The organism is Flavobacterium sp. YO12, from assembly GCF_004119495.1.
Taxonomy (GTDB): domain Bacteria; phylum Bacteroidota; class Bacteroidia; order Flavobacteriales; family Flavobacteriaceae; genus Flavobacterium.
Genome location: NZ_NRQU01000002.1, coordinates 1 through 57,671, shown reverse-complemented (window position 1 = coordinate 57,671; position 57,671 = coordinate 1). Strand labels below are relative to the sequence as shown.

General features: G+C 33.0%; 50 protein-coding genes, 1 tRNA gene and 1 pseudogene (1 of these 52 running past the window's edge). 28 read left to right on the top strand and 24 right to left on the bottom strand.

The annotated features are described in order from the left end of the window. A protein-coding gene (locus tag BOW55_RS00915; protein ID WP_129022579.1) for a tRNA1(Val) (adenine(37)-N6)-methyltransferase crosses the window boundary here: on the top strand, nucleotides 1-223 show its 3' portion. Its footprint begins 485 nt before the window's first position; 223 of the gene's 708 nt are visible here — the last part of the coding sequence; the start codon falls outside the window, past its left edge; the stop codon is at nucleotides 221-223. Here BOW55_RS00915 and BOW55_RS00910 read toward each other — a convergent pair. The 6 genes and pseudogenes from BOW55_RS00910 to BOW55_RS00885 all read right to left on the bottom strand — a co-directional run bounded on the left by BOW55_RS00910 (nucleotide 220) and on the right by BOW55_RS00885 (nucleotide 7,183). Further along, nucleotides 220-1,443 carry an HlyD family secretion protein gene (locus BOW55_RS00910; RefSeq protein ID WP_371414508.1) on the bottom strand — a complete coding sequence of 408 codons (1,224 nt, stop codon included), beginning with the start codon at nucleotides 1,441-1,443 and terminating at the stop codon, nucleotides 220-222. The two genes, BOW55_RS00915 and BOW55_RS00910, sit on opposite strands and share 4 nt — an antisense overlap. Before the next feature lie 73 nt (nucleotides 1,444-1,516). Next, nucleotides 1,517-3,710: pseudogene (locus tag BOW55_RS00905) on the bottom strand (peptidase domain-containing ABC transporter). 179 nt (nucleotides 3,711-3,889) lie between these two features. Next, the gene (locus BOW55_RS00900) at nucleotides 3,890-4,081 is read right to left on the bottom strand and encodes a hypothetical protein (RefSeq protein ID WP_123872341.1); all 192 of its coding nucleotides are present in this window, start codon (nucleotides 4,079-4,081) and stop codon (nucleotides 3,890-3,892) included. A gap of 503 nt (nucleotides 4,082-4,584) precedes the next feature. Further along, a complete protein-coding gene (locus tag BOW55_RS00895) occupies nucleotides 4,585-4,800 on the bottom strand; it encodes a hypothetical protein (RefSeq protein ID WP_129022578.1) in 216 nt (71 codons plus the stop codon). 345 nt (nucleotides 4,801-5,145) lie between these two features. Further along, nucleotides 5,146-5,337: a hypothetical protein gene (locus BOW55_RS00890; RefSeq protein ID WP_089053738.1), complete on the bottom strand. Its 192-nt coding sequence runs from the start codon at nucleotides 5,335-5,337 to the stop codon at nucleotides 5,146-5,148. A 286-nt stretch (nucleotides 5,338-5,623) separates the two neighbouring features. Beyond that, entirely contained in the window at nucleotides 5,624-7,183 is a 1,560-nt protein-coding gene (locus tag BOW55_RS00885; protein ID WP_129022577.1) for a vitamin K epoxide reductase family protein, read from the bottom strand. A gap of 493 nt (nucleotides 7,184-7,676) precedes the next feature. Between BOW55_RS00885 and BOW55_RS00880 the strand changes: the two genes are divergently transcribed. From BOW55_RS00880 to BOW55_RS21025, 3 genes are all read left to right on the top strand, one after another. Beyond that, nucleotides 7,677-7,814, top strand: coding sequence for an rSAM-modified peptide (locus BOW55_RS00880; RefSeq protein ID WP_129022576.1), 138 nt, complete (start codon nucleotides 7,677-7,679; stop codon nucleotides 7,812-7,814). A gap of 80 nt (nucleotides 7,815-7,894) precedes the next feature. Then, nucleotides 7,895-8,053, top strand: a complete 159-nt coding sequence (locus BOW55_RS21030) for an rSAM-modified peptide (RefSeq protein ID WP_206733578.1) — start codon at nucleotides 7,895-7,897, stop codon at nucleotides 8,051-8,053. 79 nt (nucleotides 8,054-8,132) lie between these two features. After that, a complete protein-coding gene (locus BOW55_RS21025) occupies nucleotides 8,133-8,288 on the top strand; it encodes an rSAM-modified peptide (RefSeq protein ID WP_089053733.1) in 156 nt (51 codons plus the stop codon). A gap of 40 nt (nucleotides 8,289-8,328) precedes the next feature. Here BOW55_RS21025 and BOW55_RS00865 read toward each other — a convergent pair whose 3' ends face one another. Continuing rightward, a complete protein-coding gene (locus BOW55_RS00865) occupies nucleotides 8,329-10,092 on the bottom strand; it encodes an AraC family transcriptional regulator (protein WP_129022575.1) in 1,764 nt (587 codons plus the stop codon). 167 nt (nucleotides 10,093-10,259) lie between these two features. Between BOW55_RS00865 and BOW55_RS00860 the strand changes: the two genes are divergently transcribed. From BOW55_RS00860 to BOW55_RS00840, 5 genes are all read left to right on the top strand, one after another. Next, nucleotides 10,260-11,438 carry an acyl-CoA dehydrogenase family protein gene (locus BOW55_RS00860; RefSeq protein WP_089053731.1) on the top strand — a complete coding sequence of 393 codons (1,179 nt, stop codon included), beginning with the start codon at nucleotides 10,260-10,262 and terminating at the stop codon, nucleotides 11,436-11,438. A gap of 87 nt (nucleotides 11,439-11,525) precedes the next feature. Then, nucleotides 11,526-12,308 (top strand): DUF3050 domain-containing protein, encoded by a 783-nt coding sequence (locus BOW55_RS00855; protein WP_089053730.1) that lies wholly within the window; start codon nucleotides 11,526-11,528, stop codon nucleotides 12,306-12,308. A 155-nt stretch (nucleotides 12,309-12,463) separates the two neighbouring features. Further along, on the top strand, nucleotides 12,464-13,288 hold the full coding sequence (locus BOW55_RS00850) for a helix-turn-helix domain-containing protein (protein ID WP_129022574.1): 825 nt from the start codon (nucleotides 12,464-12,466) through the stop codon (nucleotides 13,286-13,288). A gap of 69 nt (nucleotides 13,289-13,357) precedes the next feature. Beyond that, a complete protein-coding gene (locus BOW55_RS00845) occupies nucleotides 13,358-14,323 on the top strand; it encodes a nitrilase family protein (protein ID WP_129022573.1) in 966 nt (321 codons plus the stop codon). 73 nt (nucleotides 14,324-14,396) lie between these two features. Further along, nucleotides 14,397-14,903 carry a GNAT family N-acetyltransferase gene (locus BOW55_RS00840; protein ID WP_129022572.1) on the top strand — a complete coding sequence of 169 codons (507 nt, stop codon included), beginning with the start codon at nucleotides 14,397-14,399 and terminating at the stop codon, nucleotides 14,901-14,903. A gap of 57 nt (nucleotides 14,904-14,960) precedes the next feature. Here the strand turns inward: BOW55_RS00840 and BOW55_RS00835 are convergent. Further along, nucleotides 14,961-15,047, bottom strand: a tRNA-Ser gene (locus BOW55_RS00835). 60 nt (nucleotides 15,048-15,107) lie between these two features. Next, nucleotides 15,108-15,977, bottom strand: coding sequence for a LysR substrate-binding domain-containing protein (locus BOW55_RS00830; protein WP_129022571.1), 870 nt, complete (start codon nucleotides 15,975-15,977; stop codon nucleotides 15,108-15,110). Nucleotides 15,978-16,068: 91 nt separating this feature from the next. Here BOW55_RS00830 and BOW55_RS00825 point away from each other — a divergent pair, with 91 nt between their 5' ends. Further along, nucleotides 16,069-17,310 (top strand): MFS transporter, encoded by a 1,242-nt coding sequence (locus tag BOW55_RS00825; protein WP_129022570.1) that lies wholly within the window; start codon nucleotides 16,069-16,071, stop codon nucleotides 17,308-17,310. 453 nt (nucleotides 17,311-17,763) lie between these two features. Here BOW55_RS00825 and BOW55_RS00820 read toward each other — a convergent pair whose 3' ends face one another. The 6 genes from BOW55_RS00820 to BOW55_RS00795 form a co-directional block, all read right to left on the bottom strand. Next, entirely contained in the window at nucleotides 17,764-18,792 is a 1,029-nt protein-coding gene (locus tag BOW55_RS00820; RefSeq protein WP_129022569.1) for an asparaginase, read from the bottom strand. Next, nucleotides 18,782-19,918 carry a 1-acyl-sn-glycerol-3-phosphate acyltransferase gene (locus tag BOW55_RS00815; protein WP_129022568.1) on the bottom strand — a complete coding sequence of 379 codons (1,137 nt, stop codon included), beginning with the start codon at nucleotides 19,916-19,918 and terminating at the stop codon, nucleotides 18,782-18,784. Before BOW55_RS00815 ends, BOW55_RS00820 begins: the two co-directional genes overlap by 11 nt. Nucleotides 19,919-19,982: 64 nt before the next feature. Continuing rightward, a complete protein-coding gene (locus BOW55_RS00810) occupies nucleotides 19,983-20,762 on the bottom strand; it encodes a TatD family hydrolase (RefSeq protein WP_129022567.1) in 780 nt (259 codons plus the stop codon). 276 nt (nucleotides 20,763-21,038) lie between these two features. Continuing rightward, entirely contained in the window at nucleotides 21,039-22,688 is a 1,650-nt protein-coding gene (locus tag BOW55_RS00805; protein WP_129022566.1) for a S41 family peptidase, read from the bottom strand. 241 nt (nucleotides 22,689-22,929) lie between these two features. Then, the gene (locus BOW55_RS00800; RefSeq protein WP_129022565.1) at nucleotides 22,930-23,652 is read right to left on the bottom strand and encodes a tol-pal system YbgF family protein; all 723 of its coding nucleotides are present in this window, start codon (nucleotides 23,650-23,652) and stop codon (nucleotides 22,930-22,932) included. Between the two features lie 2 nt (nucleotides 23,653-23,654). Then, entirely contained in the window at nucleotides 23,655-24,239 is a 585-nt protein-coding gene (locus BOW55_RS00795; protein ID WP_129022564.1) for an RNA polymerase sigma factor, read from the bottom strand. A 118-nt stretch (nucleotides 24,240-24,357) separates the two neighbouring features. Here BOW55_RS00795 and BOW55_RS00790 point away from each other — a divergent pair, with 118 nt between their 5' ends. The 6 genes from BOW55_RS00790 (at nucleotide 24,358) to BOW55_RS00765 (ending at nucleotide 31,525) form a co-directional block, all read left to right on the top strand. Further along, entirely contained in the window at nucleotides 24,358-24,657 is a 300-nt protein-coding gene (locus BOW55_RS00790; RefSeq protein ID WP_129022563.1) for a hypothetical protein, read from the top strand. An 81-nt stretch (nucleotides 24,658-24,738) separates the two neighbouring features. After that, nucleotides 24,739-25,725 carry a hypothetical protein gene (locus BOW55_RS00785; protein ID WP_129022562.1) on the top strand — a complete coding sequence of 329 codons (987 nt, stop codon included), beginning with the start codon at nucleotides 24,739-24,741 and terminating at the stop codon, nucleotides 25,723-25,725. A 112-nt stretch (nucleotides 25,726-25,837) separates the two neighbouring features. Then, nucleotides 25,838-27,790: a PKD domain-containing protein gene (locus BOW55_RS00780; protein ID WP_129022561.1), complete on the top strand. Its 1,953-nt coding sequence runs from the start codon at nucleotides 25,838-25,840 to the stop codon at nucleotides 27,788-27,790. A gap of 151 nt (nucleotides 27,791-27,941) precedes the next feature. Then, nucleotides 27,942-30,602 (top strand): CHAT domain-containing protein, encoded by a 2,661-nt coding sequence (locus BOW55_RS00775; RefSeq protein ID WP_129022560.1) that lies wholly within the window; start codon nucleotides 27,942-27,944, stop codon nucleotides 30,600-30,602. After that, nucleotides 30,554-30,991, top strand: coding sequence for a retropepsin-like aspartic protease (locus BOW55_RS00770; protein ID WP_089059546.1), 438 nt, complete (start codon nucleotides 30,554-30,556; stop codon nucleotides 30,989-30,991). Before BOW55_RS00775 ends, BOW55_RS00770 begins: the two co-directional genes overlap by 49 nt. Nucleotides 30,992-31,042: 51 nt before the next feature. Then, nucleotides 31,043-31,525, top strand: a complete 483-nt coding sequence (locus BOW55_RS00765) for a hypothetical protein (RefSeq protein ID WP_129022559.1) — start codon at nucleotides 31,043-31,045, stop codon at nucleotides 31,523-31,525. 75 nt (nucleotides 31,526-31,600) lie between these two features. Here the strand turns inward: BOW55_RS00765 and BOW55_RS00760 are convergent, their stop codons facing one another. The 5 genes from BOW55_RS00760 to BOW55_RS00740 all read right to left on the bottom strand — a co-directional run bounded on the left by BOW55_RS00760 (nucleotide 31,601) and on the right by BOW55_RS00740 (nucleotide 38,568). Beyond that, on the bottom strand, nucleotides 31,601-34,777 hold the full coding sequence (locus BOW55_RS00760; protein ID WP_129022558.1) for an efflux RND transporter permease subunit: 3,177 nt from the start codon (nucleotides 34,775-34,777) through the stop codon (nucleotides 31,601-31,603). A gap of 89 nt (nucleotides 34,778-34,866) precedes the next feature. Further along, nucleotides 34,867-35,934 carry an efflux RND transporter periplasmic adaptor subunit gene (locus BOW55_RS00755; RefSeq protein WP_089053715.1) on the bottom strand — a complete coding sequence of 356 codons (1,068 nt, stop codon included), beginning with the start codon at nucleotides 35,932-35,934 and terminating at the stop codon, nucleotides 34,867-34,869. 9 nt (nucleotides 35,935-35,943) lie between these two features. Beyond that, nucleotides 35,944-37,278 carry a TolC family protein gene (locus BOW55_RS00750; RefSeq protein WP_129022557.1) on the bottom strand — a complete coding sequence of 445 codons (1,335 nt, stop codon included), beginning with the start codon at nucleotides 37,276-37,278 and terminating at the stop codon, nucleotides 35,944-35,946. Nucleotides 37,279-37,338: 60 nt separating this feature from the next. After that, nucleotides 37,339-37,938, bottom strand: a complete 600-nt coding sequence (locus tag BOW55_RS00745; RefSeq protein WP_129022556.1) for a TetR/AcrR family transcriptional regulator — start codon at nucleotides 37,936-37,938, stop codon at nucleotides 37,339-37,341. A 108-nt stretch (nucleotides 37,939-38,046) separates the two neighbouring features. Beyond that, nucleotides 38,047-38,568 carry a YceI family protein gene (locus BOW55_RS00740; RefSeq protein WP_089053712.1) on the bottom strand — a complete coding sequence of 174 codons (522 nt, stop codon included), beginning with the start codon at nucleotides 38,566-38,568 and terminating at the stop codon, nucleotides 38,047-38,049. Between the two features lie 265 nt (nucleotides 38,569-38,833). Here BOW55_RS00740 and BOW55_RS00735 point away from each other — a divergent pair, with 265 nt between their 5' ends. Together BOW55_RS00735 and BOW55_RS00730 are read left to right on the top strand one after the other, a co-directional pair. After that, nucleotides 38,834-39,808 (top strand): polyprenyl synthetase family protein, encoded by a 975-nt coding sequence (locus tag BOW55_RS00735; protein ID WP_129022555.1) that lies wholly within the window; start codon nucleotides 38,834-38,836, stop codon nucleotides 39,806-39,808. Between the two features lie 43 nt (nucleotides 39,809-39,851). Next, a complete protein-coding gene (locus tag BOW55_RS00730; RefSeq protein WP_129022554.1) occupies nucleotides 39,852-40,205 on the top strand; it encodes a hypothetical protein in 354 nt (117 codons plus the stop codon). A gap of 29 nt (nucleotides 40,206-40,234) precedes the next feature. Here BOW55_RS00730 and BOW55_RS00725 read toward each other — a convergent pair whose 3' ends face one another. Further along, nucleotides 40,235-40,807 carry a hypothetical protein gene (locus BOW55_RS00725; RefSeq protein ID WP_129022553.1) on the bottom strand — a complete coding sequence of 191 codons (573 nt, stop codon included), beginning with the start codon at nucleotides 40,805-40,807 and terminating at the stop codon, nucleotides 40,235-40,237. A 50-nt stretch (nucleotides 40,808-40,857) separates the two neighbouring features. Further along, nucleotides 40,858-41,409 carry a hypothetical protein gene (locus tag BOW55_RS00720; RefSeq protein WP_129022552.1) on the bottom strand — a complete coding sequence of 184 codons (552 nt, stop codon included), beginning with the start codon at nucleotides 41,407-41,409 and terminating at the stop codon, nucleotides 40,858-40,860. A 116-nt stretch (nucleotides 41,410-41,525) separates the two neighbouring features. Here BOW55_RS00720 and BOW55_RS00715 point away from each other — a divergent pair, with 116 nt between their 5' ends. From BOW55_RS00715 to BOW55_RS00685, 7 genes are all read left to right on the top strand, one after another. Then, nucleotides 41,526-44,300, top strand: coding sequence for a 2-oxoglutarate dehydrogenase E1 component (locus BOW55_RS00715; RefSeq protein WP_129022551.1), 2,775 nt, complete (start codon nucleotides 41,526-41,528; stop codon nucleotides 44,298-44,300). 82 nt (nucleotides 44,301-44,382) lie between these two features. Beyond that, the gene (odhB, locus tag BOW55_RS00710; protein WP_129022550.1) at nucleotides 44,383-45,609 is read left to right on the top strand and encodes a 2-oxoglutarate dehydrogenase complex dihydrolipoyllysine-residue succinyltransferase; all 1,227 of its coding nucleotides are present in this window, start codon (nucleotides 44,383-44,385) and stop codon (nucleotides 45,607-45,609) included. Nucleotides 45,610-45,825: 216 nt separating this feature from the next. Further along, entirely contained in the window at nucleotides 45,826-48,300 is a 2,475-nt protein-coding gene (locus BOW55_RS00705) for a TonB-dependent receptor (protein ID WP_129022549.1), read from the top strand. 62 nt (nucleotides 48,301-48,362) lie between these two features. Then, the gene (locus BOW55_RS00700; RefSeq protein ID WP_129022548.1) at nucleotides 48,363-48,695 is read left to right on the top strand and encodes a hypothetical protein; all 333 of its coding nucleotides are present in this window, start codon (nucleotides 48,363-48,365) and stop codon (nucleotides 48,693-48,695) included. Between the two features lie 14 nt (nucleotides 48,696-48,709). Beyond that, nucleotides 48,710-49,012, top strand: a complete 303-nt coding sequence (locus tag BOW55_RS00695) for a hypothetical protein (protein ID WP_129022547.1) — start codon at nucleotides 48,710-48,712, stop codon at nucleotides 49,010-49,012. Between the two features lie 3 nt (nucleotides 49,013-49,015). Beyond that, nucleotides 49,016-50,566 (top strand): PepSY domain-containing protein, encoded by a 1,551-nt coding sequence (locus tag BOW55_RS00690; RefSeq protein WP_129022546.1) that lies wholly within the window; start codon nucleotides 49,016-49,018, stop codon nucleotides 50,564-50,566. Nucleotides 50,567-50,630: 64 nt separating this feature from the next. Continuing rightward, on the top strand, nucleotides 50,631-51,749 hold the full coding sequence (locus tag BOW55_RS00685; protein WP_129022545.1) for a PepSY domain-containing protein: 1,119 nt from the start codon (nucleotides 50,631-50,633) through the stop codon (nucleotides 51,747-51,749). Between the two features lie 32 nt (nucleotides 51,750-51,781). On the opposite strand, the gene BOW55_RS00680 is transcribed toward BOW55_RS00685, so the two are convergent. Beyond that, nucleotides 51,782-52,129, bottom strand: coding sequence for a toxin-antitoxin system YwqK family antitoxin (locus BOW55_RS00680; protein ID WP_129022544.1), 348 nt, complete (start codon nucleotides 52,127-52,129; stop codon nucleotides 51,782-51,784). 211 nt (nucleotides 52,130-52,340) lie between these two features. Next, complete coding sequence (locus BOW55_RS00675; RefSeq protein ID WP_129022543.1) at nucleotides 52,341-53,333, bottom strand: TlpA disulfide reductase family protein; 993 nt, start codon at nucleotides 53,331-53,333, stop codon at nucleotides 52,341-52,343. Nucleotides 53,334-53,489: 156 nt separating this feature from the next. Between BOW55_RS00675 and aspS the strand changes: the two genes are divergently transcribed. The 3 genes from aspS to BOW55_RS00660 are packed head-to-tail and all read left to right on the top strand — an operon-like array spanning nucleotide 53,490 to nucleotide 57,518. After that, on the top strand, nucleotides 53,490-55,238 hold the full coding sequence (gene aspS / locus BOW55_RS00670; protein ID WP_129022542.1) for an aspartate--tRNA ligase: 1,749 nt from the start codon (nucleotides 53,490-53,492) through the stop codon (nucleotides 55,236-55,238). A gap of 7 nt (nucleotides 55,239-55,245) precedes the next feature. Next, nucleotides 55,246-57,108 carry a hypothetical protein gene (locus BOW55_RS00665; RefSeq protein WP_129022541.1) on the top strand — a complete coding sequence of 621 codons (1,863 nt, stop codon included), beginning with the start codon at nucleotides 55,246-55,248 and terminating at the stop codon, nucleotides 57,106-57,108. After that, the gene (locus tag BOW55_RS00660; protein ID WP_129022540.1) at nucleotides 57,108-57,518 is read left to right on the top strand and encodes a hypothetical protein; all 411 of its coding nucleotides are present in this window, start codon (nucleotides 57,108-57,110) and stop codon (nucleotides 57,516-57,518) included. The genes BOW55_RS00665 and BOW55_RS00660 overlap by 1 nt, the downstream gene beginning before the upstream one ends. The last annotated feature ends 153 nt before the right edge of the window (nucleotides 57,519-57,671 follow it).

Here is a 57,671-nt window from a genome sequence, read left to right as displayed (position 1 = left end):
AGAAGAAAAATTTATCGCCTTAGCAAAAGAATCTGAATTATATCCCCTAAAAATTACTCGAGTAAAAGGAACTCCCGCTTCAGCTGTAAAACGTAGTTTATTGGCTTTTAGTCGAAATGAAAATTCTGAAATCGAAATTGATGAATTAGTTATCGAAATTGATCGTCATGTTTATACCCCGGAATATATTGAACTTACAAAGGATTTTTATTTGAAATTCTAAACCTGCTCAAATATACTTTTGAACTGATATAAAATCCTTTCGATTAATCGAAGATCCTCTGTTACAATTTCAGCGCTTCCTTTCATTTCCTGCTGAAATACAATTTGCTTTTTATAGGATGTTTCTAATCCGTTTGGCAGTTCAACATCTAACAATATATTTCCATCTTTATCAGGCACCAACGAAATATTACGGATTTTACCTTTCAGAACACCAAATTCTCTATCTGGAAAATTAGCTAAACGAATATTTACTCGCTGTCCAACTTTTATCTTCCCTGAATTTAATGCTGGTGCTTTTACTTTTCCAATAAAGCCGTTTTTAGCATCAGGAATAATCGAAAAAACATTGTCTCCCGCATTTATCGTTTGATTTTCTGTCCAAACTTGTAAAAAAGTAACCGTTCCACTAATCGACGATTTTAGAGTATAAGTCAGTTCCCAATCCTTAATCACTTTTTTAAGCTGATAAAATGACTGCGCCATATTTCGCCCTAAATTCACTTCCTCTTTAGTGCTGTTTATCTGCGAATTCTGACTTGATTTTGTATTATCAATCAAAGAGGACTTTAATTGTGAAATCGAAGCTAAAAGGCTTCGATAATTCTTCTGTGCTTGCAGGAAACTCAATTTCTTTGCTTCCATTTCCTGAGCCGAAATAATACCTTTTGTAAAAAGGACTTCGAAACGGGCAACTTCATTTTTTTGAAGCTGAAGTTCGCTTTCGTTAATCAATTTTTGCTGCTGCAGAATATCTAATCGTTCTTTTATTTGAATTTTCTCAGAAACTTGCGCTCTGTTTTCAATTGCAAATGGCTGCAAATCATGATTTAATTCCTGCGCTTGATAATCTTTTTGAAAAACTGCGTAAGCACTTTCAATTTCACCCAATTGTGTGTTTTTTAATTGTGCAAATGGGAATTCTTTTTTAGGATCATTAATGTTGTAACTGTCCGTTATGCTTTTTAGTAAAAAAACATCTTTATAATTGGCTGTGTTTTCAATTATTGCCAATGTTGTATTCTTAGAAACAATTGTTTTATCTTTTACCAAAATAGCTTCAATCCTTCCTGAGGACTTTGAAACTATTTTTTCTGGCGGAATATTGGTTGTAATTACAATTTCGGTATTTACAACATCTGGATACTTTATGAACCAGGAAACAAAAAAAGAAGCACTATAATTACAAATATCAAAACCGTTCCCCATCGAATCATCCAATGCGGTACTTTGGTGAGAATGTCTTGAACTTCCTCGCTTCTTAATTCGAATGTGTTATGTTCTTCTGCCATAATTAATTTCCTAACTGCAATTGATTTTTAACCAATTCAAAATAATTTCCTTTTTGTTCTACCAAAGAGGTATGAGATCCTATTTCTATAATTTTTCCTTTATCTAAAACTACAATCTGATCTGCATTCATAACCGTACTTAATCGATGAGCAATTACAACTACTGTTTTATTTTCAAAAAACAAACCTAGCTTTCTCATTATTTCCCTCTCATTATTTGCATCCAAAGCTGATGTTGCTTCATCAAAAAATAAAATTTCGGGATCTTTATAAACTGCTCTTGCAATTAATAGTCTTTGTTTTTGTCCCGTACTCATTCCTACGCCCTCTGCCCCAATTTTTGTATTATAACCAAGCGGCAATTCGCTGATGTACTCTTTAATATTTGCCACATCAGCCGCATAAACTAATCGTTCTTTATTAATTACATCAACTCCAAAAGCAATATTATTAGCAATAGTATCACTAAAAATAAAGCCTTCCTGCATCACAGCGCCAATATTAGAACGCCATGCTTTTTGAGAAATATTTTTCAGCTGTGCATTTCCAATAGTAATCTCTCCTTTTTCAGGCTCATAAAACTTAAGCAGCAACTTCATCAAAGTAGTTTTACCGCTTCCGCTGACGCCCACTATAGCGGTTATTTTATTTGGCGGAATCACAAGACTTAAGTTATCTAAAACAGAAATATCAGAGCCTAAATAGCGATACGAAATATTCTTGATTTCGATTGGAGCATCAAATGGAACATCATTTGTTTGATGAACTTCCTGCTGTGTTTCATCTTCTTTTTCATGAATTTCAGACAATCTTGCCAATGATATTTTTGCATCCTGCAGTTCTCTAACAAATTCAATAAGTTGTGTTACCGGCCCATTTAAGCTTCCTACAATCGAACTGATGGCCAGCATCATCCCCAATGTAATTGAACCGTCGATGACTAATTTTGCCGATAGAAAGATGATAAAAATATTCTTTAATTCGTTGATGACCGAAGAACCAATTGTTTGTGTTTGCTCTAAAACCAACCCTTTTATCGAAACTCTAAACAATCTAGCCTGCACATACTCCCAGCCCCAGCGTTTTTGTTTTTCGGCATTGTGGAGTTTAATTTCCTGCATTCCGTTTATAAGTTCCATCACTTTGCTTTGCTCTTGAGAAACCTCGGCAAAACGTTTATAATCTAAAATTTCTCTTCGTTTTAAAAACAAGGTTATCCATCCAAAATAAAGAAGACTTCCAACAAAAAAGACTAAGAATATCTTTAGATTGAAATAGGCCAAAACGGCTCCCATTACAAACATATTTATAACAGAAAACAAGACGTTTAATGAAGATGTGGTTAGGATTTTCTCAATTCGGCGATGGTCATTTATACGCTGCATTATATCACCCGTCATTCGCACATCAAAAAATGAAATGGGCAGATTCATTAGTTTAATAAAGAAATCTGAAATAAGTGAAATATTAATACGGGTTGAAAGATGCAGTAAAATCCAACTCCTGATAAGTTCTAAACCTGTTCTTCCTGCAAAATAGAAATAACTGCGCAAAAAGAATTAGATAAACGAAATGAATATTCTGATTCTGTATTCCAATATCGACAATACTTTGCGTTAGGAATGGAAAAATAAGCTGCAGCAAACTGCTTGCTAATAAACCTATAGACAATTGAATCAAAAATGATTTATAGCGAAGTACATATTGCGAAAGTAATCCAAAGCCAATTCCTTTACCATCTTCCTTATCAAATTCAGATTGGAAAAATTTTGGTGTGGCCTCAATCAATAAAGCTATTCCTTCTTGAGTCGAATCATCGGCGTTGTTTCCAATCCAAAATTTAAGAAAATCCTCTTTATTATATTCAATTAAACCAAAAGCGGGATCTGATATATAATAAATCCCTTTTTTTATTTTGTAAAGTACTACATAATGATTTTTGTTCCAATGTAAAATGCACGGAAGCGGTGCTTCTTCAAGTCGTTCTGCACTTAATTTTACGCCTAAAGTTCTAAAACCAATTTTTTCTGCAGCATCACTCAAAAAAAGCAAATTACTTCCCTCACGAGTCGTTTCGCTTGCATCGCGCAGCTCCTGAATATTAATTGTTTTACCATAATGTTTGGCTATAATCTTTAAACATGTTGGCCCGCAATCTTTAAAATCTGCTTGTTTGTAACTGGTGAATTTTTTCAACTCTGCTATTTGGGTTTATTCATAACAATATTATACAAAAAATCTTAAAATATAAATCAGTCTTTAATTAATCAACTAAATTTCACCTTTTATAATTGGTTTTCAACTAATCTATAAAAAAGCAAGAAAGCTTTGTTAAAAAACAACAAAGCTTTCTTTACTTTAAATATATTTTATGCTTAGCTGTCTAGCGGACAACCGTCCTCAATAACCGAAGCACAAGTTTCACCATCGCCTGGACGTATAATACCTGCAAAAATATTTGTTCCTGGACAATAACAGGCCTCTATCCCAGGTCCTCCGCCCATAATGTTTTTCTTTTCATTAACTCCTAAAACTTCAATACCAATTAAATCTTTTAATTTTTTCATGATTTGTTTTTTTGATTTGTTAATACTTCAATCATTTTAAGACAGTCGAAGCCTCTGTCTGTTTAACTTAAAAACATCGTAGTATTTTTATTACTATTAAATTCTATGACAAAAAAAAGAGAGAACTAGTCCTCCCATAAATATAAAATACTGCTTGCAGCATCATTTCTCTAGGAGATGGCACTTGATCAGCCCTAACCAAATAAAACTAACCCAGTGACCACTTTTCCTGAGAATCCCGACATCAATCATCAATGTGGGGATATTTGCTCAATGTTCCACGATCGAGCGCCTACAAATTAAAAAAAACATGACTAAATTTTAAAAAAGGCTGTTTCTATATTACTTTATATAAGTTTCAAAAATTAACCAAAAGCAAAATTTTTATAAACTCTCATCCAATATCAAAGTATATGCAATTATGGTTCTAAATACTTATAAATACACTACAACTTTTTACTGGTTTCGAATAGTATTATTAACTAAAAATGCTCCGAATGTTTTTATTCAAATGGAAACTTACAATTCCCTGTACTACCTTCATTCAGTGCTGGGATTGTTCCATCAGGGCAATATGAAAAACAAGAATTACTGCCTGTACCAGGACAAGAACAACGACAATTTGATGGAGGATTAATTGGGCCTCCTCCTTTTATATTTTTTTGCTCAGCTGCACTTAACAAAAAAGTGTCTTTTTGGTTTAAAATGTTTTTTAACATAGTTTTTTGTTTTATTGTTAATACTTCAATTATTCTAACACCTCTGATTATATATCACTTTATTATAGCAATTCGACTATACTTTGTTTTACTATAAAAAAAGGAAGAACTATTTCTATTACCACTATATCTTACTAAAACCATTCTTTCTCTAGGAGATGGCACTTGATCAGCCTAACCAAATAAAACCAATCGAGTGACCACTTTTCCTGAGAATCCCGACACCAATCATCAATGCTGGGATATTTGCTCAATGTTCCACGATCGAGCGCCTACAAATTAAAAAAAACATGACTAAATTTTAAAAAAGGCTGTATGTATATAACTTTAAATAATTTCAAAAAATTAGCAGCATAAACGATTAGTATCGCAAATACCTGCTTCCATATTTATTGGACATGTCCCGCCGCTTGGTATCAACACGCATCCAGCTTCTATTGCATATACCCAGCATTCCGGAATACCGCCTTTTATTGTTTTCTGCTCATTTTTACTAATATGCTGAGCATGTTTCAGATTTAAAATTTTCTTTAACATTACTATTTGAATTTATTTTCGAATCTTTTTACAATTGCATAATCTTAATTTACACTAGCGTAATTCAAATCTAACGAGTAATACTCTGCACAATCTTCAAAGGTCAAACCTGATCTACTATACCATGTGTCACATTTTGGACTAGTTTCTTTAACGTTTGTACCTACTATTGTTTTTTGTTCACTGGCGGTTATCTCTTGCGATCCTTCCAGATTTAAGATGTTTTTTAACATAACTCTTGATTTATTCGGTTTGGGGGGTAACTCTATTCTTATTCTATTTGAAACTAAGCTGTTTTTTCAAGAACTGCTTCTTTCGGTTCTGCAAAATCATTTAAAAAGTACTTCAATTCATTTAGCTCATATTCGTTTGGAAACAAGCTCTCATTTACAATTTTCACTGGAGTATAATTAAAGTTATTTTTAGAACACCATTCATACTGCTTATTTATTTCTTGTTTAACAACCATACTCACTGAATCAACATTCCATTTTTTCAACCATTTTTTCAGACTCATTTTTTTAATATGCCAATCTGAAATTGCTTCGACTGTTTTTCCTGGAGTTGATCTGTTTATTGACAAAAGCCTTTCGACAACAACTTTATATGGATTATCAACATTTTCAGGATTAACATTAAATAATACGTTCAAAAATATTTTATCCGGAAATTTCAATACTAAGTCAAAAGCTTCTTGAAATGTTTTATGACAGTGTACACAACTTGGACTTACGATTACAGTAAGTTTTACAGCGGCACTTCTATTTCCAAAATTTAATCCTCGTAAATCTTCAAGTCCATTTGTATAAGAAACTTTTTTAGACAAGAAATCAAGTAATGAATAATTTCTTTTAAACTTCTTTAGCTCTTTTAAAGTGTTTTCATTATTAAGAACGTCTTTAGCAATTGATTTTATAACAAACCAAATTGGCACAAGAAGAACTAAAGAAAAAAGAAATGGAAAAATCGTCTCGAAACTAAAATTCAAAGTGAACAAGTCTGATGAAAACCAAATTAAACTTTGAGTAAAAATTAAAAACGAAACCATTAAACACATTACACACCATTTTTGAAGTTCAAATTTTTGAATCCATATAGATGATACGATTACAGGGATTGCTAATAAACTCAAGAATCCCACAAAAACAGATGAACTTAAAGGCTGCACTAAAATTGCTATAAATGATGCTCCAAAGAAAAGCAGCGGGAGATCAGAAAAACTAATCCATTTGTCACTATAATGTTCATCAAAATTTAATACTGAGCTGCATGATGAATTTGCACTTAGATTACAGAACTTTGAAATAACACCATTTTTAAAACCCAGTTTTTCCTGAACGATCAAAATACTAACAATTAATCCCAAAGCCGAGGTTAGTAAAAATATGCTGCTATAAAAAGTATATGTATTATAAAAGAACGACAACCCTGCTAAAAGAAAAAATGGCAAGAAGTATTTTAATCCGCTCAATTCAACTTTTAAATTTTCTCTGGCAACAACATTATTAGGTTCGATTGCTACAATTACTCCGTTCCAATCTAAAAGAAATTTATCATATGATATTTTCTGAACTCCTTTTTTAATAGTACTAATTCGAACAAAGTTTTTTGCTCGCTCAACCAATGTTAATTCATCTTTAAAATAAGCCAAAAAATTTGAAGGCAAATCAACGATCTGCTCTTTAGAAACTCTTACTGCAGCATTCTCGATTGACAGTAAATCGAAAGAATCTGTTATGGCAAATAAACTTGGATAATTAGGATGAGAAAGAAACAAATCCTTAAACTCATTTTTCACTTCTGAGTATCTGTTTATTTGAAGAAATTTTTGAATAAGTTTTAACATCCTTTAGACTGGTTTAAATCATAATTACAGTACAAATATTGCTGTTTTTATTCAAAAAATAATCCTAAAAGCACACATTTTATCAATTATACTACATACAATTTATAAATTATAACTAGTACAATAAGGTGCTCAAATTACTACAAATCAGGTCGTTACAAATCAAAACAACCATTCAAAAACCTCAAAACCCTAATTTCGATCAAGGGTTTCTCATTTTATCTAGTTTTGACAAATCAGAAAACATAAAATGCAAAAACGCAACAAATCACAAACTAAATTTTAAAGATTTCTGAGTAAAAAAAACATCTAAAAATTGTAAAAAATCAAGGTTCAAAAAAGAAGATTTGCCGCCCTTAAAATCTTTCAAATGATCTGCGAAAACAATTTTTGAGCTATTCATTCAACTAAAAAAAACACCCAAAAACTCCAAATCTTGACAGAAGGCCTACTGCATTTATTAAAAAATTAGCAACCCTAAAAACACCAAATCATGTCAAATCTGAAACAAAAACTAGACGATTTTAAAGGAGAAAAATTATCTGAAAAACAACAAAAAATAGTAAAAGGAGGAGGAATTACACCATCCTCTATCGACCCTGGAAAAGGAGGATTGGGAGGTACCAATTAAAAAAAATCTTAAAAAAACTCCAAATCTTGATTAAAACCTACCCCTGTTTTAAAAACCCACAACACTAAAAACACTAAAACATGTCAAATCAAAAATTAAAATTCGAAGATTTTCAAGGAGAAAAATTACCTAGAAACCAACAAAAAACGGTAAGAGGAGGTGATGATAATGATATAGATATAACTCCGCCGCCGCCGCCAGTTGATCCTGGAAAAGGAGGATTAGGAGGAGTAAACTAAAAGTTTCTCTTAAAACAAACCTTTATTCAAAACAAGAATACTACACTTTTAAAACCCACAACACTAAAAATATCAAATCATGTCAAATCAAAAATTAAAATTCGAAGATTTTCAAGGAAAAGAATTATCAAAACAACAACAACAAATGGTACGAGGAGGGGACGATAATAATACGGATGAAACTCCTCCAACTCCTGTTGATCCTGGAAAAGGAGGCTTAGGAGGTGCTAATTAAAATTTGATTCGTAGAAATGTTACTTTGAGTAACTATCTCACTAAATATTATTCGCAAACTGAGCTGGAGATACTCCAGTTCTTTTGCGAAACGATTTAGCAAAAGAAACAGCATTTTTAAAACCAACACTTTCTGCGATAGCCTGTGTAGAATACTTTCGATACATATGATTGGTAATCATTTCGTTAATTACATAATTAATTTTCAACTCGTTCGAATACTCTCCAAATGATTTACCAAATCGTTTATTAACTACATAAGACAAATAAGTTGTATTTGTTTTTATTTTCTTAGCTACATAAGGCAATGTAAAATCGGCATTTAAGTACTCTAATTTACTCTCGAGAGCCAATAATTTTTCAACAATTTTGTTTTCTTTAGCTTCGTCAATACTTAAAGGAATGTTTTCTTTTTTGAGTTGTGCTTCTTCCAATTCTAGAACTTCTTCTTGTATTTCTGGCTGCGACTCAACTAATTCGTTGTTGTTTTTCTTCTCGATATTTGCCTTAAATTCTTCAATTAAAGCATTCATTTTTTTATGTGCCTTATTTTTATCTCTAATATTTTTAATTAACAAGAATACCACACTTACAAATACTAATACATAAAAAACCTTAAGACCTCTATTTATCAGAACTTCATTTTTATACCTTTCTTCAATAGTAACCATCTCATCAGTAAGATTGTGCACACCTTGTTTATAGTTAACTTCTAAAGCTTCAGCACTTAACTTTTCCTCAAACTTCTCATAATTATCCAAATAAATTCTTGAGTGCTTATAAGCAAGTTCTGGTTTATTTTGAATATTGTAAATTTTTGCTTGGTAATAATTCGATTTTAAATAATCAATAGCATTAGCATTCGTAATTGCAGAAATCGAATCACATTTTTTGAAAAAAACCAATGCTTTATCGTACTTTTTAGTTGTAAAATAAATATCGCCTAAATTATAATTGGCAACACACAATATATCTTTCTGATTATTTTGACTGGATAGAAAGACGACATCATAATATGTTTTTTCGGCATTTTTATAATCACCTTTCCAATTATAGACATTCCCTAAACTTAGTTTTGCTACTATTTTATTAGAAGCAAAATTTTGAGAATAATTTATGGTTTTTTTATAGTAATATTCGGCAGAATCAAGCAAATGTCTTTTACTTGAATTTTTCATAAAGTAGCTTTCATAGGAACTCGCCAAACTCCGATTGAGATTACTTTTAAGGTTTAAAAATTGATCTTTAGTAAAAACACTTTCATTTGCGTCAACAAAGCGATCAATTTGCTTTACATTTTTAATTGATAATTGATAATTTCCTACTGCCTCATTTACTAAAGCAATATTCATCTTGAACTTAACCAGTTGTTTTACATCATTAATTTGTAAAGACAACTTCATTCCTTCTTGGTAAATTTCCAGCGCTTTTCCATAATTACCTCGATAGGTCTCAGCCAGCCCTCCATAATTATAGATATAAGATTTGAGTTGCGTCTTTTCTTTCGAATCCGGTATCTTTTCTAAATATTGTAAAGCTGCTTTATAACTTTCCTTAGATTTTTTTGAATCACCCTTAAGCTGAAACATAGCGGTCATCGATCCATTTGCAAAAGCCAAATGTTTATAATTCTTCGATCTTGCCATTTGTGAAGCATATACAAGAGCACTGTCGACATTTGCATTAAAATTTAGTCGAATTTTTTCTTGCAATAATAAATACTCCTTCTCGTTCATTACATTTGATTCTTGAGCAAATGCATTATTAAGAACAAAAAGAAGTAGAAAAGAGATGATCAGCCTCATTCATTTTATGTTTTGGAATCTCAAAATTAGGTTATAAATTATCAATAAACTAAAAATAATTTACCTTATTTGTGATTATTTTATAACTAATACTTGTAAATATAACAATTTTACTTCATTTTGTTATATTTATATTACGTAAATTTGTTTAGTAAAACTATACAAAAATGAAACCAGATTTATTTCAAGCTCCAGATTATTACAATCTTGATGATTTATTAACAGACGAACACAAATTAGTGAGAGAGTCTGCACGTGCATGGGTTAAAAGAGAAGTTTCCCCTATTATTGAGGAATTTGCTCAAAAAGCAGAATTCCCAAAACAGATCATAAAAGGACTGGGAGAAATTGGCGGATTTGGACCTTATATTCCAGTAGAATATGGCGGTGCAGGTTTAGACCAAATTTCGTATGGTTTAATTATGCAGGAAATAGAACGAGGTGATTCTGGAGTAAGATCTACATCATCTGTTCAATCTTCATTAGTAATGTATCCTATTTGGAAGTATGGAAATGAAGAGCAGCGAATGAGGTTTTTACCAAAACTGGCAACAGGTGAATATATAGGATGTTTTGGTTTAACCGAACCAGATCACGGATCTGATCCTGGAAGCATGATTACCAATTTTAAAGATATGGGTGACCATTATCTTTTAAATGGTGCCAAAATGTGGATTTCTAATGCACCTTTTGCTGATATTGCAATTGTTTGGGCAAAAAATGAAGAAGGCCGTATTCATGGTTTAATTGTAGAACGTGGTATGGAAGGTTTTACAACTCCTGAAACTCATAATAAATGGTCACTTCGCGCCTCTTCAACTGGAGAATTGATTTTTGATAATGTAAAAGTGCCGAAAGAAAATCTTTTACCAAACAAATCTGGTTTAGGTGCGCCGCTTGGCTGTTTAGATTCTGCTCGATACGGAATTGCGTGGGGAGCAATTGGAGCAGCAATGGATTGTTATGATACTGCTTTAAGATATGCTAAAGAAAGAATTCAGTTTGGAAAACCAATTGGAGGAACACAATTACAGCAGAAAAAACTAGCCGAAATGATTACCGAAATCACAAAAGCGCAATTATTAACTTGGCGTTTAGGAGTTTTAAGAAATGAAGGGAAAGCGACGACAGCTCAAATTTCGATGGCAAAACGCAACAATGTTAATATGGCGATTCAAATTGCTCGCGAAGCCAGACAAATGCTGGGCGGAATGGGAATTACCGGCGAATATTCAATTATGCGCCATATGATGAATCTTGAAAGTGTTATTACTTATGAAGGAACTCACGACATACATTTACTAATAACTGGAATGGATGTAACTGGAATTTCGGCATTTAAATAATAAACAACTATTAAATTATACACAAAATCAATTTAAAAGGCTTCTTCTTACCAGGAAGCTTTTTATCTTTGTATAAAATTTTCGTACATGAATATTGAAACTATACACAATAGCATTCAACCTCAAAAAGAGCAGCTTTTAAAACATTCTTTATACAACAAAATACACAGCATTGATGATCTGCATACTTTCTTAGAAAATCATGTTTTTGCTGTATGGGACTTTATGTCTTTATTAAAAGCTTTACAAGCCAAACTTACTTGTACAACAACGCCTTGGTTTGCTACCAAAAACCCTGAAACAAGATATCTAATTAATGAAATTGTTTTAGCGGAAGAAACAGACTTAAGTATAGACGGCAGAAGACAAAGTCACTATGAAATGTATCTTGAAGCTATGGAAGACTGTGGCGCAGATACAACTGAAATTACTAAATTTTTGAATGAAGTAAATTCGCTTCATAATATTTTTGTTGCCATAAAACAAAGTTCTGTTCATCCTGAAATAAAATCTTTCTTAGATTTTACTTTTAGAGTTATTGAAGAAGGAAAACCGCATCAAATTGCTGCTGCTTTTACTTTTGGAAGAGAAGATTTGATTCCGAGTATGTTTACCGAAATCCTCAAAAACTTTCAAAAAAACTTTCCTGATACTGATTTAAGCAAACTTGTTTATTATTTCGAACGTCATATAGAACTTGATGCTGACGAACACGGACCAATGGCAATGCAGATGATCACAGATTTATGTGAAGATGACGCACAAAAATGGAAAGAAGTTGAAGAGGTTTCAATCTTAGCTTTAGAAAAACGAATTGGACTTTGGAACGCTATTGAGGAAGAAATTCTGATGAAGACTGAAATGGTCTAAAAAAATAAGTTATTTAACGTAACTGTTCTTTAAAAAATTCCAATAACTAAAACTGTTTAAACAACAGATAAGTTATTGGAATTTTGTTTTCTACTATAACAATTATCGTTTGAAGAAATTAAACTGTCTTGACAAAGCAGATTAAAAATAAGACTATGCAGGTTTCACCATCAAAAGAGCTTTCTCCTTACATTAAACATTATCTTTTTTTAGATAATGCCGAAACTGCTGTGCAAAAATTTCGCTTATTTTCAGATGGAAATACCGGACTTGTATTTTCTGTAAAAAGCAAACTCATTTCTGGAATTAATAAATATGACGTCAAAGATTATCTGCCGACTTCCTTTTTATATGGACAACTTAACGGTTATAAAGATCTTTATTCTGAAAATGAAATTACGTTGATAATTGTTGTTTTTCAGCCCAACGGAATTCATCAACTATTAGGAATTCCTGCCAATGAATTTCACGACTCGATTATTCCTGTCGAAGATGTTTTTGGCAAAAAAGCTGCAAAGCTGCAGGAGAGCTTGTTTCAACAAAACAATCAAATGAGGGCTGAACTGCTTAATTCTTTTTTTAAATCGTTAATCATCAACAAAACGGCTTCAAATCAGTTATTAGTAAACCATTCTTTAAACTTTATTACTGCTAATAAAGGGCATTTTACTTTAAAACAATTAATTGAGTATACGGGTTACACGGAAAGACACCTTGAAAGAAAATTCAAAGAATGCGTCGGGTTAAATCCGAAGAAATTTGGTAACGTGGTAAGATTACATCATTTTCTAAAACTGTTAAAAGACAAAAAACACGAAACCAACCTAACAACAATTTGTTACGATGCCGGATTTTCAGATCAATCGCATTTAATAAAAGAGTTTAAAAAACATACCGGAATAACTCCAACTGAATACATATGTAACAGCGGAAAATTGACCAACAATCTTATAAAAAGATTCCCGCCTTTGTCATTTTAAAATGTCGGTTTTGTACAATTTCTAAAATATTGCTGTCGCTATTTTTGACTAAAATTAATAGTGCACAATATGAAAAATCTAAAAATAGCCACAGCACAATTCGAAAACAAAAGCGGCGACAAAAACTACAACTTATCTGTAATCGAAAAACTTTCTCAAAAGGCATCTGCCGAAGGCTGTGACGTAATTTCGTTTCACGAATGTTCTATAACCGGATATACATTTGCAAGAAGCTTATCAAAAGAACAAATGTTAGACTTGGCAGAACTGATTCCGAGTGGAGAAAGCATTTTGAAATTAATTGAAATTGCCAAAAACAACAACATTGTAATTCTAGCGGGACTCTTTGAAAAAGACGAAAACGACGATCTCTTTAAAGCTTATGTCTGCGTAGATAAAAATGGTTTAGTCGCGAAATACCGAAAATTGCATCCATTTATAAATCCTTATTTAACTGCAGGAGATCAATATTGTCTTTTTGAAATTGAAGGCTGGAAATGTGGTATTTTAATTTGTTACGACAATAATATTATCGAAAACGTACGCGCCACAAAACTTTTGGGCGCTGATATTATCTTTATGCCTCATGTAACGATGTGTACTCCTTCTACCCGACCTGGCGCTGGTTTTGTAGCGCCGCAGCTTTGGAAAAACCGCGAAGCTGACCCAACCTCTTTACGTTTAGAATTTGCCGGAATGAAAGGCCGAGATTGGTTAATGAAATGGCTGCCTGCAAGAGCTTATGACAATGCTATTTATGCTGTATTTTCAAACCCAATTGGCATGGATGATGACCAACTAAAAAACGGCTGTTCGATGATTATAGACCCTTTTGGAGATATTTTGGCAGAATGCCGCACTTTTGACGATTCTTTTGCAACGGCGGTGCTTACTCCAGAAAAATGCATTCATGCAGGAGGAAATCGTTACATAAAAGCTAGAAGACCAGAATTGTACAAAGATATTATTGGTCAAGATCATAACTCAGAGCAAAATGTAGTTTGGCTCAACTCTGATAAAAAAAGCATAAATTAAAGATTTCGAATCCTTGAAGCAATTGAAAGATCTACCTTTGAAGATTCATAAATTTACAGAACAAAGCCCAATAATGGAATTTTTTAAAACTACAAATAAAGATATCGATGCTGTTTTCGATATTTACAATGAAGCTACATCTTACCAGAAAACAGTAAATAATAAAAGCTGGAGAGGTTTTGAAAGAACATTAATAGAAAAAGAAATTGCCGAAAATCGTCATTTTATAATCAAAGAAGGAGACGAAGTTGCTTGTACATTTGTACTTACTTTTGATGATTTAATTATCTGGAAAGAAGCCAGTGCAGATCCTGCAGTTTATTTGCATCGTATTGCTACAAACCCAAAGTTTAGAGGGCAATTGTACGTTAAAAAAATCATTGATTGGACTAAGGAATATGCCAAAGAAAATGGTAAAGAATACATTAGACTTGATACACACAGCGGCAACGAAAGGATAAATAAATATTACACCAGCTGCGGTTTCACCTACAAAGGAATAAGCACTATCGAATGGACAAGCGAATTACCAGAACATTATAAAGAAGGTTCTTTTAGTTTGTTTGAGATTAAACTTTAGGTTCTATCAAAAAAATAAACCCTTGTGAAATTCTTTCACAAGGGTTTTCTAATTCTGCAGAAAGGAAGGGATTCGAACCCTCGATACAGTTACCCATATACTAGCTTTCCAGGCTAGCTCCTTAAACCACTCGGACACCTTTCTATTTTGGTCTGCAAAGAACACAAAAAAAATCGAGTTTCAAAAGTAAAACTCAAGATTAGTTTAAATGCTTTTTCTAAACTCTTCCATAAATAATTTTACTGCTTTTTTCTGGTAACCTCCAATGGTTAACATATACGATTCTCGCTTGGTCACAACTCCTGTAATCTGAATAGCTCTTAGATTATCCCAGCCTTTTAGTGCTTTTTCGGCTACAATTGTCGCCCAATCACTATTCTCTACCATTTGCAATAAAGCATGAATTGAATTTAATTCTATCGAGATTTTCGGCTTCATATTGTATTTTTTAAACAACACTTCGACATATTCTCTTGAATTAGATCCTTTTCCGGGTAAAATAAGCGGGACATCTTCAATTTTCTTAAACGGTATTTTATCTAAAGAAGCTAAAGAATGTGACTTAGAAACCGCCATAACCATATTTGAAGTAAACAATGGCACTTTCTGAATTGGAAGTTCGATCTCATGCGATGAAATAACCAAAACCAAATCTAATTCGTTCGTGATCAACTTTTGTTCTAAAGCTTCTGTTGTACCGTATTCAACTACAATTTTCAAATTTTGGTACGTTTTTGCAAAAGCATTTATAACAGGTAAAATCAAAAGTCCAAAAATATATGTTACCCCTAATCGGAGTTCACCGCCAATCATTTCGTTTAAATCTTCAATTGCCTGTTTTCCGTTTTCGACATTTTCGACCACTTTTCTAGCATGAATTAAAAAAACAGAACCGGCTTCTGTAAGCTGTACTTTTTTTCCAATCCTTTTAAATAAAGGCATTCCCAGTTCCTCTTCCAGCTTTTTTATTTGCTGCGAAAGCCCGGATTGTGTTACAAAACACAACTCAGCGGCTTTTGTAAAATGCAACACCTCAGCCGTTTTAATAAAATATTCGAGTTGATAAATTTCCATATTGATAAGTTTTACTACTCATAATGAGTAAAATTATTAATTTTTCTAATGAAATCATAATCCCGAACTTTGTAAAAAAATATTTCAGGTTATGTTTAAAGCGTTAAAATCAAGAAACTTCAAGTTATTCTTTTACGGACAATCCGTTTCTGTTATTGGGACTTGGCTTCAAAAAACAGCAGTAAGCTGGATGGTTTACAGCATTACCGGATCTGTATTTTTGTTGGGTTTGGCCACTTTTTTAAGCATGATTCCGTCTTTGTTTTTAGCGCCTTTGGCAGGAAGTATTATTGGCAGATACGACAGACATAAAGCCATGATTTTATTGCAGTCTTTAGCAATGCTTCAAGCTGGAGCTCTGGCTTTGTTGATTTACTTAAAAATTTACAACATCAATTTTATTTTGGCATTAAGTCTTTTTCAAGGAATTATCAATGCTTTTGATATGACTTGCAGACAAACTATGATGATTGATATTGTCGACAACAAAGAAGATCTGCCCAATGCTGTTGCCTTAAACTCCACCTTAAATAATTTTGCCCGAATTGCGGGACCTGCTTTAGCTGGAATTATACTGCATAATTATGGTGAGGATATTTGTTTTATTGGAAATTTTCTAAGCTATATTCCTGTTTTAATATCTTTATTGATGATGAAAATCACGCCGCATATTAAAGCAGTTGATAAATTTAAAATGCTCGAAGATTTTATTGAAGGTTTTGATTATATCAAAAAAGAAGCTGAAATGGCAAAAATGCTTTTAATGTTAACCTGCAGCAGTTTATTTGTAATTTCTTTTAATACTTTGATGCCGGTTTTTGCTAAAGATATTTTTAGCGGTAATGCACAAACTTTCAGTTGGTTTGAAAGTGCTGCCGGAATTGGCTCCATCATATCAGCAATTTATCTCGCTAATTTGAAAAAATCAGACAATATGAGCAAAATAATGATCGCTGCGAGCTTATTATTAGGTTTCAGTATTATCATACTCGCTTACTCAAATAGTTTAACTATCGCCTTAATTTGTATGGCATTGAGCGGCGTAGGTATGATGGCACAAACCTCATCTATAAACATTTACATTCAAACGCAAAGTGTCGTTAATATGCGTTCGAGAAGTATCAGTTATTATTTAATGGCTTATCAGGGAATGATTCCTGTTGGAAGTTTGATAATTGGGTATGTTTCGCACATTATCGGAACTCGAAATACGGTTGCCATTCAGGGTATAATCAGTATTCTTTCTGTAATTGTTTATGTGTATTACAAAAAACATAAACCTTCTGAAGATTTAGAAACTTGTCCTGTTGATTATCGAAATTCCAAATTTTAAATTCCAATTTTAGACAATCTTGTCATTTCGAGGAACGAGAAATCTCCACAAGAAGCTCGACAAAGATTAGATTTTCGTTGCGGAGTTACTTACAAAGATTTCTCCTTACGTCGAAATGACAAAATTGGCAATTCTAACCGCAAAGATGGATTAAAATCCATCCCTACAATACATTTTGTTCCTATGGAACTTTTAATGAAATTCCGAAGGAATGATTCATTTTGCAGCAACGGATTTTAATCCGTTGAAGACAAAGTAACCACAAAATTGTCATTTCGAGGAACGAGAAATCACACTAGGAATTCCTCATGCGAAAGAACCAATCTTTGTCGATTCACGAGTGTGATTTCTCGTTCCTCGAAATGACAAACTAATTAAGAAAAGGCAATAAAAAAATCCCAAATTCTAACTTTTAATTTTTAGAATTTGGGATTTTAAATATGGTATTTTAATTTAAGAAATTTCCCCTCGCAATGCCGTTTCGAAGATATTTTTAAATTCGTTTTGAGGAATATTATGACCTAACAAATACATTAGTTTTGTTATTGCAGCTTCTGTTGTAATATCTTTTCCCGAAATAACTCCAAGCGATTTTAAAGCTGTACTCGTTTCGTACTGTCCCATATTTACACTTCCGCCAGAACATTGTGTTACATTTACAATGTGCATTCCAGATGTAATCGCTTTTTCAATTAAATTTAAAAACCAATCTTCGGTTGGAGCATTTCCTGAGCCGTAAGTTTCGAGTACAATTCCGCGTAAACCTGGAGTTGCTAAGATCGAAGCCAAAACAGTTTCGCTCATTCCAGGAAACATTTTTATGATCGCTACATGATTGTCTAAGTTCTTGTGAACAATCAAATCTGCATTTTTATTTACAGGAAGAAATAAATGTGAGTTTAATTTTAAATGTACTCCAGACTCTACCAATTCAGGGTAATTTGGTGCTGTAAAAGCTCTAAAATGTTCTGCATTTACTTTTGAGGTGCGATTTCCTCTGTATAATTTATATTCAAAATATAGGCACACTTCTGTAATAACAGGTTTTCCGTTTTCTAGAAGCGAGGCGATTTGAATTGCCGTAATCAGGTTTTCTTTAGCATCCGTTCTCAAATCTCCAATTGGCAATTGAGAACCAGTAAATACAACTGGTTTTGCTAAATTCTCGAGCATAAAACTCAATGCCGAGGCTGAATATGACATGGTATCTGAACCGTGAAGAACCACAAATCCGTCATAAGAAGCATAATTTTCTTCTATGATTTCTGCAATTTTTGTCCATTCAGCAGGATTCATATTAGAGGAATCTATCGGATTTTCAAAAGAAACCGTTTCGATTTCACAATCTAATTGTTTGATTTCAGGAATCTTTTGCAATAACTTTCCAAAGTTAAAGGCTTTAAGCGCTCCTGTTTCAAAGTCTTTGCTCATACCGATGGTTCCGCCGGTATAAATCAGAAGTATTTTAGCCTTAGATGACATCTCCATATTTTAATTTATTGACAACCGGATTGGCGTACATGGCAAGAAAACCTTGTCTAGTAACAGGATTATCGCTGCCAATACGCATTTCTAAACGACGCTCAAACAATGATTTTTCACTGTCTTTGTATAAATGAGAAAATGTATTGGTTTTATTCAAAATATCGTAAGCGATAAAATTAGTCGGCCATAGTTTATAGTTTTTCAATACTGAATCGTCTATAACTTGAGCCAAAGCTTGAATTTGCTTATTTGCATTGTCATTTTCTGCAACGATCTGATCAATTTCAGTATCCAAAACATCGCCTACAGAAATATGTATTCTCTTTTTAGTTCCCATGATACCGCTTAAAATGGTCATGAAATCTTCATTTTTTTCTTTAATATAAACTTCATTGTTTGCTTCTGCCATTAATTGCGGCATTTTCAAAACATCTGTTGGGTCATATTCGTATGAAATAGAAACGGGAACAATTTTTAATTTCTTAAAATAATCCATCAAATTGGCTTCATCAGAACCCATTCCTATCATTTTTAAAACTCCTGGATTTGTCTCATCGTTTCCGTCTTTGGTACGTCCTTCTCGCTGTGCGATCCAAACTGAACGGTTTTCGCGAAGCAGTAAGTGCCCAATATATTCTGATAATAATTTAGAACTTTGCAACATTTCACGAGGCGTTAAACCTCTTAAAACCAAAAAGTTTCTATTTAATTTTGCCAAGGTTGACAAAAATGCTTTTTTAACTAAATTATCTCCAATTGCAGATGCGGTCATAACCAAACCATGCTCAAATAAGCAAACATTAAGCAATGTTGTATCTAAAAGAATATCTCTATGATTTGAGACAAACAAATAAGATTCATTTTTTTCTAATTTTTCAAAACCCGAAGTCGTAAGTCCTTCAGAACTTCTTTCCAGAACTTTTTGAATGGTATTGTAAATAAAGTTGCATTGAAAATCACGAATCGAATGTGTTTTCTTAAGCTGTTCCTTCCAAACCTCATCTTCCACATCCGGAAAAGTAAAATTCATCATAGCTTTCATCATCGGATGATTGACTACACCATGAAGTGCTTCATTTATTTCGGAATCATAGAACGGTCGAATGGCATCAAATCTCTGCATTATTATTTATCTGTTTAAGTGGGCAAATGAACAAAAAAAAAATTAAAGTATTGTAAGGTGTGGGTTAAATACCAAAAACGGCTTTTGAATTTTGTGTTGTAATGTTGGCAATTTCTTCTTCAGAAACGTCGTATATATCGGCAAGTTTAGCAATTACATTTACTAAATAACTGCTCTCATTTCTTTTTCCTCTGTACGGAATTGGCGCTAAATAAGGTGAATCTGTTTCTAAAACAATATGTTTTAAATCGATTTTATTTAAAAACTGATCAATTTTTCCGTTCTTAAAAGTAACAACTCCTCCAATTCCTAACTTCATATTATAAGATATTGCCTGATGTGCCTGCTCTAAAGTTCCAGAGAAACAATGAAAAATACCGAATAAATCTGCTGCTTTTTCTTCTTCCAAAACTTCAAAAATTTCATCAAAGGCTTCACGGCAATGAATTACGATTGGTAATTTGTATTGTTTTGCCAGTTGAATTTGTCTTTTAAAAGCAATTTGCTGCTCTTTTAAGTGCGTTTTATCCCAATACAAATCGATTCCAATTTCGCCTACGGCATAAAATTTTCGTTTAGACAATTCAGCTTCTACATGCGCCAATTCTTCTAGATAGTTATCTTTTACATACGTTGGATGCAAACCCATCATCAGGAAAATATTATCTGGATAATTTTGCTCTAAATCATACATAGACTGTGTCGCTGCGGCGTCGATTGCGGGAATAAAAAAACGAGTAATTCCGGCATCGATAGCTCTTTGAATCATTGCGTCACGATCCTGATCAAATTCTTCAGAATATAAGTGTGTGTGTGTATCGGTAATAATGGGTTTCAAATTCAATTGTATATTTTTAAAGTTGTCAAAATTACGACAATATTAAAAGAATAGCAATTGTGTAAAATCAGCATACAGATTTGGCAGATTTACTTTCCTGAAAAAACAGACTAACTTAAAAAAAACCTTTGCGAAAGTTTTAAACTTTTACAAAGGTTTACAAATATGTTAATAAAGCTTGTCGCCCTGAGCGAAGTCGAAGTCCAGCAAAAAAAATAGACCCCCAATTCTTTTCTAATTGCTTATATGGTCTTCGACTTCGCTCAGGAAGGCATACTTTATTTATTTTCCCGTTTCAATAAAAGCTAAAGCACGATCTAAAACCTCGTCTTTTCCTTCTTGAATTCCTTTAATAGTTGGCTCTATTTTGATGTCAGGAACAATTCCTATTCTTTGAGTTTCTCTGCGATCTGGGTAATAAACTCCAATTCCCGAAAAATTGGTATGAAACCCTGAAAAATCAAATTCAAAAACATTTCCATCTGCTCCTGCTGTCTGACTTCCTATAATTGTTGTATTTCCTGCAGTTTGAAAACACATTGCTGTCCATTCTGATTGACTTATAGAATCTTCATTAAGCAGTACAATAACTTTTCCTTTATAATTGTCTTTATTTTCAGAGCCGCAATTTCTTCCTTTTGTCCAATTATAACGTCCTGGATAATTTAGATATGGCATTGTGTAAACGCAAAAGACCTTTTCCTCAGGATTCAAAAATTTAGCAATTTCTTCAAAAGTTCCTTTTGGATAATTTCTCATATCAAAAACGATAGCTTTTGTATCTTTTAAACCGTTAATCATATCTGGAATATGTATTGGTTTTATAACTCCCATGTTTACATAACCAATATTATTTTCTAGAAGTTTGAATTTATCTTTCTTTTTCTGAGCTCCTTTTTTAAACTCATTTCGATGCGAATCATGATAATTAAACCATGTCATAGACTTTGTTTCGTATTTTCCATCTTTTAGAAACTCTACTTTAACATTTTCAGATTCGCTTCTTAAAATTTCTCCTGCGACTTTGTTTCGATAAGAAACTTCGTTTGAAGCACATTTAACCTCTCTTTTTTCCTCAAGAAGTTCTTTAATGCTCTTATCGTTTATTTTAGTAATTACAGTTCCTATTTTAATATTATCAGCTTCAGCTAGGCTGTCTCCAAGAATCTCTGTAATTACTAATTTCTCATCGATAATCTTACCTGCGGCAGGAAAATAAAAAGACACTTTTTTTCCTGTTGTTAAAGATGGATATATAAAAAATTCAACATGGCTGTCATCTAGATTAACTGCTGCTTTTCGTAATGCCTTATAAAAATCATCTGGGTTTTTCGCCTGAACAACAAAAGGTAATACTTCGGTTAAGGTTGTATCCCATTTCTGATCCATCAGATACTTATATGGAAAATAATATTCGACAACATTCCAATAAGAAAACAACATTAAAAGCCTGTTGTTTTTATCATTATACTCTAATTTGAAATAGTTTTTCAAGTTTTTAAACCCATCAAAACTAGGCCCAAACTCTTCATTAACTTGAAATCTGTTGTCTTCAATATATTTCAGTTTTTTTGAAAGTTTCTTAGAAAACAACTTATTATTGAACCAGCTTAAATCGAAGTTTTTATCAAAAAACTCGACTTCTTTTGGTATAACAATTGGTTTAACCTCTTTTACCGCCCCAAGATTATCGATCCAGTTTTCCAACACCAGCGAAAACTCTTCTTTCGTTTGAGCCTTTTCTATTTTTGGCAAAGTTTCAAGAAGCTGGTTATCCCAATTTAATTCTCCGCCAGCAGCTTTTGGATGATAATATTTTAAGAATCCCCAAACTTTGCAAACAGCTGCAAGTTTTTCGGTTTCTGTAATTTTAGATTGACTGAAAATGGTTTGTGAAAAAATAATAAGAAAAAACAAAGTAATTTTCTTCATTCAGTAACAATGGTTAAATTAATAATAGTTTTGGGGTTGGTTAATAGCATAAAATTGAAAACCGAAATTAGAGCATAATTTCTAATTTCTATTACGTCTTTACGTAAACTGCTGCTATAAATTCATTTATTTTTGATTATTAGCTCATTTACAGCACTAATACATCAAAAAGAAGCATAAAAAAAGATTCGCAAAGTATTTATTTCCTTGCGAATCTCTATTCTCTTTATTCGTTTACAGCTTAATCCAGATCATTCAATAAATCCTGAACATCGTCATAATCTTCATAATCCTGCGAAATAGTCTGAAGAATTTCTTTACAGCCTTTATAATCTTTTTGTTTTAATTTGGATAAGGCGAGATACCAAACGGCTTTGTCTTTATAAGCAGAAGCTCCCAATTTTAGTTCATTAAAAACCGTTTCAGCTTTTACATAATGACTTTCTTCTAAAAGTGAAACGCCATAGAAAAATTGTAATTCTGCTGTTTTCTGTTTTTGAAGAACGGTTTCAAAAAGCGGAATTGCTTTGTTGTATCTTTTTGCATTATACTCCATTTCGGCTTCTTTTAAAGCAGCATCAACTGTTCCTCTTTCCGTAAAAAAAGCTTGTTCAGGATTATTATAATCTGCAAAAGTTGGGTTTTGGCTGTAATTAAAAAAGAACAACCCAAAAAGAACAGCAATAGAAGCTGCAACAGCAAAATACCACGGTTTTAAACCTATAACTTTTGTTTTTTTATTGAAGTGTTTGTTTGAAATATTGGTCAGATTTTCTTTAAAAGCTTCTCGCTCCTGTTCAAATTCAAACTTATTTGCCAGTTGAAGCTGTGTATTTTTGAAAGTCTCAAATTCTGATGCAAATTCTGAATCTGACAACAATTGTTTTTCAAAATCATTTTTAGCTTCAATCGTTAATTCGCCTTGAAGATATTGATCAAATAATATATAACGCTCTTCGTTCATGACTACTTATTTTTTAAAGATTTAAAGTTTTTTACTTCCTGAATCCATTGCGTTAACTGACCCACGCATAACGATTTTTTTTTACGAACATATCCGTAAGTTACGTTTAGTTTTTCGGCCACTTCCTCCATTGATTTGATCGTAAAACTGAGCTTTAATAATTCTTGACACTTATCTCCCAATTTCTGGAACATGGTATCAAAAAGCTGTTGTTTCTCGTCAAAATCCTCGGTTTGCCCAATTAATTCTAAAGCAGATTCATTGATAGATACCGCATCTTCATTAATTGTTACCCCTTTATTGGATGTTTTTTTCAGCTCATTCAGCCATTTTCTTTTGCACAATAAAAAGAAATAAGCGTCAAACGGACAGGTTAACTGCAGTGCATTGGCTTTGGCCTGATTAAAAAGCAAAATCAACACGTCCTGAACCACATCTTGAGCCTGATCCCGATCGCCAGAATTATTCATTATAAACATAACAACTTTAGGAACAAACTTTTTGTAGATGGTCTGAATTACTGCCGAATCGTTTGAGGCAAGTCCTTCAATATACTTTTGATCCGGATGTACTTTGCTTTTATCCATAAAAAACTTTTTATCAGATAAAGTTAAAAAAGAATTTCAAATAAAAGGGTAACAATTGATTAGCGTAGTTGATATAAGAGAACAAATATCTTTTTAAAGGATAAAAATTTAAGAAAAAATGGAAATGTATCAATTTACTTCTGAAAAAACTTTGAATCAATTTCACGAAATGATTTCTGCTAAAACCCGAAATGGTTTTGTGATTATAGAACATAACGAAAAACTGCCTTATGTGGTTTTATCGAGAGAGAAAAAAGTGGTCAAACATACTTTGCATTTATTTCTTACCTGTCTCACTTTCGGACTTTGGTCTCTTGTCTGGATTTATTTAATCGTAACGCTTTCGCGGAAGAAAAACATTTTAGTCGCGGTTGATGAAGACGGAAATCTATTTGAAGACAAATGTCTTTCGGCATAAATAAAAAAAATTAAAAATCAGGGGTAACAAAATTCTAACCTCGAACATCTATCAATATAATAATCATTAAAACCAGAAATCATGAACACAAATTTTAAAACAATCGGGCTTTTATTCCTTTTACTAATTTCTTTTGTAAGCTGCGACACCAGCGATGGCGATGACCAAAATATTATTTTGCCGCCAACAGCTGCTGCATTTAAAAGCATCAGTGAAAAAGGTCTTAAAAAAAATACTCAAAATTTTACTATTACTGCAGGAACCGGCGTGGTAACTTTGACTTCTGCAAAAGGGGTGAAATTAACTTTAAACGGAGATTGTTTAACTAAAAACGGAAATCCTGTAACAGGACAGGTTGATATTGAATACGTCGAACTTTTTGATAAAGGAAATATGCTGATTTCTAATAAACCGACTATGGGAGTTATGCCTGACGGGAAGAAAAATCTTTTGATTTCGGGCGGGGAATTCTTTATTAAAGCTACTCAAGGCGGTGTTGAATTAAAAACTTCCTGCTACATGAATTTAATTGTTCCAACGGCTTTAACAAACGGTTTGGATAATGCTATGACTTTATGGAACGGCGTAATCGATGAGCGCGGAGAACTGGCTTGGGAACAACCAAAACCAAATGCTGACGGAACTGGCGGTAAAGGCGGCGTGCAAGGCGAAGGTGCGAATTATTATGTAACTTTTGGAAAATTTGGATGGACAAATGTTGACCGTTTTTACAATGATCCAAGACCTAAAACAACACTTTTGGTAAAAGCTCCTGAAGGTTATACTAATGAAAATAGTGCTGTTTATTTATCGTACGATGGTGAAGGAACAAATGCTCTTGCAAAATTAGACACCTATACTTCTGCAGGATTATTCAGCGAGCATTATGGTCAAATCCCGATTGGTTTAAAATGCCACGTGATTTTTGCAACTGAAAATAATGGGCAATGGCGATACGCTATTAAAGGCGTAACAGTTGCTGCAAACGATGTTTATACTTTTACTCTTGCCGAAACAACAGTGGGCACAGAGGCGCAGCTGGTAGCGGCGATCAATGCAATCCAGTAACTTACGATTACTTTTTTTAAGAGAAAGTGGTGATTTGCTCATCACTTTTTTTTACATTTAATCTTGTTTCAAAATTTACCCTCACGATTTTAAAACTAAAAACTCTCTAGTTATGAAACCAATAACGTCTGTTTTCTTTATTTTATTTACCGTTTTCGCGATTGGGCAAACCAAAGTAAAAGACACCATAACCCGAAGAGCTTCTATTGGTTTTATCCAAAATGGAAATACAGTTACTTTTAAGCCCGAAACGCCGCCGCTAATTCCTATTGCCGGTGCGCCAAAACCAAGTTATTCATATTTATGGGAACTGGGCGATGGTCACTACAGTAAAGAAGCTGAGCCTAAACATGTTTACAAAAAGAAGGGAACATATACCACAAGACTTGCAGTAACGAATAATTATGATAATGGAAAACCTCCGGCAACGCGCCCGAAAAAAGTGGCTGTAAATGATGTTACGGATAACAATTTTAAAGATATTGCTTCTATCGCTGATCAAAATGGTTTTGCAATTTTAAAAAACTGTGATCCAATTCCAGAACAGGAAATGGTAGTTGTGGTAAGTTACCAAAATCTAGAAAATTATGTTTCAAGCGGTAAACTGTATCTTTTTTATAACGAGAAACAGTTTAAGCATAATAATTTTGAATTGAGTGATTTTAGAACTTATGCTGGCGAACGTGAAATAAAAGAAAACTTAGTCGCTGCCGTCGATGATCTTGATGATTCTAATAATTTTACGGCTGCTGCCGAAAGTAATTTGAATTTTAAAAAATACCGAAATACTACAACCGAAGAAGATCTTGATGCTTCGCTTTTAGACGCTCATAAAACGTATCACAATGTTTCGGTTTTAGAATTTGATAATGCTGATCCGGGTGAAACCCGAAATGTTTTTTATACTTTTAAAACCACTCCCGAAATGATAAAAGATACTAGCGCAACAGTTACAATGCGTGGTATTTTTGTTCCGAATCGAAGTTATAAAAATCATAAGATTAAGAATCTTGAAATGGAAATTGTAACCTCTCACGATCCAAACAAAATGGGATCTAACGGGAGTTTTATGAATTACAGATTGGTGCGTTTTAAAAGGGTAAATTTTAAAACTCGTTTTCAAAATAATGGCGAAGGTCCTGCAAGAAAAATTCGTTTAGAAACTGATATTCCTGATATGTTCGACAAGAAAACATTCCAGATTGAAAGTATGTATCCAGAATGTCCTATTTGTCCAAAAGGTGAAGAACCAACGGTAAGCTGCCTTGATACGATTATTAAACAGAAACAAATTATTTTTACGTTTAAGAATATTTATCTGCCGGGAACGGAACAAAAAAATGTAAAGGAAAAAGACAGTACAAAAGGTTTTGTAAAGTACTCTATGAAATTTGGCGAAGATTTTCATAAAGTAAAAACCAAAAGCAGAACTTCGATTGTTTTTGATAAAAACGAACCTATTATCACTAACTACGCTACTACTCGATTCCTGCCTGGAATTTCGATTGGTGCAAAAGCGGGTTATAATTTTTATCCTGATTTAGATAAATCGACTAGTTATTTTGTGGGCGCAACAATTTCGCCTTTTAAGTCGTATCGCTTTTACTGGCAGGTTGAATGGGTAAATGCTTTAAACCAATACAACAGCGCAGTCGATATTGTAAATGAAACTCGTGTCAATGCAAACGGAGTACGACAATTGCAGCGTACAACTACTACAACCGAAAACAAAAATATCAATTGGGAAGTTCCTGTTTTAATTCGCTACAACATCAATAATTATATTGGTATTGGCGCAGGAATTCAGGCTAATATAAATGTTTCGTCAGAACAACATCAAAATGTAAAAGTAGAAACTTTTGAAGGCGAAAAGGAACTGATTTTAATAGATACGAAAACAACAACGAATACGGTTAAAAACTCTTTTTCAGGTTTTAATACTGGGCTATTGTTTGATTTAACGGCGGGGTTTGCCAGAATTGGGCCAAGCTTAGGCGCACGTTATGTAATTAATTTTGAACAGAATTTTAATTATTTTCAAGTTTATGGAATTTGGAAGTTTTAATTTTTTCTCACCATATAAGTAATGTAAACTCATCTTGCCTGCATTGTCTTATTAATACAAATGTCACCCTGAGCGAAATCGAAGGCTTTACAACTAATAAGGTCTTCGACTTCGCTTAAACAGACTAATCTTTATCAACGCTATTTACAATATGAACTTGTATCGCTTATATGGTTTACTCTTTCTTTTTATAAATCTGACTGTTTTTGGACAGAATCAGGAAGATAAAATATACAATGCTGTTGATAGTTTTACGGCTCATCCCTCTGTAAAAGCAATACAAGATTTATCTACTATTGAAACTGCTTTTTGGAAAAATCCTAATCCAAAAACGAAAGACGAATTACTGGCAATTGTGGTTCTAAACTGCAATAAAGGATATTATGAAAATTTGTTTGGGCTGACGCAAAATGCGGTTTCGAGTTATGAAAAAGCATGGCAGGTTTTTCAAAAACACAAACTTGGCAATTACGATATAATTGAATTCTGCCTGAAACCTTTGGGAAATTTATATACTGTTTTGGGCGATTACGATAGTGCTGAGAATACCATAAAACAATATTATTTCATTGCAAATACATCTAAAGTTTATCCTGACGCGCAAAAACAAAAATTTGCCGCTATTTTGAATTTATCAAATGTGTATCAAGGTTCTGGCAAAATTTCTATGGCAATTGAACTTTTAGAAAACACTCTAAAAGGAGAGAACTTATCTAATTTGCAAAAAGGAATTTTGTGGAATAATCTGGGGAATAATTATTTACTAAGTTCTACAGAGAATTTAATGCGCCCTGAAATTCTTAAAAAGGCTGAAAAAACTTTTGAAGCTTCAATAAAATATCTTGAAAAGGAGAAAGGTCAATCTGAAACTTTATCGAATTCTTATCGCAATCTGGCTTCGATGAACAGGCAATGGCAGCGATTTGATCTTGCGGATTCTTATATGCAAAAGGCTGAAAAACTGTTTTTAGAAACCCCAAATCAGCAGCCTAGAAAATTAGCAAAACTATATTATGAAAAGGCTTTATTGCTTTTTGATGAACGAAAATATGACGAAAGCTCAAACGAAATTACAAGGATTTTTAAAACTTTAATTCCGAATTACAATTCAAAAAACATTCTGCCTAACCAAAATCAATTATATGCGGAAACGGTTTTAGCGGACGCACTCGATTTACAGGCTGAATTATTGAAATTTAAACAGCCTAAAAAAGTGCTGCAAGCTTTTGAACTTTCTTTTTACATCGAAGATTTATTGATGAATAGTCTGGTATACGAAAACTCAAAAATTTTAATGCAGCTGCGATCTCGAAATCGTATCGAAAAATGCATTTCGATTTATGATGAACTGTTTAAAAAAGAGAGTAAAATGCAATATCTAGAAGAAGCTTTTCAACTTTCTGAAAGAACAAAATCGGGTATTTTGCAGCGTTATCGATCCAATTTTAAAAATGCTTCGACGGAAGAAAAACAGCTTTTACAAGAACTTCAAAATCTTAACAATGCTATTTTAAAAGAACAGCAAAAAGGAAATTCGGCTAATATTTCAAGAATAAATAATTTTATAAAAAAGCAAAACGAATTAGTGATTTCGTTGAAAAAAGTACAGTTCAAAAGTGCTGATTATGTTCCTGAAAAATGTGATTTAAAAGGATTATTTTCAAAATTAGAAAAAGATCAAGCGGTAATGGTTTATTATTTTATGGGATTTGAAAATCAATATTTCTTTACTTTACAAAACAACTCCATTAGCTTAAATCACCTTAATACCACACATACATCAATTCCTAAAATTGTACAATTTGTAGATTATTTTAATGATGCAAACGCTATTACAAATGACATTTCCGGCTATAACAAATGTGGTAAACAGGTATTCGATATTTTAAAACTGCCAAATAATTCCGTTTATCAAAACCTGATAATAGTTCCAGACGGCATTTTAAATTTTCTTCCGTTCGAAGCTCTAATTACACAGGAATCAAACACAACAAATTTTGCCAAAATGCATTATTTACTGAATGATTTCAAAATTGCTTATAACACATCGGCTAATATTTATTTGAATTCAAAACCTGTCTTAAAATCAGATAAAACGGTTTTAGGTGTTTTTCCAGTTTTCGAAAAATCACCTTTTGAATTGCGTTATTCGAAGAAAGAATTGGCGTCGATTCGAAATAATTTTAAGGGAAAATATTTAGAAAACGCTGATGCTACATTTAACAATTTCAAAAATAATGCTTCAAATTATTCGATTTTACATTTGAGCACGCACGCTTCTTCGGGTGATATTGAAACTCCGGCAAGCATCAAGTTTTACGATCAGGAAATTTTATATTCAGAATTGTATAATCTGCATATTAATCCTGATTTAGTAGTTTTGAGTGCGTGCGAAACTGGAATTGGAAAGTTGTATAAAGCCGAAGGCGCTATGAGTGTTGCAAGAGGTTTTCAGTTTGCCGGCGCACAAAATTTAATGTTTTCTTTATGGAAGGTGAATGATTTTACGACTTCGGTTTTTATGGCTGATTTTTACAAAAACGTCAAAAATAATGTTTCGTATTTTAAAGCGAATACAAATGCAAAACGGGAATATTTAAATGACAAATCGATTCCGAATGCAAAGAAATCGCCTTATTATTGGAGTTCTTTTGTGTATTACGGTTTTATTTCGGGAGAAGAAAAATCTGGAAATTATATCTATTATGTGATTAGCTTTTTGATTGTAATTGGCTTATTTTTGGTTTTCAATCAGTATCGAAAATGGAAAATCTTCACGAGGTTCTCAAAAAAGAGAAATACAAAAAAATAAAATTCAAAGTTACCAAAACACAGCACCTTTCTATAAAAGCGAAGATTAACGGTATATCTGGAAATTTCATTTTAGATACTGGCGCATCAAATACTTGTATTGGTTTTGAAAGCATTGAACGTTTTGAACTGGCTGCAAAAAAATCTAAAACAAAAGCTTCTGGCGCGGGTGGAACCGGAATGGCAACACAAATTTCGGCACACAATCATTTGCAATTAGGAAGCTGGAAAAAGAAAGATTTCAGCATTGTAATTTTTGATCTTTCACACGTAAATGAAGCGTTAGAATCGTACAAAGCAAAACCCGTTCACGGTATTATTGGCGCTGATGTTTTACTTGAGGGTAAAGCGATTATTGATTATTTTAATCATTATGTGTATTTGAAATAAAATTAAGATTTTTCGTATATATTTGCTGTTTAATTTTAACAAGCAAAAATCGTGAGAAAAGCAACTGCAATAATTTTAAATCTTTTTTTAATTTTTTTATTGAATTCCTGTTCAAATAGCGAAGATACCAATGACAAAATTCCTGAAGGATTAATAGTCGAGATTAATGGAAAAATTACCGCTTTTGAGCCTGAAATTATTGAATATGTGTACGACAAAGGCTCTATAAATGAATACACTGAATTAACAATTATTGGCAATATTGGCAATATTGAAAATAGTAATGAGAGAATATTTATTTCTCTTAATAAAGGAAAAACTGGATCAGATGCAATTCACAAATTCCTATACATAAACAGTAAAAAGGAAGATCATCACTATGATTCCCAAGATAAAAAAGAATTTAATTTTACATCAAATACTTTAATCAACAATAGTGAAAAAAAATTAGAAGGTCGTTTCTCTGGGATATTATTAGCCGCGAATAAAGAAACTTCAACAGAACTAAAAGGCACTTTTAATATTCATTATTAACTACCATCTCTTTAATAAAAAATCCCAAACTCCTTTCAGAATTTGGGATTTTTTCAATCTAAATTAAATCAACAATTAATGGGTGTGTTTCGGATTAAAACCGTCTTCACTTAATTCTGTCGGCACATAATCTGCAAACATTTCAGCTTCGTAATCGATTTTTTCTCCTTTAGAGAATTTATGAATAATTTTCTCCATGATATTATAAATTACTGGAACTACGATCAAGGTTAGGAATAAAGAAGAAATTAATCCTCCGATAATTACCCAAGCCAAACCGTTTTTCCACTCAGCTCCAGCTCCAGATGCTAATGCAATTGGAAACATACCAAATACCATCGCAATTGTCGTCATCAAAATCGGACGTAAACGAGCGTGGTTTGCTTGAATCAACGCTGTTCTGATCGATTCTCCAGCTGCTCTACGCTGATTGGTATAATCGACAAGCATAATCGCATTCTTACACACCAGACCAATCAACATGATGATCCCTAAAATGGTAAAGATATTCAATGAGTTGTTTGTTAATGCCAAGGCAAGCATCGCTCCAATAAACGAAAGCGGAATTGCAAACAATACTACGAATGGGTGCACAAAACTATCATACAAACTCACCATTACAAGGTAAACTAAGATAATTGCAGCTAATAATGCGATTCCTAAAGTACCAAATCCTTCAGATTGGTTCTCCATATCACCACCCCAAATATAGTTTACTCCAACAGGTTTTTTCAGCTTATCTAATTTTTCCTGCCATATTCCAACAATTGTTCCTGAAGGAACTCCAACGTTTTGTCCTTTTACAGTTACAGATGCCGATTTGTCTCTACGCTCTAACTGGCTAGGTCCTGAACCTTCTGTAATATCTGCAAACTGAGACAATTTAATTTGCTGTCCAGCATTGTTTATGAAAATCAAGTTACTTACATCAGTAATACTTTTTCTGTCGAATGCGTTATATCTAATGTTGATATCGTATTCGTATTCACCAGCTCTGTATTTACCATCTGTATTTCCGCTAAAAGCAGTTTGCATCGTTAAACCAACTGTTTGAAGTGTTAAGCCTAAAGCAGCCATTTTATCACGGTCTACTTTTACGTTAATTTCAGGGTTTCCGTCCTCAACAGTCAATTTAATCTCTGTTGTTCCAGGAATTTTACGTAATTCAGCTTCTGCTAATTTTGCAAATGCCATCGCGCTTTCTGTTGACGGACCTGTTACAATTAATCCTAATGTTGCATCTTCAGCAGTTCCTAAAATACCTACGGGAACCGTTTTTACTTTTGCTCCAACTAATACTTTTTCAAGCTTACGTTTAATTTTTGCCGCATAAACTGAGGCATCATCTTTACGATCTTTTTGATCGATCATTTTTACGTCAATCTCTGCTTTGTAAGCTGTAGCTTGCGATGCTCCAAAACCTTCTGAAGTTTGTCCTACTGTTGTAATTTGACTGTGAACATATTCTTCATTTTTAAGGAATGCTTCTGCTCTTTGAGTCATGAAGTTGGTTTGTTCTAACGAAGCGTCTTTTGGCATTTCGATTTGAACTAAGAACTCTCCACTATCAGATGATGCAAAGAACTCTCCTCCAATGAAACCTCCGCCCATTAATCCAACTGTTGAAACTAAGAAAAGCACAATTACAACTGCAAACGTTTTAATATAATGATCTAAACACCATGTTAACAAATGAGAAACCCAGTCTGTAAATCGTGTTAAATAACTTTCGAAACCAAGAATGATTCTTCCAAATAAATTCTTCCCTTCAATATGCTCTAATTTCCCGAAACGAGATGACAACCAAGGAATAATTGTAAATGAAGCCAACAATGACAACATCGTTGAGATAATTACGGTAACACAAAATTGTGTAATAATATTAGATACTAAACCAGAACTCATTGCGATTGGCAAGAATACCACGACAATTACTAAAGTAATCGAAGTTACTGTACCACCAATTTCTGCAGTTCCATCATAAGACGCACGAATTCTGCTCTTACCCATTTCCATGTGCCTGTAGATATTTTCTAATACCACAATCGCATCATCGACCAGAATACCAACAACTAGAGACAATCCTAATAAACTCATTAAGTTTAAGGTATATCCCATTAAATAAATACCAATAAATGTAGCAATTAACGATGCAGGAATAGATACCATTACAATCAATGAGTTTCTAATACTATGCAGGAAGAACAACATTACAAAGGCAACAAGTACTACCGCAATCAATAAATCGTGTACTACAGAATCTGCTGCTTCAAGTGTAAATACTGTACTGTCTTTTGCAACTTCTAATTTTAGTTGATTTTCTTTATAATCTTTTTCAAGAGTTGCAATTGTTTTTAATAAATGCTCACTTACCGCAACGGCATTTGCATCAGATTGTTTTACGATTTGTAAAACGATCGCGCTTTTTTGATCTACACGTGATATTTTCTCCGCAATTTTTTGCGTATCCTGAACATCAGCAATGTCACTTAAACGAACTTGTATTCCGTTTTGAGAAGAAACTACTAAGTTTCTTAATTCTTCAACACTTTTATATTTACCCGCTAAACGAATTAATATTTTTTGATTACGAGTTTGGATATTTCCTGTTGGGAAATCTAAGTTTGACGTTAAGATATTTTGTTGTACCTGTGGAACTGACAAGTTGTAACCTTGCATTTTTACTGCATCAAGATTTACTTGAATTTCACGCTCTGATCCACCAATAATATTTACCTGAGCAACTCCTTGTACACGAGATAAAATAGGCGCAATTTTTTTATCAATTAAGTCATAAAACGCAGCTTCATCCATTTTTCCGTTAGCACCAAGCGTCATAATTGGTAAATCACTCAGCGAGAATTTGGTCAATGCCGGCGTTTTAACATCATCTGGTAAATCACTGATGATCGCATTAATTTTTCGCTGTGCATCGTTCAAAGAGAAATCGACTTTTGCGTTTGATGTTAATGTAATCGATACGATGGATAAACTTTCGTACGATTTAGAGTCAATTTTCTTGACATTTTCTAAGGATGCGATCGCGTCCTCAATTTTCTTGGTCACAGTATTTTCAACCTCACTTGGAGAAGCTCCAGGATAAACGGTAGAAATGGTAATAACGTTTTGTTCAAACTTTGGGATCAGCTCGTAGCCTAGCTGGCTGTAACTGAACAATCCACCAAGTGTTAGAATCGTAAACAATACAATTACTAACGACGGACGTTTTATGGATATTTCGGCTAATTTCATATTTGTTGCTTTATGCTGTAGGCTGTACGCTATAGGCTTCAGGCTTTTAAAGGGCTTAAAGCTTATAGCTTACGGCTTAAAGCCAATAATTATTTAATAATTTCTACTGTATTTCCGTCTTGTAAGTTAATCTGTCCTGTAACGATTACTTTTTCTCCATCAGATAAACCATTGATAACCTCAACTTTATCACCCAAAATTCTACCTGCAGTTACTTTTCTTAGTTTTGCAATACCATTTTCAGCTACAAAAATTTCGTTGCTGCTTACACTTCCAACAAACGCGTTTCTAGGTACAACCATCATGCTTTGTTTTTGTTGTTTTGATGCAAAGTTTGCAGTTCCGTACATACCCGCTTTTAGGTCGTTGTTGGTGTTGTTTGTAATTTCGATTTCAACAGGAAAGTTTAAAGACTCATCAGCTTTTGCAGCAATGAAAGTAATTTTTCCAGAAAAAGTTTTATCAGGATATACACTTGCAGTAATATTAACATGATCTCCTAATTTTAAACTTGTTACTTGATTTTCGTTTACAGTAACAATAAGTTTTAGTTTAGAAACATTTACAATATCAAACAATGCAGTTGCAGGCATGCCTGTTAAGATAGATCCCGGCTCAATGTATTTTTTATTGATAAAACCATTAATTGGTGCTTTTACTTTAGTATCACCAACATTGATATTTGCTTGTTTAAGATTAGACTCAGCATTTGTTAAAGCTAATTTTGCCTGATCTAATTGTTGTTTAGTAACACCGCCTGTTTTAAAAGCATTTTCGTATCGGCTGTAATCAGATTTTGCATTTTGATATGCTGCTTGTGCTTGTTGTGCACTTACATTGATTACATCACCTCTCATGGTTAACAACGTTTGACCTACACGTACATAATCACCTTCTTTAGCCAAAACACTGATTACTTTTCCAGATTTCTCAGCTGAGAATGTTAATTCTTGAATAGGTTGAAAGTTTCCGTTTGCAACAAAATCTAATGAAACTTCTTCTGTTTTTACCGGTGAAACTTTTACTGAAACTGCTGCATTTTTTTCTGCAACAATATCTGTTTTTTCTTTATTTTCTTTCTTATTATTATTTAAGACATACCCAATCGCCCCCAGTGCTGCGATTATGATTACGATTGTTATAATAGTTTTCTTCATTGTAATTAGTTATTTAATAAGAGATTTAAGTTCGCCTTTTGATTTGATTAAAGATATTTCGGCAATTTTATAATTTAAAACTGCTCTTGTAAAATTATTTTGAGCTTCAAGAGATGCATTCTCAGCATCCAGCAAATCAGTTAATGATGCTAATCCTTGAAGATAATTATTTTTTGTATTGCTTAAAATCTCAGTCGCTAAACGCATATTTTCTTTTTGGTTTTGGATCGTTACAAGGTTGTTGTCAATTTGAGCCATTGCATTTCTATAATCTAAATCAAGCGAAAGTTTAGTGTCTTTAATATCCTCTTGAAGCGTTCTGATTTCTACATCAGCCTGTCTTACTTTTGCACGAGTTCCAAAACCCGTAAAAATCGGCACATGCAAATTCAATCCAATTGCAGAGAAATCTGACCAATACACGCCATTTGAAGGTTTTGCAAACCAAGGCATATTAGGTCCTTGACCAATATAATTGTAACCAGCAGTCAGCGAAAGTGTTGGATAATATCCCGCCTCAACCGCTTTTTTATTGAATACTAAAAGTTCTTCTTGTTTTTTCAAAAGCAAGTACTCTGTTCTATTTTCAATATTTGGTAGCTCAGTTAATGATGCAGGCACCACTTCAAATTCTTCTTTAGGCATATCGATTACCGTTTCAATAGGCATACCCATATAAAACTTCAAAGCATTTTCCTGTAATGTAATTTGATTTTTAATCTGCTGGCGCTCTGTATCGATGTTTGACATTTTTACAACAATACGATCCAAGTCAATTTTCTTAGCCAAGCCATTATCAAACTGCCCTTTTACAATATCACGAACCTTAGTAGTATTAACATAGTTACTGTCTAACAAAACCAATCTTTCTTTTTGTACATATACAGCATAATAGTTGTTTGCCACTCTTTCAATTACCTGTTCTTCTGTTAACTGATCGTTTATTTGATAAAATTCGCGAGTAGATTTTGCCGCTCTTAATCCTGTAAAAACAGATTGATCAAAAATTGCCTGAGTCAAAGAAACTCCCGCAGTTGATGTCCATTTTTGACCAAATGCCGCTTGAATTGTAGTTCCCGGCTGACCAAATCCTGCTCCATCAATAACCGTTGTTTGAATTATTGGATTATGAGTTAAATTTCCGTTTGCAGAAATTTGAGGTAATGCTCTTGAACGTATTTCCTGAATCTTGTACTCACTATTTTCAACCTGTAATTTTGCTTTTTTAGCATCGGCTTTATTTTGAAGCGCATAATTAAGTGCGTCTTTCAAGGTTAAAGTTGTTACTTGCGCATTGACCGATAAGCCAATTGTACACAAAAATATAAGAACTATTCGTTTCATATGAAGTTAAAATTTGTTTTGGATTGATGATTTAAAAATCATGTTTATATAGATTGATGATTATGCTCTAACTTTTTCGAGTTGTTTTTCTAACTCAGCTATTCCTTTTTCTGTTGCCATTGCTCTGGTATGATATTCCAAAGCTTCCAATTCTATTTCCTGCGCTTCTCTTTCAGAGACTGTTGTTTCGTTTATATGAAAAATTAAAGTGTAATAAAACTTCACATAAATGTCAATATTTAAATCGGGGCGATATAATCCTTCTCGGATTCCTTTTTCGATATTTTCTCTAAAATACTGTGTACATTGGTCGATTTCGTACGACAATACATTTTGATAAATTTCTGGGTAATGTTTCTTTAACTGATAGATTGGTGATGTATCTGTATTGTTTTTAAACATATCACGAAACATCTCTCTAATTTCAAAATTCTCTTGAATCGCGTTGAAGTTCTTCGCCACAATAGTGTCAATTATTCCATGCACTTGTTTATGAACCGTCGAAGTACTCTCTTCAATCAAAACTTCTTTATTACAGAAATACTTGTAAATCGTTTTTTTCGAAATACACATTTCACCCGCAATATCATCCATCGTAACGCTCTTAAAACCAAGCTTCAAAAAAAGTTCACTGGCTTTCGAAATAATTTTCTCTTTCATTTTAATTTCCCGACTTGCATCACAAATATACTTAGGAAACTAAAATCTAAAAAATAGTTTCCATTATATTTGTAATAATTTTACATTAAATTATACTTTCTGTAAGATTTATATACTAAATTCTAAGTTTGCAATAAGCTTAATATCTTTGCCTAGTGCTAAACCTCCGTTATGATTAAATGAATTATAGTCAAGTCCAAAATCCTGACGTCTAATATCTCCTTTAATTTCAAAAGCAACTTTTCGCTCTCCATTATAAGTATTAACGCCAATAAATTCTGCATCAAGTTCTACAACTTTAGTCACATCTTTTATCGTTAAGTCGCCTTTAAAAAAGTTAATATTATTATTCACTTTTTGAAATGAAGTCGATTTAAAACTGATGATAGGATGCTCATCTACATCAAAAAAATCTTGAAGCTGTAAATAAGTATCTATTTGCTGAAAGCTTTCATTTTTGTTATTTATATCCAGTGAAAATTCAACTGACGCATCTTCAATTTCATTGTCTTCGATATTCACATAACCGCCAAATTTATTCGTTGTCCCTCCTAAATAAGCAATTATCGAATGTCTCATTTTTATTAAAACATCTGATTGTGTCGAATCTAAAGTCCATGTTGTCTTCATAAATATTTGATTTTATTGAGTTTATAGCTTCCTCAAACCTCTTTCGGAAACTTTTACAGTGTTTCAAGTTTCCAAATTAACGGTGCAAATATAAACAGGAAACTCTAAACACCAAAAAAGTTTCCGTGTTTTTTTAAAATAATTTTAACTTATTCAGAATTAATGCCTTTCCAAACAATTTTAGAAGGAAACTCTCTTTTGAAATTTTAAGGTCAAAATAATTCATTAATGAATTGTATCTTTGAGGCTCATAAATTAGAATTTCATGCACGATATAAGTCAATACCAGGATTTTTTTATTGATTACTTAAAAAAACAAGACATACACAAAGAACCCGGGAATCTTTATGAACCTATCGAATACATTTTAGGACTTGGCGGGAAACGCATACGCCCAGTGTTGACTTTAATGGCTTCTGAAGTTTTTGACACAACTTATAAAACGGCACTTCCGGCTGCAATGGCGGTTGAAGTTTTTCATAATTTTTCGCTGGTTCATGATGACATCATGGATGACGCACCTTTGAGAAGAGGACAAATAACAGTTCATGAAAAATGGAATTTGAATACAGGAATTCTTTCGGGCGATGCAATGCTTATTTTAGCTTATCAGTATTTTGAACAATATGAACCAACTGTTTTTAGAGACTTAGCCAAACTTTTCAGCAAAACTGCTCTCGAAGTATGCGAAGGACAGCAATGGGATGTTGATTTTGAAGAAAGAAACAACGTTACCATTCCAGAATACTTAAAAATGATCGAATACAAAACTGCTGTTCTTGTAGCTGCAGCAATGAAAATGGGAGCAATTGTTGCCAAAACTTCAGAAAAAGAAGCCGATTTAATTTATGATTTTGGACTAAATTTAGGTTTAGCTTTTCAACTTCAAGACGATTATTTAGATGCTTTTGGAGATCCAGAAACTTTCGGAAAACAAGTTGGCGGTGACATTATTGAGAACAAAAAGACATACTTATATATAAAAGCATTAGAATTCTCGACACCTGAAAAAGGGGATGAATTACAAAAATTATTCAGCATTCAATTAGAGGATAATTCAGAGAAAATTGAAAAAGCGAAAGCTATTTTTAACGAATCCGGCGCTTCAAAAGCAACACAAGAAACTATTGAAATGTATACTCTTAAAGCTTTTGAAACTTTGGAAAAAATGGAAATCAGTGCAGAAAAGAAAAATGTTTTGAGAACATTCGGCGAGAATTTAATGGATCGAAAAGTTTAGTTTTTCATTCGCAAATAAATAATCTAAAAATAAATCTACTTAAATGTATATTACTCCATTAAATAGCGATTTATTATTTGAAGAGGCCCAAAAGGAATCTTTATATCTAAACCTGATTGAGCAAATCAATAAAGATTTTAATTTGGCTAACGAAGGAATCGATTTTCCGTTAAGTGTTTCTCCCGAAGAACTAAAAATTCAGCTTCACGAAAAAATCTACAGAATGATTCAGTACAAATTTGCTGAGTACCTGAACCTGCTTTACATCATCGATGTTTCTGAAAACGAAATCAAAAAACTCGACGGCTCAGATTTAGTAATCCTAGCTGAACAGGTTTCTTTTTTAATCTTAAAAAGAGAATGGCAAAAGGTTTGGTTTAGGAATTATTATAAGTAAAGGTGCTGAGGTACTAAGGTGCTGAGATTCTAAGTTTTTTTATCATTGAAACGCACAATCTTTTGTAATTTATCTAATTCCTCAAAAAGTCCAAAATACTGGGTATCAATTTCACTCCCGATAATTTGGAAACGACCACATTTAAAACAGATTTTTGCTATCCCAATTGTCTTTTCTTTCTTTTTGAAGATAAAAATATCCCGATACTCAGGAACACAGGCATAAGCACTCATTTGTAGAGAATCTTTTTGACTGAATACATTTTCAATTTCCTTTTGCTGTCTAATAGTAAGATTCGACTTCTTGTAATTATGACTTATCAAAATTTCTTCAAAATCTCTTTTAGGAATACTATCAGGAAAATATCCCATAAATAAATCTTCAAACTCCCGATGTTTTTTTGATTTTTTACTTTTTTCCTCAAAATCAATTATGCTTTCAAGAGTATAATCCACAAAATAATGATTGATTTCATCCGAATCAAAAAAAGGTCGCAACTTTTTTTTTGCAACCACTTCCTCTTTATTATCAACATCTGACTTCTTAGAATTGTTACAGCTCAAAGCCACAATTACTGTAATTATAAAAATAATCTTCTTCAAATTTCCACATTTAAAACCTTAGAATCTTAGCATCTCAGAACCTTAACCCCTTAGAAATAAACTCTCACAAAAGGCATAAAACCAGATCCGTAAAGACTTCTATCAGGATCATACAAAACATCGTATCGCGCACCAATGGTAACACTTCCAGTTCTGTAACCAGCACCAAGATACAAAGCAGTATTCCAATAATTATCTGAATAACTTGGCCTGTATGGAGTCGAATCATAATCTGTATTCACTCTTACCTGCTCTAACTCTGCTGACAATTGAATTTCTGGAATCGGGTTTACAAGTGTAACTAAACTTCCTCCATAAACAAATGAATCATAATAATTTTTAGAAGACAAATAACCAAATTGCAATCCTACACCAACCGATACAATTGGGTTGACATTGTAAATTGCACTTGGCATTACAGAAATATCGGTATAACCAGAACCAATTCCAACACCAAGTCCGCCTCCAAATTGAACCTTGTCCCAAAAATGATTACTGTTGTCTATAACATACTTCTGCTGTGCAAATGTAAAACTGGAAAACAAGACTGCTATAATCACAAAAAAAGATCTGCAATCGATTGAAAATTGAATTTTATTCATAGTTAAGTCTATTTTTAACAAATTTTTACGTAAAAGTACGTAAAAAAAAGATTTAAATAAAGGCGATTGTTGTACTTTTGCCATTCTATTTAACAAAAAGTATATTCACTAATATTATGGATAGGTTTTCATTTTTAAATGCAGCGCATACAGAGTTTTTCGCACAATTATACGATCAATATTTAGTAAACCCAGACAGCGTAGAGCCAAGCTGGAGAAGTTTTTTTCAAGGTTTCGACTTTGGACAGACGGTTTATAATGACGAAAATCCAGTTCAACAGATTGTTGAATATGTGACTAGCGGCAACGCGGACTGCAGTTTGGTTTCAGAAAAACTGCAAAAAGAATTCAACGTACTAAAATTAATTGACGGATACCGTACTCGCGGACATTTGTTTACAAAAACAAACCCTGTTCGTGATCGTAGAACTTCATCTCCAACTTTAGACATCGAAAATTTCGGATTATCAACTGCTGATCTTTCTACTGTTTTTGATGCTGCACAAACAATTGGAATGACACCTTCTTCATTGCAGGACATCGTAAATCGTCTTCAAGCTATTTACTGCCAGCATATTGGTATTGAGTATATGTATATCAGAAATCCTGGCGTTGTAAAATGGATTCAAGATAAATTATCTGTAAATGTTAATCAGCCTAATTTCTCTACAGAAGAAAAGAAAACAATCTTAAATAAATTAAATCAAGCCGTTTCTTTCGAGAACTTCCTTCATACTAAATATGTTGGACAAAAACGTTTCTCGTTAGAAGGTGGAGAATCTATCATTCCTGCTTTAGATGCTTTGATCGAGCAAGCTGCTGAAAAAGGTGTTGAACAATTCGTAATGGGAATGGCTCACCGTGGCCGTTTGAACGTTTTGGCAAACATCTTCGGAAAATCGACTCAAGATATTTTTGGTGAATTTGACGGTAAAGATTACGATCAAGAATATTTTGACGGTGACGTAAAATACCACTTAGGTCTTACGGCTGACAAAAAAACAAGATCAGGAAAAAACATCAACATCAATTTAGCACCAAACCCTTCTCACTTAGAAACTGTTGGAGCTGTAATTGAAGGAATCACAAGAGCTAAACAAGATAAATATTATGCTGATGATTTCTCTAAAGTATTGCCTATCGCTGTACACGGAGATGCTGCAATCGCAGGACAAGGCATATTGTATGAGATCATTCAAATGGCTCAGCTTGATGGTTACAAAACTGGAGGAACAATCCATATTGTAATCAACAACCAAGTTGGTTTTACAACAAACTATTTAGACGCACGTTCCTCTACTTACTGTACAGACGTTGCTAAAGTAACTTTATCACCAGTATTACACGTAAATGCTGACGACGCTGAAGCTGTTGTACATGCAGTATCTTTTGCATTAGACTACAGAATGCAGTTTGGACGTGACGTATTTATCGATTTATTAGGATACAGAAAATATGGTCACAACGAAGGTGATGAGCCTCGTTTTACACAACCGGTATTATATAAAATCATTGCTAAACATAAAAACCCAAGAGACATTTACGCAGAGAAATTATTGTCTGACGGCGTAATCGATGCCTCTTATGTAAATGGTTTAGAAAAAGAATACAAATCTGCTTTAGAAGAGAACTTAGAAGCTTCTCGTAAAAAAGACTTAACAATCATTACTCCATTCATGAAAAATGAATGGGACGGATTTGTTCAAGTAACAGATACACAAATGTTAGAGAAAGTAGACACTACTTTTGACAAAAAAGGATTGGATTCAATCATCAATACCATCTCAACATTACCATCAGACAAAAAGTTCATCAATAAAATAAGTAAAATTGTTACTGATAGAAAAACAGGATATGACAATAATACTCTTGATTGGGGAACTGCAGAAGCACTTGCTTACGGATCGCTTTTAACAGAAGGATTTGATGTTCGTATTTCTGGTCAAGATGTTGAAAGAGGAACTTTCTCTCACCGTCATGCTGTAGTTAAAGTTGAAGATTCTGAAGAAGAAGTAATCCTATTGAATTCTATTGAAAACAAAAAAGGAAAATTCGGTGTATTCAACTCTCTTTTATCAGAATATGGTGTTCTTGGTTTTGATTACGGATACGCATTAGCAAATCCAAAAGCCTTAACAATTTGGGAAGCGCAATTTGGAGATTTCTCTAACGGAGCTCAAATTATGATTGACCAATACATTTCTTGTGGTGAAGACAAATGGAACAACCAAAATGGTATTGTTTTATTATTACCTCACGGATATGAAGGACAAGGTGCTGAACACTCTTCTGCAAGAATGGAGCGTTACTTACAACTTTGCGCAAGACATAATATGTATGTTGCTGATTGTACAACGCCAGCAAACTTCTTCCACTTGTTGAGAAGACAAATGAAAACGAATTTCCGTAAACCATTAGTTGTTTTCTCTCCAAAAAGTTTATTACGTGATCCAAGATGCGTATCAACGGTAGATGAATTAGCAAACGGTAGTTTCCAAGAAACAATTGACGATAATACAGTAGATAAAAAGAAAGTAAAAACTTTAGTTTTCTGTACTGGTAAATTCTATTATGATATTGTTGCAGAAAGAGAAAACAACGGAAGAAATGATGTTGCAGTTGTTCGTATCGAGCAATTATTCCCTTTCCCAGTTGAACAAATCAAAGAAATCATTGCAAAATATCCAAATGCTGATGATTACGTTTGGGCTCAGGAAGAACCTAAAAACATGGGAGCTTACAGCTTTATGTTAATGAACTTTGATCTAGTAAAATGGAGATTAGCATCATTAAAAGCATACTCTGCTCCAGCATCAGGAAGTTACACACGTGCAAAACGTCGTCATGCAGATGCAATTAGAATGGTATTCGATAAAAATTTATTCAGATAAAAAATTAGTTTAACGTTTAAGAATTAAAGACCAGCCAAACTCTCTAAATCTTAAGCAATACAAACCTTAAACAAAAACAAAGATGATTTTAGAAATGAAAGTCCCATCACCAGGGGAATCAATAAAAGAAGTTGAAATTGCAACTTGGTTAGTAAAAGACGGAGATTATGTAGAAAAAGATCAAGCTATTGCTGAAGTTGATTCAGATAAAGCTACTCTTGAATTACCTGCTGAAATGAGCGGAGTTATTACGCTAAAAGCTGAAGAAGGTGATACAGTAGCAGTAGGCGCTGTAGTTTGTTTAATTGATACTGATGCAGCAAAACCTGCAGGCGGCGCATCTGCGGCTCCAGCAGCTGAAGCTCCAAAAGCTGAGGCACCAAAAGCCGAAGCTCCAAAAGCGGCACCGGCTCCAGCAGCAACAAGTTATGCAGCTGGAACTCCATCTCCTGCAGCAAGAAAAATATTAGACGAAAAAAACATTGCTCCTGCAACAGTTTCTGGAACTGGAAAAGGCGGAAGAATTACTAAAGATGATGCTGTAAATGCAGTACCTTCTATGGGAACTCCAACTGGAGGAAGCCGTGGAACTGAGCGTACAAAATTATCTATGTTACGTCGTAAAGTAGCAGAAAGATTAGTTTCGGCTAAAAACGAAACGGCTATGCTTACTACTTTCAACGAAGTAAACATGACACCAATCAACCAAATTCGTAATGAATACAAAGATGCTTTCAAAGCAAAACATGGTGGTTTAGGTTTAGGTTTCATGTCCTTCTTTACAAAAGCAGTTACAAGAGCTTTACAATTATACCCAGATGTTAACTCAATGATGGATGGTGACTACAAAATCGCTTATGATTTTGCTGACATCTCAATCGCGGTTTCTGGACCAAAAGGTTTAATGGTTCCTGTTGTTCGTAATGCTGAACTATTAACTTTCCGTGGAATTGAAGCTGAAATCAAAAGATTAGCTTTAAGAGCTCGTGATGGTCAAATTACTGTTGACGATATGACTGGAGGAACTTTTACAATCACAAACGGTGGAGTTTTTGGAAGTATGTTATCTACTCCAATCATCAACCCTCCTCAATCAGGAATTTTAGGAATGCACAATATTATTGAGCGTCCAATTGCTGTAAACGGAAAAGTTGAAATTCACCCAATGATGTACGTAGCTCTTTCTTATGACCACAGAATTATTGACGGTCGTGAGTCTGTTGGTTTCTTAGTTGCTGTGAAAGAAGCATTAGAAAATCCTTTAGAATTATTAATGAACGGAGATGCTAAACGTGCTTTAGAATTGTAATTTCATTATTTTTAAATAAAATCAAAAAGCCTGTTCATTCATTTGAACAGGCTTTTTTTCTTACTATTAGCTTAAATCTTGCTTATGGTGTTAATTTTTTACAGAAATGGAAATTTTAATCTTTAAAAAAGATTTAATTTAGAATAAATAAAAATAACTTGTATAGTTGCTTATCAGTGTTTAAATTTGCGCTATTAAAATCAATTCTAAATAGTAATGAAATATAAATTCACAATTTCTCTTTTGAGCTTTTGTTTTTTTCTTCTAGCAAGCGTAACTATCTCAGCCCAAGAAAAAGCAACTGTAAAGGGAAAAATCACAGTAAGCAGCGACGATTCAGCAGAAGCAATTTCAATTGCTTTAAAAGGAACCAGATTTGGGACAATTACTGATGAAAACGGTAATTATAAAATTAAAAATGTAAAACCAGGAACATACACTTTAAAAGTTTCGGCTGTTGGATATTCATCAACAGAGAAAAAAATAACAGTTAATGTAGGTGAAGAGCTGACAGCAAACTTTAACATCACCTCAAACTCTGAAGAATTAACTGAAGTTGTGGTAAATGGCAGAAAAAATCGTTTTGTTCGTAAAGATAACCAACAAGTATCAAGATTACCTCTTAAAAATCTTGAAAATCCACAAGTATATACTACGATTACAGGAGAATTATTAAAAGAACAAGTTGTAACTAATTTTGATGATGCTTTAAAAAATGCATCTGGTATTACACCGCTTTGGGCCGCAACAGGACGTGCCGGAGACGGAGCCGCTTATTACTCTTTAAGAGGATTCCCGGTTCAGCCAACAATGGTTAATGGTTTACCTGGTTTAACAAACGGAAGTTTAGATCCAGCCAATATTGACAGAATTGAAATTATCAGAGGACCATCAGGAACTTTGTTTGGAAGCAGTTTGATCTCTTACGGAGGTTTAATTAATACCACTACAAAAAGACCTTATAAAACATTTGGAGGAGAAGTAAATTACACAACCGGGAGCTATGGTTTACACCGTGCAGTTGTAGATTTAAACACACCTCTTAATGATAAAAAGACTTTAAACTTCAGAGTAAATTCAGCTTACAGTAAACAAGAAAGTTTTCAGGATGCAGGTTTCAAAGAATCTTATTTTATAGCACCTTCGTTATCTTATGAAGTAAATGATAGATTATCATTCTTAATGAACACTGAATTTATGAGCAGCGAAGCTACAAACCCAACTATGTTGTTTTTAGATAGAGGGAATCCATTAAGAGTTCATAATATTAAAGAGTTAAATTACGACAATAAACGTTCTTACACGAGTAATGAACTAACAATGAAAACTCCATCATACAATATTCAGGCTCAAATGAATTATAAACTTTCTGAGCAATGGAGTTCTCAAACTGTGTTTTCTACGAGTTCAGCAAAATCACAAGGAAATTATACTTATTTATACGAAGGTACAAGTAACCCTCTTTTCAAATCACTTAAAGATGGAATTGTATTAGGCAGACAATTTACAGATCAGGACAATCAAAATATAACAACAGATATCCAGCAGAACTTTAATGGTGATTTCAAAATTGGAAATTTCAGAAACAGAATCGTTGTAGGCTTTGATTATTTCAAAAGAACATCTTCTGATCGCAGTTCAGGATATGTTGCAAATGGTCTTGTGTACATTGGAAATGACTTACAAACGTTTAACAACATTATTGGAAAACAAACAAACGGAGATTCTGGAGATTTAACAAAAGCAGGATCAGACGCTCTTATTGCAAACAGCCCAAGAAATAACAATAACACAAAACAAGAAGTTTATAGCGCTTACGTTTCTGACGTCATCAACTTTACACCTGCATTTTCTGCAATGTTAAGTTTACGTGCTGACCGTTTCATGAATGCCAAAAATGAAGGATACAACCAAACTGCTTTTTCTCCAAAATTAGGATTAGTGTATCAGCCAATTTTAGACAAAGTTTCCATTTTTGCTAATTACATGAATGGATTCGTAAATGTTGCTCCGGGACAAAACCGTATTTCGAATGTAACAACACCGGTTATATTTAATCCTGAGCGTGCCAACCAATTTGAAGTTGGAACTAAATTGAACCTGTTTAAAGACAAACTATACGCTACTTTCAGCTATTATGACATCCAAGTTTCTGATAAAGTTTATGTAATAGAAACTCCTTATATAGATCCTGCAGATCCAACAGCTGAATTGCCAAACGATCAGACTTCATATCAAAATGGAGCTCAGAGAAATAAAGGTTTTGAAGCAGAGTTTGTTGCAAACCCAATTAATGGTTTAAATATTGTTTTAGGGTACAGTTATAATGATGCTGTTTTAACAAAAGGAGATCCGGATTTTGTAGGTCACAGATCTGAAGATTCAGGACCAAGAAACCTGGCAAACCTTTGGGCTAGTTACAAATTTACAAACGGGTTACTTAGAGGTTTTGGTTTAGGCTTTGGAGGAAATTATGTTGGTGATAACATGATCATGAACAGAAATCTTGCAGGAACATTTACAATACCAGCCTATACAGCTTTAAATTCATCGCTGTTTTACAATGTTGAAAAATTTACAATCACACTTAAATTAAACAACATTACAAACAAAGAAATATATGATGGATGGTCAACAGTACATCCAAAAGATGCCAGAGCTTTGATCGCAAGTTTCTCTTATAGATTCTAATAAACAAATAACAAAACACCTTTCGGTTAAAGAGAAAGGTGTTTTTTAAATTCTATGAAATTATGATAACAATAGCCAGTCTTATCGTTTTTTTAGCTTTTTATACACTTTATTACACCTCAAAAAGAGCCGTTTTATCTTATGATTTAGGTTTTGAAAAATGGATGAAAAAAAATCCAAAGCAAACCAAAATTACCGGATTAGTTCTTTTAGTTACTGCTTATGCCATTTGGCTTATTACTCAATCTTTTGGCTGTGGCACCTTAATGTTTTTTATTCAATTAATGACAATTGGAAGTCTGATTATCATTCTTGCACCATTAAAAAAAGTAAACAGCAAAGCACTAATAGCTGTACTAATTATTATTGCTCTATTAGAATTTTATTATTATTAAACCATAACTAACCAATGCCAGCAAACTCAAAATATTTAACCCCTGCATTTTGGCCGCGTTTTGCCAAAATAACTGCCGCAATACTTGGCGGTTATCTTGTTTCTACAACATTTCATTTAGCATTAGCATCATGGTTTAGTCGCCCTGAAGTATTAATGACAATGGCTTTTAGCGGATTCATACTTTGGGTTGTTTTAATGGTTATTGCATTTTTAGCAAAAAGCGGATGGAAAATCTGGGGCATTTACATTTTACTTTCCTTAGTTTTTTCTCTACTTATTTATCTTGGTCAAACCTATAACCCAGCAGTGCAATAACCCATGAACAATCGTCACTATAATATCTATTTTCATACACATACTGTCAGCGGTATTGTCATCAGCGTTGTACTTTTTGTGATCTTTTTTGCGGGGTCCTTTTCTTTTTTTAGAGATGAAATCATCAATTGGGAAAGAAGTGAATCTACCGCTGTTACAAGCGAAATCAAATTAGACTACAATAGCGCATTAGAAAATCTTGACAAAAAACACGTTTTACACGGAAGAAATATTACCATATCTAAACCATCTGTTCAAAATAGAGTCGCGGTTTATATGGAAGGTACCAAAGATACTTTGGCTCCAGCCAAACAAAAAGAAGGATCATTCTTTTATCTAGATACTAAAAACTTTAAATCATTCACTTACGACGAATCATATTCTTTAGGAGAATTTTTGTATCGTTTGCATTTCTTGGCACAGATTCCTTATCCAGTTGGATACTATCTTTCAGGATTTACAGCTTTGTTTTTCTTATTTGCAATCATAACAGGACTTTTACTGCATTGGAACAAAATTGTCTCTAACTTCTATATTTTCCGTCCAAAAGAAAAATTAAAAACGTTATGGACAGATGCTCATACAGCATTAGGAATGATCGGACTTCCCTTTCAATTTGTTTATGCTGTAACAGGTGCATTTTTTATGATTAAACTTCTAATTGTCGCGCCCGCTGTAATGGCATTATACAAAGGCGATCAGGATAAATTATACAAAGAATTAGAATATAACGATCCTGATTATAAATTCGATAACAATAAATTAGCCTCACCTTTTGACATCAATAAATTAGTTGTTAAAGCAAAAAACAACTGGTCTGATTTTGAGATTACACGAGTATTTATTCAAAATTACGGCGATGCAAACATGCACGTTTTAGTAGAAGGCGAATTACCAAATCATAAAAAATTTACTGGAATTGGAAAAGTGGTTTACCGTATTTCTGACGGAAAGGAAATTGCCAGAAAAAATCCAGTTACACAAACCACTTACATTGATGTTGTAAAAAATGTTTTATATCGAGTTCATTATGGCGACTACGGAGGTTATGCCTTAAAAATAGTAAGCTTTGTTCTAGGTATAATAACTTGTTTTGTAATTATTTCAGGAGTTATGATTTGGCTAGTTGCCAGACAAAAAAATAATCTGCCCGAAAAGAAAAGACGTTTTAACGCAGCTGTTGTTCGCATTTATCTGGCCATTTGCTTAAGCATGTACCCAATCACGGCACTTGCTTTTATCGTGGCAAAAGTTTTTTACCCATTAACTAAGGACAATCTTTTTCTTGTTTATTTTGGGGGATGGTTATTGCTTACCATATTCTTTATCATTAAAAAGAATGATGCCTTTACCAATAAATCATGTCTTATTTCAGGAAGTATTTTAGGTTTTTTAATTCCAATTACAAACGGAATTGTTTCTGGAAATTGGTTTTGGAATTCGTTTATGGAAAATAAAATTCAAATCTTTTTCATTGATGTTTTCTGGATTGTTCTAGCTTCCATAACTCTTTATACGGCTTATCATTTAAAACCTAAAAAAGCGACAGTTTAAAAATTAGCTTAAATAATTTGTCACCTATAGATTTTGCGTATACTTTTACGTTTTTAATCAAAAAATGGGATTTACAAAACAAATACGTTTTTTACATAAATGGCTCGGATTAATTTCCGGGCTTATTGTTTTTATTGTTTGTATTACGGGTTGCATTTTTTGTTTCCATGACGAAATAAAAGACATTACTCGAAAAGAATGGCGTTTTGTTGAGCCGCAGAATAAACCTTTTTTGATGCCATCGGTTTTGCAGCAAAAAGCAAAAGAAATTGTCCCGAAAAACAAATCGAGCATGGTTTCTTACTACGGACAAAATCGCTCGGCTATTGTTTATACGTATTCTGATACTGAAAATTTATATCTCTATTTTAATCCATACACTGGTAAATATCTAAAAACCGAGAACCCAAAAACTGACTTTTTTATTATTGTCGAATATATTCACTTGTATTTATTACTGCCTGATTATATTGGAAAACATATTATTGGCGTTTCGACAATTATTTTTATTCTGTTATTAATTTCTGGAATAATTCAGTGGTGGCCTAAAAGAAGAAGCGATATTAAAAGAAGTTTTACCATAAAATGGTCTGCAAAATGGCGTCGTGTTAATTATGACTGGCACAATACATCTGGTTTTTACATTGCATTGATCGCTTTTATTCTTGCCATAACTGGTTTAACATTTACATACGAATGGGTTGGCGACGGAATATACAAAACCTTTAATTTTGGAGGCGACAAAGCAGTTGAAACAAAAGCGCCCATAATCGATACAACAAAATTTAACTCTAATTCAATCACAGCGGTAGATCGTGCTTTTATTCAAACCCTAAAAATGCAGCCAAAAGCCGAAATGCTCTTTGTAACGCTTCCGCAGCAAAAAGGAGACCTCATTAACACAGGAGCATATCCGCATACATTAAGATACGATCATCAAAGCAATTACTACTTTCATCCTTATGATGGAAAATTAATTCAAAGCGATCCATATCATACCAAAAGCTTAGGTCTGAAAGTTGTCGAAATGAATTATGGCATTCATACAGGACAAGTCTTAGATTTACCTGGAAAAATTATTGCTTTTACCGTCAGTCTAATTGCTTCCGCGCTCCCCGTAACAGGCTTTGTGATTTGGTTTGGAAGAAGAAAAAAATCTAAAAATAAAAAAACCGCTCATTAGAAGCGGTTTCTTATAAATTGCTAGAAACAAAATTAGTTTCTATTTGCTAAAGCATTTTTCTGTAAGTTTTTAACTGAGCTAACTTTATTGTCAACATAAGCAACTTCGCTTAAATTGTTTTCATTAAAGAAAATCCATTTTCCAGTTTTCACTCCGTCTGTGTATTCTCCAACGGCTTTTTTATGTCCTTTTTCGTCATAAGATACCCAGACACCGTCTAATTTACCATCCTTAAAGAAGCCTTCTTGTTGAACATTGCCATTATCATAATAATAAATAGCTTTTACCTTGTTCCCAACAGCTTCTAATTCTGGTTTTGCTTCTTGTGCCACTACTATTCCAGTGAACAATAGCGCCGCTAAAATTATACTCTTTTTCATATCTTTAGGTATTAATGTTTTCGAAATCTTTATCAAATATACTTATTTGTTTACATTAAAAAAACTTTTACTTAACAATTTGGTAACATTGAGTGAAAACTTAACATTGGAATTTTACCTAAAACAAAAAAACCAGCGCTCAAGCACTGGTTTTACTGGTATTTTGATCAAAAACTAAAATTACGATAACGATGTAAATTTAATCCTTAAATTAATTTAATAACGAATCTAATTGCTTTTGAAGGTCTGGAGACGAAGGTCTTTCAGCATCAGAACTCACAATGTTTCCTTTTGGATCAATCAAGATAAATCTCGGAATTCCCATTACACCATAATTAACAACAAATTCAGATTCCCAATCTTTATCAGCAAACAATTGTACACCACCAAGATTTTTATCTGCTACAAACTTTTTCCATTTTTCATTGTCTTTTGCTTTATCGATAGAAATACTCACAAACTCAATATTTTTTCCATGATATTTCTCTTCAATTTTTTGCAGGTAAGGAATTTCGGCTCTGCATGGCGCACACCATGTAGCCCAAAGATCAATATAAACATACTTCCCTTTTAAATCAGATAGTTTTGTTTTTCCTCCCTTATAATTTTCATAATCAAACTCTGGAGAAGGCTTACCGATAAGTTTATTTGCTTTTGCCGTTCTTTCATAATTCTCAACTGCGAATTGATTAAAACGTTCAAAATTACTTTTCATTGCAGTAACAAATTCGGGATCAAAATTTCCTTTCTCTAAACTTTCAACATCAGTCTTTTTCTTAGCTTCTAATATTGCTGCAAATTCAGCAGGTTCTTTAGAGAACGCTTCCTCTAGTTTTTCATTTCTTAAAGCTTGCTGCGCTAAAAAATTACTCTCCTCAACACCTTTACCGCTGAAAACAATAGTTTCATCAAATTCTTTGGCATTCATGGTTAAGTTTACCTCAGAATTTGGTTTCAAATATAACCTAGACGATTCAGTTCCGTCTGAAAACACATAAAATCCTTTTGGCGCATCAAAAGAAGCCGCAAAAGTTTCCTTTTTGTTAATCGGAATAACTTGTTTAAAATTATCTTTTCCTCTAATAACAAGAGTGTCACTATTTCTATTCGCAATTTTGGCTGTAAATTTTATTTGATTTTTGGATTGTCCAACAACACTTAAAGTGCCAAATATCAACAGACCAGTAACAAAAAGTTTTTTCATAGATATTTATATTTGTTTTTACTGATTCAAATCTAAAGAAATTACACATCAAAATTTTAGAATTAACAAAATTTTTAAAATTTATAAGCATCAAGTTATCACTTTACTATATTATTTTGTTTTTTGTGTTTACTTTTGCAATCTAAAATTGAGATCATGTATAGAAGTCATAATTGCGGCGAATTAAACGCTTCAAATATTAATACCGAAGTTACACTTGCGGGCTGGGTTCAAAAATCACGCGATAAAGGATTTATGAATTGGGTCGATCTACGCGACCGTTATGGAATCACACAACTTATTTTCGACGAAAGTCGTACCGATAAAACCGTTTTTGAATTAGCTAAAACTCTTGGCCGTGAATTTGTAATTCAGGTAAAAGGAACTGTAATTGAACGTGAAGCTAAAAACAAAAATATTCCAACTGGTGAAATCGAAATTTTAGTTTCTGAATTAACGATTCTAAACTCTGCTTTAACGCCTCCATTTACTATCGAAGATGAAACTGACGGTGGTGAAGATATCAGAATGAAATACCGTTATTTAGATATCAGAAGAAATCCTGTAAAAAACAGCTTATTATTTCGTCATAAAGTAGCGATGGAAGTTCGTAAATATCTATCTGATTTAGATTTCTGCGAAGTTGAAACTCCTTACTTAATCAAATCGACTCCAGAAGGAGCGAGAGATTTCGTTGTACCAAGCCGAATGAACGAAGGACAGTTTTATGCATTACCGCAATCTCCGCAGACTTTCAAACAATTATTGATGGTGGGTGGAATGGATAAATATTTCCAAATTGTGAAATGTTTCCGTGACGAAGATTTACGTGCAGACCGTCAGCCGGAGTTTACTCAAATTGACTGCGAAATGGCATTTGTTGAGCAAGAAGACATTTTGAATGTTTTTGAAGGTTTGACAAGACATTTATTAAAAGAAATTAAAGGCATTGAAGTAGAAAAATTCCCAAGAATTACCTACGACTATGCTATGAAAACATATGGAAATGACAAACCAGACATTCGTTTTGGGATGAAGTTTGGTGAGTTAAATGAATTTGCACAACACAAAGAATTCCCTGTATTTAATGCAGCTGAATTAGTGGTGGGAATTGCTGTTCCAGGAGCAGGAAATTATACTCGTAAAGAAATCGACGGATTAATTGACTGGGTAAAACGTCCGCAAGTTGGAGCGTCAGGAATGGTATATGTAAAATGCAACGAAGACGGAACATATAAATCATCTGTAGATAAATTCTACGATCAAGATGATTTAACAAACTGGGCAAAAGCAACAGAAGCAAATCCTGGAGATATGATTTTTGTACTTTCTGGTCCAGCAAACAAAACCCGTGCTCAGCTTTCTGCACTTCGTATGGAATTAGCAACTCGTTTAGGTTTACGTAAACCTGAAGAATTTGCTCCATTATGGGTTGTAGATTTCCCATTATTAGAACTTGACGAAGAAAGCGGTCGTTACCACGCCATGCACCACCCATTTACATCTCCAAAACCAGAAGATATGGCTTTATTGGAAACAGAACCAGGAAAAGTGCGTGCAAATGCTTACGATATGGTTTTGAACGGAAATGAAATTGGAGGAGGTTCTATTCGTATTCACGATAAAGCGACACAACAGTTAATGTTTAAATATTTAGGATTTACTGAAGAAGAAGCAAAAGCTCAATTTGGTTTCTTAATGGACGCTTTCCAATTTGGTGCGCCGCCTCATGGAGGTTTAGCTTTTGGATTGGATAGATTGGTTGCTATTTTAGGTGGTCAGGAAACGATTAGAGATTTTATCGCCTTCCCTAAAAATAATTCAGGACGAGATGTTATGATCGATGCTCCTGCAGCAATTGACGACGCACAATTAAAAGAGCTTTCAATTAAATTAGACCTCTAAAAAAATAATGATAAAAAAAATCTTTTTATTGCTTTTTGTTGTAAACTGTTTTGCACAAGGCCCAAAACAAGTCTTATATTCATTTTATGATTGGAAATATCCTAAAGTAAAAATAGAAAGCAATAAAATAGGTGTTATCATAGAAGATCCCACAGAACGCGGCGTAATAGACAATCAAGTCTCTGCCTATGCGATTCGCAATCTTAGTTTAAGAAATTTAGAAATAGTCGCTCCAACACAGAGCGACTATTTGTTATTTATACAACCCATCAGCACGTATCTTGATACTAAAGTAGAAAAAATAACCAATGGCAATGACATTAGTTATATTGGTCAAATCGTCTTTACTTCAAAGCTAAATTTTACAATAAAACGAAAAAACGAAGTTGTTTACACTAAAGATTTTAACTCCTCTCAAGTTATCTCAGAGGTAAGTGCTTACAACAACTTCAGTATTAAAACAGAAGAAATTGCAAACAATCAGATACAATTACTTCTTAAAAATTCGAGCGGAACAATTAACCAAAATTGTTACGACCTTTATAACAAAGATGTTTTGTACAATTTTTTCAAAGAAATTAAAGAAACTATTGATTTTACCAGAATTGAAGAAACCCTTCCTCTATACAAATTCAAAGACGATAATCTTGACCAAATAAACCAATCTGTGGATGCTTTTGAATTTACCAGAAATTTAGAAGACACAGATGAGAACTATCTTAAAATAAAAAATCTCCTTGAGGAAAAAATAAAATTTTGGGAAAGTGAAGTTTCTAAATATGATGTAAACGATAAAAAAACCAAAAAAATTTATTGGGCTTTAATGGCAAATATCTCAACCAGTTACTATGCTTTGGGAGATAATGCAAAAGCTATAGAATTTAAAGACAAAGCACTACTTGTTGATTACAACAAAAACTATCGCTATTTAGCCGAAATGCCTGAGAAAAAAATCAAAAATATGGCTTTCTTATTGAATGCTGAAGGCAAAGCTTTTATTGATTTTGAAAAAAATGATTTTTCGAAAAAACAAAATTTTGATGCTGTTTACTTCACCAATAAAAAAGGCAACCTTCTCATTAACAGCAACGTTTCAGAACAAGAATTGGCTATCAAAAAAAATCGTATTGAAGTTATTTATAACGTTTTGGCGTGTTCCAAATTCTATGACTTTTTAGTAAGTGTAACTAACGATTTTAACGAAAAAGAACAAGATAAAAGTCTGTTTTTTAAAAACACAGACGCTTATTTTTTCAAATTAACAAAACGCTACGATGACTTAAGCAAAGAATTACTTGTTGCCGATTTGAAAAATTTTAATATAGATGAAAAAAAAACTATCCTGAAAATATCTAATAGTATCCACGATTTAACAGATGTATTATATAACAGATTAAAAGTATCTACTATTGATAACAAAGAATCTGAGTTAGCACAACTTGTACGTGAATTAAATAAGCTTTTTATACAACAAGCAGGAATTCTTACTGATTACGGGAGAAGCAGTAAAAAGCAAGATCTTCAAGACTTGACTAATATGGTCTTAATTAGCCAAAATAGAGTACTTTTAGACCTTCCTTATTTAGGTTTTCTGGCAGACGAACTTACCACTGAAGGACACAGCCAATACAAGGAACATCCAAAAATTTATCAATCTCTTTTTAAGCAGTATAAAAAAACCTTCAACAATTTGATGGGAAGTACTATTCTAAAAAATCTTCATGAGAAAGAGACCATTAAATTTGATGAAATTATAAATTCATTTTACATGCCGCTTTCCAGAGAAAAAATAGAGAATATCGATGTGAAATTTAAAAATCAATATAACAATCAATCTATATTGAGAATATTAATGTTATTCTCTAAGTAATGAAAAAAATAATACCCTTTTTAACCTGCCTTGCTTTTTGCAATTGCATATCAGTACCAAATCAGCCAGCAAAAAACATTGCTTTTGAAAAACAACAAGCTGACGATCAGGAAAAAGATTTTAATTTACAGGTTAAAACTATTTGCTTTTCTGAGAAAAACACAAACAAAGAAATTGAAATTGAATATGAACTAAAAAACAACTCTAAATCGACGGTTTTTGATCATAAATTAAAAACTTATAAATTGTTTTTTATTCTCAAAATGACAGACGGGCGAGAAATTGCAAAAGAAAAAACAATTTGGTCTATAATCCCGCCAAATACTGCAATAATCGAAAAAGAAAAAATATACGTCTCTGATTACGTTGTTCAATCTTGTTCCGCTACTCTTTATACAAAATACAAATAACTTAAGATTATTAAAATAAGGCATAAATTTTTATTAAAACCACTAAATATTTCTCTTTTTTACTTTTCAAAAAAGAGAAAAAACATACTTAAAAATAAAAATTCTTAAAATTTCAAATTCCTACAATCGACTCGTTTTTATATTCTTACAATT

Coding starts and splice junctions, on each gene's coding strand:
- BOW55_RS00770 (WP_089059546.1), top strand. CDS start 30,554: ATGGAAAATCTTCACGAGGTTCTCAAAAAAGAGAAATACAAAAAAATA.
- BOW55_RS00745 (WP_129022556.1), bottom strand. CDS start 37,938: ATGAAAGAGAAAATTATTTCGAAAGCCAGTGAACTTTTTTTGAAGCTT.
- BOW55_RS00780 (WP_129022561.1), top strand. CDS start 25,838: ATGAAACCAATAACGTCTGTTTTCTTTATTTTATTTACCGTTTTCGCG.
- BOW55_RS21030 (WP_206733578.1), top strand. CDS start 7,895: ATGTCAAATCAAAAATTAAAATTCGAAGATTTTCAAGGAGAAAAATTA.
- BOW55_RS00825 (WP_129022570.1), top strand. CDS start 16,069: ATGTTTAAAGCGTTAAAATCAAGAAACTTCAAGTTATTCTTTTACGGA.
- BOW55_RS00730 (WP_129022554.1), top strand. CDS start 39,852: ATGTATATTACTCCATTAAATAGCGATTTATTATTTGAAGAGGCCCAA.
- BOW55_RS00900 (WP_123872341.1), bottom strand. CDS start 4,081: ATGAAAAAATTAAAAGATTTAATTGGTATTGAAGTTTTAGGAGTTAAT.
- BOW55_RS00740 (WP_089053712.1), bottom strand. CDS start 38,568: ATGAAGACAACATGGACTTTAGATTCGACACAATCAGATGTTTTAATA.
- BOW55_RS00680 (WP_129022544.1), bottom strand. CDS start 52,129: ATGAAAAAGAGTATAATTTTAGCGGCGCTATTGTTCACTGGAATAGTA.
- BOW55_RS00860 (WP_089053731.1), top strand. CDS start 10,260: ATGAAACCAGATTTATTTCAAGCTCCAGATTATTACAATCTTGATGAT.
- BOW55_RS00705 (WP_129022549.1), top strand. CDS start 45,826: ATGAAATATAAATTCACAATTTCTCTTTTGAGCTTTTGTTTTTTTCTT.
- BOW55_RS00840 (WP_129022572.1), top strand. CDS start 14,397: ATGGAATTTTTTAAAACTACAAATAAAGATATCGATGCTGTTTTCGAT.
- aspS (WP_129022542.1), top strand. CDS start 53,490: ATGTATAGAAGTCATAATTGCGGCGAATTAAACGCTTCAAATATTAAT.
- BOW55_RS00880 (WP_129022576.1), top strand. CDS start 7,677: ATGTCAAATCTGAAACAAAAACTAGACGATTTTAAAGGAGAAAAATTA.
- odhB (WP_129022550.1), top strand. CDS start 44,383: ATGATTTTAGAAATGAAAGTCCCATCACCAGGGGAATCAATAAAAGAA.
- BOW55_RS00720 (WP_129022552.1), bottom strand. CDS start 41,409: ATGAATAAAATTCAATTTTCAATCGATTGCAGATCTTTTTTTGTGATT.
- BOW55_RS00690 (WP_129022546.1), top strand. CDS start 49,016: ATGAACAATCGTCACTATAATATCTATTTTCATACACATACTGTCAGC.
- BOW55_RS00750 (WP_129022557.1), bottom strand. CDS start 37,278: ATGAAACGAATAGTTCTTATATTTTTGTGTACAATTGGCTTATCGGTC.
- BOW55_RS00760 (WP_129022558.1), bottom strand. CDS start 34,777: ATGAAATTAGCCGAAATATCCATAAAACGTCCGTCGTTAGTAATTGTA.
- BOW55_RS00755 (WP_089053715.1), bottom strand. CDS start 35,934: ATGAAGAAAACTATTATAACAATCGTAATCATAATCGCAGCACTGGGG.
- BOW55_RS00660 (WP_129022540.1), top strand. CDS start 57,108: ATGAAAAAAATAATACCCTTTTTAACCTGCCTTGCTTTTTGCAATTGC.
- BOW55_RS00820 (WP_129022569.1), bottom strand. CDS start 18,792: ATGTCATCTAAGGCTAAAATACTTCTGATTTATACCGGCGGAACCATC.
- BOW55_RS00685 (WP_129022545.1), top strand. CDS start 50,631: ATGGGATTTACAAAACAAATACGTTTTTTACATAAATGGCTCGGATTA.
- BOW55_RS00850 (WP_129022574.1), top strand. CDS start 12,464: ATGCAGGTTTCACCATCAAAAGAGCTTTCTCCTTACATTAAACATTAT.
- BOW55_RS00890 (WP_089053738.1), bottom strand. CDS start 5,337: ATGTTAAAGAAAATTTTAAATCTGAAACATGCTCAGCATATTAGTAAA.
- BOW55_RS00665 (WP_129022541.1), top strand. CDS start 55,246: ATGATAAAAAAAATCTTTTTATTGCTTTTTGTTGTAAACTGTTTTGCA.
- BOW55_RS00700 (WP_129022548.1), top strand. CDS start 48,363: ATGATAACAATAGCCAGTCTTATCGTTTTTTTAGCTTTTTATACACTT.
- BOW55_RS00865 (WP_129022575.1), bottom strand. CDS start 10,092: ATGAGGCTGATCATCTCTTTTCTACTTCTTTTTGTTCTTAATAATGCA.
- BOW55_RS00855 (WP_089053730.1), top strand. CDS start 11,526: ATGAATATTGAAACTATACACAATAGCATTCAACCTCAAAAAGAGCAG.
- BOW55_RS00795 (WP_129022564.1), bottom strand. CDS start 24,239: ATGGATAAAAGCAAAGTACATCCGGATCAAAAGTATATTGAAGGACTT.
- BOW55_RS21025 (WP_089053733.1), top strand. CDS start 8,133: ATGTCAAATCAAAAATTAAAATTCGAAGATTTTCAAGGAAAAGAATTA.
- BOW55_RS00785 (WP_129022562.1), top strand. CDS start 24,739: ATGAACACAAATTTTAAAACAATCGGGCTTTTATTCCTTTTACTAATT.
- BOW55_RS00800 (WP_129022565.1), bottom strand. CDS start 23,652: ATGAACGAAGAGCGTTATATATTATTTGATCAATATCTTCAAGGCGAA.
- BOW55_RS00845 (WP_129022573.1), top strand. CDS start 13,358: ATGAAAAATCTAAAAATAGCCACAGCACAATTCGAAAACAAAAGCGGC.
- BOW55_RS00815 (WP_129022568.1), bottom strand. CDS start 19,918: ATGCAGAGATTTGATGCCATTCGACCGTTCTATGATTCCGAAATAAAT.
- BOW55_RS00775 (WP_129022560.1), top strand. CDS start 27,942: ATGAACTTGTATCGCTTATATGGTTTACTCTTTCTTTTTATAAATCTG.
- BOW55_RS00695 (WP_129022547.1), top strand. CDS start 48,710: ATGCCAGCAAACTCAAAATATTTAACCCCTGCATTTTGGCCGCGTTTT.
- BOW55_RS00790 (WP_129022563.1), top strand. CDS start 24,358: ATGGAAATGTATCAATTTACTTCTGAAAAAACTTTGAATCAATTTCAC.
- BOW55_RS00885 (WP_129022577.1), bottom strand. CDS start 7,183: ATGTTAAAACTTATTCAAAAATTTCTTCAAATAAACAGATACTCAGAA.
- BOW55_RS00830 (WP_129022571.1), bottom strand. CDS start 15,977: ATGGAAATTTATCAACTCGAATATTTTATTAAAACGGCTGAGGTGTTG.
- BOW55_RS00715 (WP_129022551.1), top strand. CDS start 41,526: ATGGATAGGTTTTCATTTTTAAATGCAGCGCATACAGAGTTTTTCGCA.
- BOW55_RS00805 (WP_129022566.1), bottom strand. CDS start 22,688: ATGAAGAAAATTACTTTGTTTTTTCTTATTATTTTTTCACAAACCATT.
- BOW55_RS00735 (WP_129022555.1), top strand. CDS start 38,834: ATGCACGATATAAGTCAATACCAGGATTTTTTTATTGATTACTTAAAA.
- BOW55_RS00895 (WP_129022578.1), bottom strand. CDS start 4,800: ATGTTAAAAAACATTTTAAACCAAAAAGACACTTTTTTGTTAAGTGCA.
- BOW55_RS00675 (WP_129022543.1), bottom strand. CDS start 53,333: ATGAAAAAACTTTTTGTTACTGGTCTGTTGATATTTGGCACTTTAAGT.